The 56444-nt window shown below is 67.7% G+C and carries 57 protein-coding genes (2 of these 57 running past the window's edge); 38 read left to right on the top strand and 19 right to left on the bottom strand.

All coding sequences use genetic code 11. The features are described 5' to 3' along the window. Positions 1-106, bottom strand: the start of a protein-coding gene (locus tag ABRP18_RS00555) for an NAD(P)/FAD-dependent oxidoreductase (protein WP_349885236.1). 1319 nt of this gene lie to the left of the window's left edge; only the first 106 of its 1425 coding nucleotides appear in the window; it begins with the start codon at positions 104-106; the stop codon falls past the left edge of the window. A gap of 287 nt (positions 107-393) precedes the next feature. Between ABRP18_RS00555 and ABRP18_RS00550 the strand changes: the two genes are divergently transcribed. The 19 genes from ABRP18_RS00550 (at position 394) to ABRP18_RS00460 (ending at position 19205) form a co-directional block, all read left to right on the top strand. Further along, positions 394-1500: a radical SAM protein gene (locus tag ABRP18_RS00550; RefSeq protein ID WP_349885235.1), complete on the top strand. Its 1107-nt coding sequence runs from the start codon at positions 394-396 to the stop codon at positions 1498-1500. Further along, positions 1497-2633 (top strand): DegT/DnrJ/EryC1/StrS family aminotransferase, encoded by a 1137-nt coding sequence (locus ABRP18_RS00545; protein ID WP_058630875.1) that lies wholly within the window; start codon positions 1497-1499, stop codon positions 2631-2633. Before ABRP18_RS00550 ends, ABRP18_RS00545 begins: the two co-directional genes overlap by 4 nt. A gap of 91 nt (positions 2634-2724) precedes the next feature. Continuing rightward, positions 2725-3129, top strand: coding sequence for an NUDIX hydrolase (locus ABRP18_RS00540; protein WP_058630876.1), 405 nt, complete (start codon positions 2725-2727; stop codon positions 3127-3129). Positions 3130-3247: 118 nt separating this feature from the next. Beyond that, a complete protein-coding gene (locus ABRP18_RS00535; protein WP_058630877.1) occupies positions 3248-3466 on the top strand; it encodes a hypothetical protein in 219 nt (72 codons plus the stop codon). 24 nt (positions 3467-3490) lie between these two features. Then, positions 3491-4522 carry a hypothetical protein gene (locus ABRP18_RS00530; RefSeq protein ID WP_058630878.1) on the top strand — a complete coding sequence of 344 codons (1032 nt, stop codon included), beginning with the start codon at positions 3491-3493 and terminating at the stop codon, positions 4520-4522. 54 nt (positions 4523-4576) lie between these two features. Further along, positions 4577-5296, top strand: coding sequence for a hypothetical protein (locus ABRP18_RS00525; protein WP_058630879.1), 720 nt, complete (start codon positions 4577-4579; stop codon positions 5294-5296). Continuing rightward, positions 5280-5756, top strand: coding sequence for a hypothetical protein (locus ABRP18_RS00520; RefSeq protein WP_058630880.1), 477 nt, complete (start codon positions 5280-5282; stop codon positions 5754-5756). The genes ABRP18_RS00525 and ABRP18_RS00520 overlap by 17 nt, the downstream gene beginning before the upstream one ends. Continuing rightward, on the top strand, positions 5753-6673 hold the full coding sequence (locus ABRP18_RS00515) for an NAD(P)-dependent oxidoreductase (RefSeq protein WP_113680351.1): 921 nt from the start codon (positions 5753-5755) through the stop codon (positions 6671-6673). Before ABRP18_RS00520 ends, ABRP18_RS00515 begins: the two co-directional genes overlap by 4 nt. 22 nt (positions 6674-6695) lie before the next feature. Further along, positions 6696-7679, top strand: a complete 984-nt coding sequence (locus ABRP18_RS00510; protein ID WP_058630882.1) for a Gfo/Idh/MocA family protein — start codon at positions 6696-6698, stop codon at positions 7677-7679. A 1-nt stretch (position 7680) separates the two neighbouring features. Continuing rightward, entirely contained in the window at positions 7681-8337 is a 657-nt protein-coding gene (locus tag ABRP18_RS00505) for a deoxynucleoside kinase (protein WP_061018800.1), read from the top strand. Between the two features lie 80 nt (positions 8338-8417). After that, a complete protein-coding gene (locus tag ABRP18_RS00500) occupies positions 8418-8711 on the top strand; it encodes a hypothetical protein (RefSeq protein WP_349885234.1) in 294 nt (97 codons plus the stop codon). 338 nt (positions 8712-9049) lie between these two features. Beyond that, on the top strand, positions 9050-10015 hold the full coding sequence (locus ABRP18_RS00495; RefSeq protein ID WP_046748192.1) for a MoxR family ATPase: 966 nt from the start codon (positions 9050-9052) through the stop codon (positions 10013-10015). 26 nt (positions 10016-10041) lie between these two features. Beyond that, positions 10042-10929, top strand: a complete 888-nt coding sequence (locus ABRP18_RS00490; RefSeq protein WP_349885233.1) for a DUF58 domain-containing protein — start codon at positions 10042-10044, stop codon at positions 10927-10929. Continuing rightward, a complete protein-coding gene (locus ABRP18_RS00485) occupies positions 10916-11407 on the top strand; it encodes a hypothetical protein (protein ID WP_349885232.1) in 492 nt (163 codons plus the stop codon). The genes ABRP18_RS00490 and ABRP18_RS00485 overlap by 14 nt, the downstream gene beginning before the upstream one ends. Further along, on the top strand, positions 11398-12384 hold the full coding sequence (locus ABRP18_RS00480) for a VWA domain-containing protein (RefSeq protein ID WP_257022341.1): 987 nt from the start codon (positions 11398-11400) through the stop codon (positions 12382-12384). The genes ABRP18_RS00485 and ABRP18_RS00480 overlap by 10 nt, the downstream gene beginning before the upstream one ends. Beyond that, positions 12381-13421: a VWA domain-containing protein gene (locus ABRP18_RS00475; RefSeq protein ID WP_113680348.1), complete on the top strand. Its 1041-nt coding sequence runs from the start codon at positions 12381-12383 to the stop codon at positions 13419-13421. Before ABRP18_RS00480 ends, ABRP18_RS00475 begins: the two co-directional genes overlap by 4 nt. Positions 13422-13636: 215 nt before the next feature. Next, complete coding sequence (locus ABRP18_RS00470; RefSeq protein ID WP_193762136.1) at positions 13637-17143, top strand: PKD domain-containing protein; 3507 nt, start codon at positions 13637-13639, stop codon at positions 17141-17143. Positions 17144-17313: 170 nt separating this feature from the next. Then, on the top strand, positions 17314-18105 hold the full coding sequence (locus ABRP18_RS00465; RefSeq protein ID WP_193762135.1) for a hypothetical protein: 792 nt from the start codon (positions 17314-17316) through the stop codon (positions 18103-18105). Positions 18106-18239: 134 nt separating this feature from the next. Beyond that, a complete protein-coding gene (locus tag ABRP18_RS00460; RefSeq protein WP_231728859.1) occupies positions 18240-19205 on the top strand; it encodes a hypothetical protein in 966 nt (321 codons plus the stop codon). Between the two features lie 16 nt (positions 19206-19221). Here ABRP18_RS00460 and ABRP18_RS00455 read toward each other — a convergent pair whose 3' ends face one another. After that, complete coding sequence (locus ABRP18_RS00455) at positions 19222-20217, bottom strand: hypothetical protein (protein WP_227751223.1); 996 nt, start codon at positions 20215-20217, stop codon at positions 19222-19224. A gap of 67 nt (positions 20218-20284) precedes the next feature. Further along, on the bottom strand, positions 20285-21256 hold the full coding sequence (locus ABRP18_RS00450) for an alpha/beta hydrolase (RefSeq protein ID WP_046748190.1): 972 nt from the start codon (positions 21254-21256) through the stop codon (positions 20285-20287). A gap of 203 nt (positions 21257-21459) precedes the next feature. Here ABRP18_RS00450 and ABRP18_RS00445 point away from each other — a divergent pair, with 203 nt between their 5' ends. Next, positions 21460-21870, top strand: a complete 411-nt coding sequence (locus ABRP18_RS00445; protein ID WP_046748050.1) for a pyridoxamine 5'-phosphate oxidase family protein — start codon at positions 21460-21462, stop codon at positions 21868-21870. A 36-nt stretch (positions 21871-21906) separates the two neighbouring features. On the opposite strand, the gene ABRP18_RS00440 is transcribed toward ABRP18_RS00445, so the two are convergent. After that, complete coding sequence (locus tag ABRP18_RS00440) at positions 21907-22614, bottom strand: hypothetical protein (RefSeq protein WP_349885231.1); 708 nt, start codon at positions 22612-22614, stop codon at positions 21907-21909. 194 nt (positions 22615-22808) lie between these two features. Here ABRP18_RS00440 and ABRP18_RS00435 point away from each other — a divergent pair, with 194 nt between their 5' ends. Both ABRP18_RS00435 and argG read left to right on the top strand, forming a co-directional pair. Further along, positions 22809-24074: an MFS transporter gene (locus tag ABRP18_RS00435; protein WP_349885230.1), complete on the top strand. Its 1266-nt coding sequence runs from the start codon at positions 22809-22811 to the stop codon at positions 24072-24074. A 207-nt stretch (positions 24075-24281) separates the two neighbouring features. Further along, positions 24282-25727 (top strand): argininosuccinate synthase, encoded by a 1446-nt coding sequence (gene argG / locus ABRP18_RS00430; protein ID WP_113680344.1) that lies wholly within the window; start codon positions 24282-24284, stop codon positions 25725-25727. Positions 25728-25803: 76 nt separating this feature from the next. Here argG and ABRP18_RS00425 read toward each other — a convergent pair whose 3' ends face one another. Continuing rightward, on the bottom strand, positions 25804-26472 hold the full coding sequence (locus tag ABRP18_RS00425) for a GntR family transcriptional regulator (RefSeq protein ID WP_058630896.1): 669 nt from the start codon (positions 26470-26472) through the stop codon (positions 25804-25806). 233 nt (positions 26473-26705) lie between these two features. On the opposite strand from ABRP18_RS00425, the gene ABRP18_RS00420 reads away from it, so the two are divergent. From ABRP18_RS00420 to ABRP18_RS00400, 5 genes are all read left to right on the top strand, one after another. Beyond that, positions 26706-27356, top strand: coding sequence for a TetR/AcrR family transcriptional regulator (locus ABRP18_RS00420; RefSeq protein ID WP_349885229.1), 651 nt, complete (start codon positions 26706-26708; stop codon positions 27354-27356). Continuing rightward, the gene (locus ABRP18_RS00415; RefSeq protein WP_046748043.1) at positions 27353-28063 is read left to right on the top strand and encodes a hypothetical protein; all 711 of its coding nucleotides are present in this window, start codon (positions 27353-27355) and stop codon (positions 28061-28063) included. The genes ABRP18_RS00420 and ABRP18_RS00415 overlap by 4 nt, the downstream gene beginning before the upstream one ends. Next, positions 28060-29895, top strand: a complete 1836-nt coding sequence (locus tag ABRP18_RS00410) for a YhgE/Pip family protein (RefSeq protein ID WP_349885228.1) — start codon at positions 28060-28062, stop codon at positions 29893-29895. Before ABRP18_RS00415 ends, ABRP18_RS00410 begins: the two co-directional genes overlap by 4 nt. Positions 29896-30032: 137 nt before the next feature. Then, positions 30033-32696, top strand: coding sequence for a penicillin acylase family protein (locus ABRP18_RS00405; RefSeq protein ID WP_374168982.1), 2664 nt, complete (start codon positions 30033-30035; stop codon positions 32694-32696). A gap of 56 nt (positions 32697-32752) precedes the next feature. Beyond that, positions 32753-33514, top strand: a complete 762-nt coding sequence (locus ABRP18_RS00400; protein ID WP_046748041.1) for an alpha/beta fold hydrolase — start codon at positions 32753-32755, stop codon at positions 33512-33514. 47 nt (positions 33515-33561) lie between these two features. Here the strand turns inward: ABRP18_RS00400 and mnhG are convergent, their stop codons facing one another. The 6 genes from mnhG to ABRP18_RS00370 are packed head-to-tail and all read right to left on the bottom strand — an operon-like array spanning position 33562 to position 39916. After that, a complete protein-coding gene (gene mnhG, locus ABRP18_RS00395; RefSeq protein WP_046748040.1) occupies positions 33562-33951 on the bottom strand; it encodes a monovalent cation/H(+) antiporter subunit G in 390 nt (129 codons plus the stop codon). Beyond that, on the bottom strand, positions 33948-34217 hold the full coding sequence (locus tag ABRP18_RS00390; RefSeq protein WP_021200077.1) for a monovalent cation/H+ antiporter complex subunit F: 270 nt from the start codon (positions 34215-34217) through the stop codon (positions 33948-33950). Before ABRP18_RS00390 ends, mnhG begins: the two co-directional genes overlap by 4 nt. After that, positions 34214-34804, bottom strand: coding sequence for a Na+/H+ antiporter subunit E (locus ABRP18_RS00385; protein WP_058630899.1), 591 nt, complete (start codon positions 34802-34804; stop codon positions 34214-34216). The genes ABRP18_RS00390 and ABRP18_RS00385 overlap by 4 nt, the downstream gene beginning before the upstream one ends. Continuing rightward, on the bottom strand, positions 34804-36354 hold the full coding sequence (locus ABRP18_RS00380; RefSeq protein ID WP_045262651.1) for a Na+/H+ antiporter subunit D: 1551 nt from the start codon (positions 36352-36354) through the stop codon (positions 34804-34806). The genes ABRP18_RS00385 and ABRP18_RS00380 overlap by 1 nt, the downstream gene beginning before the upstream one ends. Then, complete coding sequence (locus ABRP18_RS00375) at positions 36351-36947, bottom strand: Na(+)/H(+) antiporter subunit C (RefSeq protein WP_046748038.1); 597 nt, start codon at positions 36945-36947, stop codon at positions 36351-36353. Before ABRP18_RS00375 ends, ABRP18_RS00380 begins: the two co-directional genes overlap by 4 nt. Next, a complete protein-coding gene (locus ABRP18_RS00370; protein ID WP_349885226.1) occupies positions 36947-39916 on the bottom strand; it encodes a Na+/H+ antiporter subunit A in 2970 nt (989 codons plus the stop codon). Before ABRP18_RS00370 ends, ABRP18_RS00375 begins: the two co-directional genes overlap by 1 nt. 120 nt (positions 39917-40036) lie before the next feature. Here ABRP18_RS00370 and ABRP18_RS00365 point away from each other — a divergent pair, with 120 nt between their 5' ends. Continuing rightward, entirely contained in the window at positions 40037-41536 is a 1500-nt protein-coding gene (locus ABRP18_RS00365; RefSeq protein WP_349885225.1) for a hypothetical protein, read from the top strand. 19 nt (positions 41537-41555) lie between these two features. On the opposite strand, the gene ABRP18_RS00360 is transcribed toward ABRP18_RS00365, so the two are convergent. After that, on the bottom strand, positions 41556-42617 hold the full coding sequence (locus ABRP18_RS00360; protein ID WP_058630903.1) for a LacI family DNA-binding transcriptional regulator: 1062 nt from the start codon (positions 42615-42617) through the stop codon (positions 41556-41558). Positions 42618-42677: 60 nt separating this feature from the next. Between ABRP18_RS00360 and ABRP18_RS00355 the strand changes: the two genes are divergently transcribed. Further along, on the top strand, positions 42678-43916 hold the full coding sequence (locus ABRP18_RS00355; RefSeq protein ID WP_349885224.1) for an MFS transporter: 1239 nt from the start codon (positions 42678-42680) through the stop codon (positions 43914-43916). A 3-nt stretch (positions 43917-43919) separates the two neighbouring features. Here ABRP18_RS00355 and ABRP18_RS00350 read toward each other — a convergent pair whose 3' ends face one another. Beyond that, complete coding sequence (locus ABRP18_RS00350) at positions 43920-44567, bottom strand: response regulator transcription factor (RefSeq protein WP_179516375.1); 648 nt, start codon at positions 44565-44567, stop codon at positions 43920-43922. Further along, positions 44564-45760 carry a sensor histidine kinase gene (locus tag ABRP18_RS00345; protein ID WP_113680433.1) on the bottom strand — a complete coding sequence of 399 codons (1197 nt, stop codon included), beginning with the start codon at positions 45758-45760 and terminating at the stop codon, positions 44564-44566. The genes ABRP18_RS00350 and ABRP18_RS00345 overlap by 4 nt, the downstream gene beginning before the upstream one ends. A 115-nt stretch (positions 45761-45875) precedes the next feature. Here ABRP18_RS00345 and ABRP18_RS00340 point away from each other — a divergent pair, with 115 nt between their 5' ends. Beyond that, the gene (locus ABRP18_RS00340; protein WP_058630906.1) at positions 45876-46754 is read left to right on the top strand and encodes a GAP family protein; all 879 of its coding nucleotides are present in this window, start codon (positions 45876-45878) and stop codon (positions 46752-46754) included. A gap of 56 nt (positions 46755-46810) precedes the next feature. Next, a complete protein-coding gene (gene nucS / locus ABRP18_RS00335; protein ID WP_045262658.1) occupies positions 46811-47506 on the top strand; it encodes an endonuclease NucS in 696 nt (231 codons plus the stop codon). Positions 47507-47516: 10 nt separating this feature from the next. Here the strand turns inward: nucS and ABRP18_RS00330 are convergent, their stop codons facing one another. Continuing rightward, the gene (locus tag ABRP18_RS00330) at positions 47517-47939 is read right to left on the bottom strand and encodes a response regulator (protein WP_113680437.1); all 423 of its coding nucleotides are present in this window, start codon (positions 47937-47939) and stop codon (positions 47517-47519) included. 143 nt (positions 47940-48082) lie between these two features. Here ABRP18_RS00330 and ABRP18_RS00325 point away from each other — a divergent pair, with 143 nt between their 5' ends. Continuing rightward, complete coding sequence (locus ABRP18_RS00325) at positions 48083-48748, top strand: HAD hydrolase-like protein (protein WP_058630908.1); 666 nt, start codon at positions 48083-48085, stop codon at positions 48746-48748. Between the two features lie 125 nt (positions 48749-48873). On the opposite strand, the gene ABRP18_RS00320 is transcribed toward ABRP18_RS00325, so the two are convergent. Then, a complete protein-coding gene (locus tag ABRP18_RS00320; RefSeq protein WP_017203899.1) occupies positions 48874-49080 on the bottom strand; it encodes a cold-shock protein in 207 nt (68 codons plus the stop codon). 645 nt (positions 49081-49725) lie between these two features. Between ABRP18_RS00320 and ABRP18_RS00315 the strand changes: the two genes are divergently transcribed. Then, the gene (locus ABRP18_RS00315; RefSeq protein WP_258546250.1) at positions 49726-50550 is read left to right on the top strand and encodes a shikimate 5-dehydrogenase; all 825 of its coding nucleotides are present in this window, start codon (positions 49726-49728) and stop codon (positions 50548-50550) included. Positions 50551-50575: 25 nt separating this feature from the next. Further along, a complete protein-coding gene (locus tag ABRP18_RS00310) occupies positions 50576-51265 on the top strand; it encodes an aspartate/glutamate racemase family protein (RefSeq protein ID WP_349885223.1) in 690 nt (229 codons plus the stop codon). Positions 51266-51289: 24 nt separating this feature from the next. Here the strand turns inward: ABRP18_RS00310 and ABRP18_RS00305 are convergent, their stop codons facing one another. Further along, on the bottom strand, positions 51290-51727 hold the full coding sequence (locus ABRP18_RS00305; RefSeq protein ID WP_061016319.1) for an SRPBCC family protein: 438 nt from the start codon (positions 51725-51727) through the stop codon (positions 51290-51292). 193 nt (positions 51728-51920) lie between these two features. Here ABRP18_RS00305 and ABRP18_RS00300 point away from each other — a divergent pair, with 193 nt between their 5' ends. Further along, positions 51921-53249: a cytochrome P450 gene (locus tag ABRP18_RS00300; protein WP_349885222.1), complete on the top strand. Its 1329-nt coding sequence runs from the start codon at positions 51921-51923 to the stop codon at positions 53247-53249. 105 nt (positions 53250-53354) lie between these two features. Then, entirely contained in the window at positions 53355-54539 is a 1185-nt protein-coding gene (locus ABRP18_RS00295; protein ID WP_058630980.1) for a zinc-dependent alcohol dehydrogenase, read from the top strand. Between the two features lie 56 nt (positions 54540-54595). Here the strand turns inward: ABRP18_RS00295 and ABRP18_RS00290 are convergent, their stop codons facing one another. Further along, positions 54596-54898 (bottom strand): hypothetical protein, encoded by a 303-nt coding sequence (locus ABRP18_RS00290; RefSeq protein WP_046748025.1) that lies wholly within the window; start codon positions 54896-54898, stop codon positions 54596-54598. Then, positions 54895-55065, bottom strand: a complete 171-nt coding sequence (locus ABRP18_RS00285) for a hypothetical protein (RefSeq protein WP_156172634.1) — start codon at positions 55063-55065, stop codon at positions 54895-54897. Before ABRP18_RS00285 ends, ABRP18_RS00290 begins: the two co-directional genes overlap by 4 nt. Positions 55066-55218: 153 nt before the next feature. Between ABRP18_RS00285 and ABRP18_RS00280 the strand changes: the two genes are divergently transcribed. Both ABRP18_RS00280 and ABRP18_RS00275 read left to right on the top strand, forming a co-directional pair. After that, positions 55219-55461, top strand: coding sequence for a hypothetical protein (locus ABRP18_RS00280; protein WP_046748024.1), 243 nt, complete (start codon positions 55219-55221; stop codon positions 55459-55461). After that, positions 55461-56444, top strand: the 5' portion of a protein-coding gene (locus ABRP18_RS00275; protein WP_349885221.1) for a Clp protease N-terminal domain-containing protein. It continues 12 nt past the right edge of the window; only the first 984 of its 996 coding nucleotides appear in the window; its start codon is at positions 55461-55463; the stop codon falls past the right edge of the window. Before ABRP18_RS00280 ends, ABRP18_RS00275 begins: the two co-directional genes overlap by 1 nt.

Below are 56444 nucleotides of genomic sequence, written 5' to 3'. Positions count from 1 at the left end.
GCTCAGGGATCTCCGCCCCCGCGCGGGCTGCGGATTCGAAGGCCCGCAGCTGTGCCATGCCCGAGGGGCCGGCGCCGATGATCGCTACTCGTTCTCTATTCGTCACGTATCGTCCTCACACTTGCGTCATATATCGATGAGCGGCCGCATCCGAGCGAGGAACAGGTCTGTCCCGGTGGGAGCGGAAAGCTCGACCGACCCGGAAAGCGGCTGCTCTTCGACGTTAGCAGGGCCGGTGATCGGCCCCGGAAGCGACTTCGATCACCGGTCCGACTAGTCCTCTCCCGTCGAGGCAAGAGGACCTCCTGTCGATCTGGACCATCTGGATCTCGCATATCGAACGCTTCAGATCGGCGGGTTGCTCCGTGTGGATGAAGTGCTAGATTCGGTCGCGTGAATCCGATTGAGGCGTCTTTATACACACGCGGCCCGCTACGCGCAGTGATCGACCTCAACGAAACATGCAATCTGAAGTGCGACTATTGCCACGTCAACGCGGGGTTCATTCCGAAAGACGGCGTCGGCCCGACGCTGCCTCAGGCGCACTTCCGCTCCATTCTTGATGAGCTCAGCGAGATGGGCACTTTCGAAGTCACGCTCACCGGCGGCGAAGTGACGACGATGAAGGATTTCCACGAATACCTCGACATCGTGGCCGATTATCCGCGCCTGACGTTTCAGATCATCACCAACGGCACGCTCCTGATGCCGAAGATGTTGAACCACATCGTCGGCTCAGGGGTCAGGCGCATCTCGCTCTCCCTCGACGGCGCAGAGGCGGCGAACGACAAGCACCGGGGCCAAGGATCATGGACCCGCGCCGTCCGAGGAATGCGGGCGGCGATCGAGTCCGGCATCACGGTGAACATCATCTCCGTCCTGACGAAAGACAACTTCCGTGAGTGGCGGAGCTTCGTGACGGACATGAAAGCGCTCGGCGCGTCGTCGATCGATCTCAGCCCGATGTGCCAGCTGGGGAGAGCACAGTCGTTGGACAGTGCCGCCCTCGACCTTCAGGATCTGCAGTGGTTGGAATCGGGTTTCCGCGCCTATCAGGATGATCTCCCCGAGAAGTCGACCAGCGTCAGGCTCAACCTGGGTTCGACGCGAGTCGGGCAGTGGGACGGCGAGCCCGCCCCGATCCACATCGTCCAGGACATGTATCCCGGAACTCAGATCGTCTTCCGTCTGAGCGGTACGACGACGTCGAACCGCATCATCGGCAAGAGTCAGGTGCTCGGGAACCATTACACATCCTCGGTGCGCGAGATGTGGAGTTCCTCCCACTCGGACAGACTTGCCTCCTTCCTGAACGCTCAGCAGGACGCCTCGCAGAATCTCACCAGCTACTACGGCATCAGCGTGCTCGCCCCGGAACGCGTCATCGACGCCGAGCTGCAGGCAATCTCCACCCCCGCCGACGGCTCTGCCGAGATCAATTGGAATGCGGATGAGTACCTCATCAGCGCCGGTATCGAGAGGAATGTGAACAACCGATGATCGAAGACTCCCTTGCACAGGAAGCCGGCGTGCCGTGGGCCGCACCGAGGCTCCGGTTCGACGATGTCAAGGGAGACCTGCAGAGCGTGGTCGAGGGTGACCAGTGGACCAGGGGGATGTACACCCGCATCCTCGAAGACCGCCTAGGGGATGCCGTCGGACGGTACTGCGTGCTGACCTCCTCCGGCACCTCTGCGCTGATGGCCAGCCTGTTCCACGCGGCCGATCGCGGAGGCAGGAGAGTGGCGGTGCCCGACTTCGGCTATCACGCTGCTGCGCGGGCGGCGGCCCTGTCCGGCTCGACGCTCCATCTTCTGGATTCCTCGGCCGATACGCCGACGATCGACGCCGCAGCCGCCCTGAGCCTGAACGCCCCCATCACCGTGGGCATGCACTACATGGACATCCTGTTCAGCTCGTCGCTCGGAGATCTGCGAACGAAGAAGCGTCTGCTGATCGAGGATTCGGCAGCAAGTCTGCTCGTCCAGGACCGCGATCGTCGTGCAGGGACTCTCGGAGACATGTCTGTCATCAGCCTGCACGCGAGCAAACCGATCGCGGCCGGCGAGGGCGGGGCGATCTTCGTCGACGACCGCCAGGAAGCGGATGCCCTACGGCGGATCGTGCAGAGAAACGGTCTCATCGAGTCCACCACGTACAAGGTGGGAAGCTCCCAGTCGCTCAACGCCAACATCAGCGAGCTCAACGCCGTTCTGGGTGCCGCTTCGCTCGCACGGGCGCAACGCCATCTTCCCGACTTGGTGTCCTTGCGAAAGGACTTCATCTCCGCACTCGGTGCGGTGCTCGACGAGTCGTTCCCTGCGACGACCGTCCTCCGGTCGACCGATGCCGACTTCGGTCCGGTGTCGCTTCTCATGGAGAACGAGAGCCAGCGGGATCACGTGCTGCGCACCCTGCGCTCTCGGGGCATCCAGGCACGCGCGATGTGGTTGTACGCGGCCCATGATGACCCCGCGATACGCGCTGCGGTCGAGGGACCGATCGCGACGTTCCCCCGGGCGGACGACTGGCGACGCCGCCTCCTCAACCTCCCCTTCCACTGGGGGTTCACCTCCCAGCACTCGCGAACGATTCTGGAGGCGTTCGAGAGCATGTCGACGGAGACCCCCTAGCCGCATGTTGCGGATGCATCTGCTCCGGCTCCTCTTCCGGAGCAGTCACGTTCGCTTCCGATCGCCTACGGGAACCGCCAGATTCGCACCATTGAAGGCGGCGCAGCTGCGCGAATCCGCCTACGTGATCGCGTTCACCGCCGACGGGTCGCATGTGCTGCTCGCACCACGAGACGACGGTGCAGGGCTGGAGATCCCCGGAGGCGGACGGGACGCAAGGGAGTCGATCCGGGATGCGGCCCTGCGTGAGACTTTCGAGGAAACGGGCGTCACGATCGCGGGCGAGCTGAGAAAGCTGCTCGTGCATCTCGATTGGTTCTTCGACGAGTCCGATGGACGAATGTACGTCTCGAAGCAGCATTTCTTTATCGCATCGCTGCCGCCAAGAACACCTGTCAGCGACCAGTCCCTGCTCACCGAGACAAGCTCTGCCGGAGATCACCTGAATCCCAATGATGCAGACGTGATCGCGCTTGCATTTCAGAAGAGACTGTAATCGGGTGACCTTTCGCAAGAGCATCCTCTACTTTCGACCCCATTGCGATCGACATCCGCTGTGGTAGCGTCGCAGGCGTTGACCAGCTGTTGCTATAAGAGTTTGAAAGGTACGCATCATGAAGACGATCTCGAAAACCCTCGGAACCACCGCTGTCGCTGCCGGCGCGCTCGCACTCTCGGCTGTTCCGATCACGGTGCAGGCCGTGGTCAATTCCTCTGATGTCCCCAGCGCGGCCAACCGGGCAGGGCAGACGTCCGGCACGTCCTCCGTCGGTCCGACGGTGACGAACGGCCAGCACGTCACCACGCTCGCCGACCGGAAGATCATTCCGTAAGCAATCGTCAAGCTCGTCCCTCCGGTGGTAACCGCCCCCAGCTCCACGGCACTGACGCAGGCACTGTCGGCCGCGAACGAAGCCGTCACCGAGTACTCGATTCGCGAAGGTGTGAATCCTGCATTCGCGCTCCTCGTCGGCAGCGTCCCTACGGGTCTCGCCAACAGCAAGAGCGACATCGACGTCTTCCTCGTCACCCTCGACAACCCCGGCGGAGCCGCTGGGGGTGAATTGTATGCGAATCAATTCACCATCGGGGACAAGCGCGTCGATATCGAGACCTGGACGATCGGAGAGTTTGGCCGAACCGTTGCGCGTATTGTCGATGCTCTCCGCGTCGGGCAATCGCGAGTGCACGCGCTGGGGGAGATGAGATCACCCGATTTCGACTTCCTCAGTCGCGTGGTCTCCGCTGTCCCTGTGATCGGCGAAGGCTTCTACTCGTCGTGGGTGAGCGCGAACCTCCCCCGAGAGGGAGAGTACGAGCAGGTGCTGTCTGCACGATTCGCTCTCGAGGCCGCCGCAACGCTGGAGGATGCCGAAGGTTTCGCGGAGGCCGGGAACCGGGACGGTCTTGGATTCTCCGCCTCTCGGGCCACCAACTTCGCCGTGAAGTCGTGGGTGGCAGCGACCGGCGATGTGTACTTCGTCGACAAGTACGCCTTCACCCAGGCAGTTCGGCAGGGTATGCCCTCGGAGCAGTTGGCGCGCGCGCGAAGATTCGGTCAGTACGAGTGGATTCGTGAATCGGATCCGCGGTTCATGGAACTCCAGACGTTCCTGCAGGACTTCCTCATCGCCAGCCAGATCCTGTCCAACCGATTCCCGGTCGACCGATCGACCACGACTCCGAGCTTCCGCTCGAATCACATGCCGATTCAGATCGCGGACGGAGTTCTCCTGAATGAGGAGGGTAAGAACCATGTGCTGCTCTCCGTCGTCGCCGCGAAGGTCTGGCAGGCGCTGATCACCGGCGACGAAGCGTCTCTTCCTCCTGCGGACGTCGATCTCATCAGACCGCAGCTTGAGGCTGCCGGAGTGATCGAGCGCATCTAGACGGCGCTCGGGAAATCGTTCATCTGAACGCCGAACAACAAGAGGGATAAAAGCGTGAGCGGATACATCGTCGAACTCGAAGGCACGGACGGCACAGGGAAATCGACCGTCGCCGGCTCGCTGGCCTCGGAGCTCGGCGGGACGGTCTTCTCGCGCGTCACGGCAAACGCGGACACGTCGCTCGACCGCCTGACCCGAAGCGTCGGCACCTTCTTCGGTGAATCACTGGACGATGTACCGGCGTTGGAGGTGCTCGCCCTTGCCGCCATCACTCAAGACGCGGCCATCCTCGAGAGTCAGGTCCTCCCCCACGTGCGCGCAGGTGGGGTCGCGGTTCTGGACTCGTGGTGGTTGAAGACGTCGTGCCGTTTCGTGATCGAAGCGGAGAATCTCGGCTATGAGCAGAGCCGCATCCACCGGATCGCCGGCTGGATCGACGATCTGGCCTACTGGCGCACGTGGCCGGATCTCACCGTCTACACCGCCGTCCTCGAACTCGACGACTCGACTGTGCGCGCACGTTACGAGCAACTCCCGGAGGAGCGGCGTGACATCGTCATCGGCAGGGACGGACGCAATTCCGTCGACCCCGATGAGTTCGTCGACTTCGTCTCACGCATACGACACCTCATCAGGAAGAAGTCGGAGGGGATCGATACATCGCGCACGTTCATGAACACCTCGGACGATCACGGTATCGCTTGCTCGAACGCGATCGCCGAGTGGATCCGCCTCGCGCAGAACGCAGACGGTTCCGGTGCGAGTGGTCATTGACTCCCGCAGCACCCTCGTCATCGATTTCGACGGGGTCATCGTCGATTCCGAGCCGATTCGGCGACGAGAGACGGAACGCTCGCATCGAGAGGGCGCGCCGAGGCAACAGACCTACGCACGCATCCAGGCCCTCATCATGCAGACGCCCCCGCGACCGGAAGCCCTCTCCTTGATCGCGCGTTTCCCCACGAAGGACATCGTGATCGCCACGAACAACCTCTCTGCCAACGTCCGCGAGTATCTGGATGCGTGGCTGCCCTCGCTCTCTGCCGCGTCCATCTTCAGTCGCCTCGACCTCGGCTTGGCCAAGGAGACCGAGGACTTCTGGCGACGGCTGGGAGCGATCCTGAATCGCCCCTCCGACACACTCCGCGTTTACGACGACAGCGCGGACGTCTGCGCGATCGCTGCCAAGGTCGGCATGCAGGTTCACCGCGTCGAGACCGGGGTGGCCGGATGAACGACGGCGCAGCTCCTCGCGTGCTCGTGGCCGGCGGGGCCGGTTTCCTCGGGAGCCATAGCGCGAAACGTCTGCGCCGAGATTTCCCCGAGTCCGTGATCACTGTGCTCGATCGCGAGGAAGGTCAGAACACCGACATCCGCGTCGACCTGACCGACGACCGAGCAACCATCGATGCCCTGAGAGACAGCGCGGACTACGACTGGGTGCTCAACTTCGCCGCTCTCTCTTTCGTTCCGTCGAGTTTCACCGAGCCTCGTCGGTACCTGACGAACAATGTCCTCGCCACCCAGAACCTCCTGGACGCTCTGAGCACGGGCGGCTTCCGCGGGAAGCTTCTGCATTTCTCGTCGTGCGAGGTGTACGGAGACGCCACGAGACCATCGACGAAGGCACCGCTGGTGCCGAAGAGCCCCTACGCCGCGAGCAAGGCGGCTCAGGAGCTGGTGCTTCGTGCCCACCACATCGCCTCCGGGGGCGCCTACGCGGCGACCATCATGCGGCTCTACAACATCTATGGGCCCGGGCAACAGCACAATCGGCTGTTGCCGTCCGTCGTCCACGCGGCCGCGACCGGCGAGTCGCTCGCGCTGTCCGGGGACGGCGAGCAGACGAGAACGTTCCTGCATGTCGACGACCTCATGGATCTGCTCGTCTCCGTGGTCACGGCTGACGCGACGCGCACCGCTGAGGAGCTGCGGATCTACAACGTCGCTGGACCCGACGTGTTGAGCGTCAATGATGTCGTCACCCTCGCCCGGCGAGATGCCGCCATCCCCACCGTGACGGCGCCCAGCACTCCGGCAGCGTTGCGAGTGTCGGTGGGGGACCCGATGAACGTCATGGACGATTTCCGGTGGAGCCCGTCGAGGACGGTCGCGGATTTCATACGGAAGTCGATCTCAATTGTTGTCTAATCCGAAGAAGTGGGGATAGATCGTGCGTCTGGGAATCTATGGTCTCGGTCAGGTCGTGTTGGAGAGGCACCTCGATGAGCTACGCGCTATCCCGGAGATCTCCGTCACCCACATCGCGACGCGGGACAGCGCGCGCTTCTATCGTGCGATGGAGACCTACCGTGGAGACATGACCCGCGTGGGGTCCCTCTCCGCGCTCGCAGGCCACCCCGACATCGATGCCGTGCTGATCGCGACCCCCGCGTCGGATCTCCTGTCATCGGCGGAAGTGGCGCTCCGAGCCGGCAAGCTGGTCTACCTGGAGAAGCCTCTGGGCGCGTCCTACGCCGATGCCCTGCGCATCACCGCATTGGAGGGCGCCCGGGATCGAATGGTGGTCGGCGACAACTTCTATTTCCAGGAGAGGTTCGTCGCGGCCATCGGTCACACGCACGCCGCATGGCTCCCGGAAAGCACCTCGGCCGATATCGTCGATTATCTGAGAAGGGGAGATCGGGTCCGCTTCCGGTCCGACATGGATCTCTTCAAGGAGCATATCGTCCACCCCCTGGCGGCGCTGCACAGGCTGGGCCAGCCGGTGCTCGACGCACATGTGCGATCTGCCCGGGTCATTCGTGACATCGAGATCGGACAGATCGTCGACATGCACCTCGTGTCCGGCGAATGGAACGGCACGATTCGAAGTGTCATCACCGACGCCTGGTCGCGAGACAGATACGTCTTCCGCGGCGAACGCGGCGAGGTCGTCATCGAGCATGTCCATGACTTCGAAACGGCAGCTCAGCTGGGCAGGAGCGTCTACAACGACTTCCTCGATGTCGACGGCGACTCGGTGCCATTGCGCTCTCCCGCACCCAGTGGCATGTTCGAAGCCTGGAACGTGCTTCTCGGGCTCTCGGCCGGAGACCGCAAAGCCACCGCCGAGGCTCACCGCGTGCTCGAGGCGAGCCTCAACGCCGTTCGCATACGGGATGAGGCGCTTGCCCTGCTTCACGAAAGCAGCTGAGTTGCCTTCGGTCAGCATCCTCGGCTCGAGTGGAGCGGGTAAGTCGGTCATCCTCGATCGCTGCGCCGAGCTGGGCCCTCTCGCCTCCGGGCACGGCGAGTATTCGGTGGTCGGCATCGCGTGCCACGAGTGGGAAACCTGGGAGAGCTTCCTCACCGACCCCGGGCGTTACGCCTTCGCAAACCAAATGGAAGCACTGCGCAAGACCGTCGACACTCTCGTCTGCGTCGAACGACTCAGCGGCCCGTTCGATTACGTCGTGACCGATGCCTCGCCGATGCGCGTGAAGATGTACACGGAGATCATGTTCGACGTCGATCTTCTGTCACCGGAGGAGTTCGGCCGATGGCAGTCCGAATACCGTCACCAGCTCACGAGAATTCCTCGTTCCGCGGCGTTTCTGTATCTGGTTCTGGACACGGGAGAACGGGCCCTCCGAGATGGTGCGGGAGGACACGATGGACGCTGGTCCAACGGCGATCAGCTGAAGGCACTCCTCGACGCACGCTTCGACGATCTGCTCGCTGAGCGGCGAGCGACCGGCGAGCTCGGCGCCACGGTGGTCGCGTCGGCGACGCCGGCCGAGATGCTCGCGGACTTCCGGAAGCGACTTCTCGAGGATGCGCGGACCCGACACGATGGTCGAGCACGGGAGTAGACGAGATCATCCGCTGGATGTACGACGCCGGCACTCAGGGCCGATGCCCTGTGCTGCGGCCCCGTCCTAGCGTGGAAGACATGTCAACCACCGTCTCCCTTTCAGCCCTGTCCGCCCCTGCGACCTCGACCGCGAAAGGGACGGTCAGTCTCGTTCTCGGGATCTGCTCTCTCTTCGCCGGCTGGACCTTCTTCGCGCCGGTCATCGGACTCATCTTCGGCATCCTCTCGCTGCGTCACGAGCCGCAGGCACGCACCAGGGCCGGCTGGGGAGTCGCCCTCAACGCGATCGCCATGAGCCTCTGGGTCATCACGCTCGTCGTCGTCCTCGCATTCGGAGGGGTCGCGGCCGTCGCGACGATGTTCGGCCAGTGAGGACGTGTGCCGCATGCATGACCCTTCGACGGATGCAGGGGGTCTGCACGACGAAACCTCCTGCATCCGCGATCGGTTCATGCAGGTGAGCGGAGCGTGATCGTCAGACCGCGCACAGCCGGCCGCTCCGTCGTTGCGATTACGCTGGTCCGCGGGGGACGGCCGCGACGCGGGTCCCCGAACGAGGGAGCCTACCGATGACCGAGTCCTCCACGCCGGACCTGCGGACGATCTCCGCACCGCCGCCTCCGCCCGGCCCCGCGCAGACGCACCCGCCGACAGCTCCCGCCGCGCCCACCAACACCGCACCCACCAACGCCGCGCCAACGGACGCCGAGATGGCCAGGGCCTCCGAGGTGCTGCGAGTCATCTCGACCTCGTACTCCGCGAAGATGGTCGGCCAGGACCGTCTTCGCACCAGCCTGCTCGTCGCCCTCATCGCGGGCGGACACATCCTGCTCGAGAGCGTGCCGGGACTCGCCAAGACCACCGCGGCGAGCACCCTCGCCGACACCGTGAAGGCGCAGTTCAAGCGCATCCAGTGCACCCCCGACCTGCTGCCGAGCGACATCACGGGCAACCAGATCTACGATGCGGCGACCGGCTCGTTCCGCACGGTGCTCGGCCCCGTGCATGCGAACTTCGTGCTGCTCGACGAGATCAACCGCTCCAGCGCCAAGACGCAGAGCGCCATGCTCGAGGCGATGCAGGAGCATCAGACCACGATCGGCGGAGAGATCCACCACCTGCCCAAGCCGTTCCTGGTGATCGCGACGCAGAACCCGATCGAGCAGGAGGGCACGTATGAGCTGCCCGAGGCGCAGATGGACCGCTTCCTGCTCAAGGAGATCGTCGAGTACCCGAGCCCCACCGAGGAGCTCGAGGTGCTCAGCCGCATCGACTCCGGCGTGCTCGACCCCGACCGGCACGTGACCAGCGCCGTCAGCCTCGACGATGTGCACCTGCTGCAGGATGTCGCGAGCCGCATCTACGTCGACCCCGCGATCCGCAACTACATCGTGTCGATCGCCTACGTCACCCGCAATCCCGCGCCGTACATCGGCGAGGAGCGCGCCCGCTTCATCAAGTACGGCGCGAGTCCGCGCGCGAGCATCGCCTTCCTGCAGGCCTCGCGCGCGCTGGCGCTGCTCAAGGGACGCGCGCACGTGCTGCCCGAAGACATCCGCGAACTGCGGCACCTGATCCTCCGGCACCGCGTGCTGCTGACGTTCGAGGCCGACGCCGAGGGCATCCGCAGCGAGGAGATCATCGACCAGATCTTCGCCTCGGTCCCGACCCCCTGACCCGGCGCCTCGGGACTCATCGCCACATGCCCAGCCTGATCACGCAGGTGAAGAGCAAGCTCTTCATCCATTCGACGCGCAAGTCGCTGCACGCGCTCGACGGCGCCTACGCGTCGTTGCTGCGCGGACGGAGCCTCGACTTCGAAGACCTGCGCAAGTACGAGTACGGCGATCAGGTGCGCGACATCGACTGGCGTGCGACCGCCCGGCTGGGGACGCCCCTCGTGAAGCGCTCGCGCGCCACCCGCATGCACACCGTGCTGTTCGTGGTCGACACCGGGCGCTCGATGTCGGCCCTCGCGGCGGACGAGCAGTCGAAGAAGCAGCTCGCGATCCTCGCGACGGGTGTGCTCGGCGTGCTGACGCTGCGTCACGGCGACGACTTCACCACTGTCTACGGCGACTCCGCGAAGGTGCGCCGCCTCGCACCGGGACGCAGCGAGGGCGCCCTCGAACACGCGCTGCGCACGATCGACAGGGCCGTGGACGAGAGCAGCGCCCCGAGCGACCGCGATGCCCTGCTCTCCTTCGTCACACGCACGATCGCCCGCCGCATGATCGTGGTGGTGATCACCGACGAGGCTCCCCTCACGAGCGAGACCGAACGGATGCTGCGCCGACTCCGGGTGCAGCACGACGTGCTGTGGCTCACGCTGCGCGATGCCGAGCCCGTGCTCGATCACGCCACGGGGCGCATCCGCAGGGACGTCGACAGCCGATGGCAGGTGCCGGGTTTCGTGCAGGGCGACCGCGAGATCGTGCAGGAGCTGACCGCCCAGCGCGACGCCGAAGCCGCGTACCTCGACGACCTGCTCACCCGCATGGAGATCAGCCACTCCACGCTGGACGGGCAGGACCATGCCGTCGCCCAGCTGCTGACGTTGCTGAACCGGAGGTCGAATGCCCGGCTCTGACGACCTCTACCCGCCGGCCCAGTACGGCTGGGGGTGGCTCCTGCTCGCGATCGGCATCCTCGCGCTGCTGGTGCTCGGTGCGTGGCTGTCGATCGCGCTCACGCGACCCCGTCGCACCCTCGCCACCGCGGACCCGAATGCCGGGCAGGCTCCGCTCATCATCGACGTGCTGTCGCAGCTGCGCACCGAGTACCTGGCCCGGATCCAGCAGATCGAGACGGACTACCGGGAACGGCGCCTGTCGGCGCGGCAGGCGAACGTCGAGTTGAGCAGGGTCGTGCGCGCCTTCGTGAACGAGTACAGCGGCCTGGAGGCGCCGGTGCTCGCACTCGACGACCTGGTGGCGCGCGGCGTCCACCCGGCTCTCATCGACGCGCTGGGCAGGCACTACTATCCGAGCATCTTCCGACCCGGCCCGGTGATCGACCCCGTGGCCGGCGCCGAAGCGGCGAGGACGGTGGTGCGCACATGGCACTAGCGAACATCTGGATGCTGGTGGGCGCGGTCGCCGTCGTGCTGGTGGCGCTCGCGATCGGGCTCGTCCTCGGACTCCGACGGGAGGGGCGTGCCGGGGCCGGAGACACCGCCCGCGTCGCCCGCGCCGAACGCCTGCGCACACTGCCCTCGTTCCGCCGTGCCCTGACGCGAAGGGCACTCGCGCTGTCCGGCGTCCTCGCGCTCGGCGCGGCAGCCGCGATCGTGTCGGGGGTGGTTGCCGCGCGGCCGATGTCGGCGCAGACCGTGCAGCCCGTCAACACGAGCCGCGACATCATGCTGTGCCTCGACGTCTCCGGCTCCATGACCGAGGTCGACGTCGAGGTGCTGAACGTCTTCGACGAGCTGTTGGACAGCTTCGAGGGGGAGCGCATCGGCCTGACGATCTTCAACAGCTCGCCCGTGCAGATCTTCCCCCTCACCGACGACTACGACTTCGTCCGCGAGCACCTGGCCAGCATGACCGAGAGCTTCGACTTCGTCGACCAGGTTCCGGAGCACTGGATCGGCACGCTCAACGGCAACGGCGCCTCCCTGATCGGCGACGGCCTCGCGGCCTGCGCGATGGGCTTCGACCACCCGGACGATGAGCGTTCGCGCTCGGTGATCTTCGCCACCGACAACGAGGTCAACGGCGCCTCGATCGTGACGCTGGAGGAAGCCGCCGCCTACGCCGCCTCGAAGGACGTGCGCGTCTTCGCACTGAACCCCGTCCAGGGCAAGGACGCCGATGTGAGCGCCGAGCTCAGCGCGGCAGCAGAGGCGACGGGGGGCGCCGCGTTCGGGCTGCGCGACACGACCACCGTCTCCGACATCGTGGACCAGGTGCAGGAGCAGGAGGCGACCGAGCTGCGCGGAGAGGCGCAGGTGGTCTGGACCGACACCCCGAACCTGTGGATCGTGGTGCTCTGCCTCAGCGTGCTCGGGTTCGTCGTGGTGCTGTGGAGGGTGCGACTGTGATCTTCCAACCCGTGCTCAACCCACTGCTGATCGCGCTGCTGTGCGCACCGGTCCTCGCCGTCGCCGTCTGGGTGCTTGTCCGTGCGCCGAAGTCGGGCGGCGTGCCGATCACGGACGGGCGCGCACTCGCCGGGCATCGTGCGCTGTGGGCCATGCGGCTGCTACTGGTGCTCGCCTGCGTCGCGCTCCTGCTTCGTCCCGGCATTCCCGGCGGAGCCACGCAGACCCTCGCGACCGACACCGACATCGTGTTGGTGGTCGACACCACGGCGAGCATCGTGGCCGAGGACTGGGGCGACGGGGAACCGCGGCTCGACGGCATCCGCGAGGACGTGCGCGCGCTCGTTGAGGAGTACCCGGGGGCACGCTTCGCGCTCATCACCTCGGATGCCGCCGCCCAGCTGCGGGTTCCCCTGACCACGGACACCACCGCGCTCTTGGGTTCGCTGCAGGTGCTGCGCCCCGAGGTCACCAGCCAGTCACGCGGAAGCTCGATCGGCATCGCCGCTCCGCTGCTTTCCGAGACGCTCGCGTCGGCGGCCGAGTCGTCTCCCGACCGCTCGCGCATGGTGTTCTACTTCGGCGACGGAGAGCAGACGGTCGACACGCCGCCGGAGTCGTTCAGCGCAAGCGAGAAGTACACCGATTCGGGAGCCGTGTTCGGCTACGGCACAGCCGAGGGCGGGCCGATGCGCATCACCACGGGCGGCGTCTCGGATCAGGGAGGCGACTACATCCAGTACCAGGGCGCCGATGCGCTCTCGGTGATCGACGAGTCGACCCTCGAGACGATCGCCGACGACCTCGGTGTGGAGTACTCGCATCGGACGGCGGACACCGCGCCCGTGCTTCCCGCTGCCCCGTCCACCACCACCGACTACGCCGATTCGGGCGAGGTCGGCAACGTCATCGAGCTGTACTGGATCGCCGCGCTCGTCGCCCTGGCCATCCTGGGCGTGGAGCTCGGGCGGGCGACCCTGCTGATCGCGCGACTGCGGCATCTCCGTGCTCCTCGGTCCGACGCAGCAGCGCGATAGCGAGCAGCCCTTCCATCTGGAAGCTGACACTCAGCAACCTCCGGATATCGGATGCTATTGTTTTACACGTCGCGGACTATCTCGGACGCGACGGGGGTTCGCAGATGCGATCCGACCGCGGAGTCACATGAGCTTGGGGAAGCTCCCGCGGTCGTTTCACGCTGCGATGTCATGTCGACTCTCACGTCGGCATCAGATCACTGGGGAAGCAAAACATGGGGAACAAGCGTGTTCTGAAGCGCGCCCGAAAGACCGTCATCGCGACGGTCGTCGGAGCCTTGGTCGTCAGCGGGCTCGTGTCGTTCGGTGGTGGAGCCGCCGTGGCTGCCGACGCACCGCCGACGTTGCCACCGCTGCTGCAGCGTGATGACAACGTCGTCACGTCGGATCCGATTCCGACGGTGCAGATCGACAACGGGTACGTCTGGGCGCAGACGACCATCGGCTCGACCGTGTACGCCGTCGGCAAGTTCGACAACGCCCGCGAGCCGAAGGCGAAGCCCGGCACCGCGCTCACAGCACGGTCGAACGTGCTCGCGTACGACATCAACACCGGCGCGCTCCTTCCGTTCGCCCCCACGGTCAACGGGGTGATCAAGGCCGTCGCCGCCTCCCCCGACGGCAGCCGCATCTACATCGGCGGCTCGTTCAACAAGGTCAACGGCAAAGACCGGTGGAACATCGCAGCCATCGACGCGAAGACCGGCGAGCTCGTGCCCGGCTTCATCCCCTCCATCGGCGGATCAGGCGTCTACGCGCTGGCGACTTCGGGCACGAGCGTCTACGCCGGCGGTCTGTTCTCGCAGGCCAACGGCACCGCGCGGAAGAACCTCAGCGCGTTCAACACCGCCAACGGAGCACTCCTCCCCTGGGCACCTCAGACCGATCAGCAGGTCGACGCCCTCGTGATGGACCCGGCCGGGATCGACACGATCATCGGCGGACGCTTCTCGCAGATCAACGGCGACACGGGGCTGCGCGGCATCGGTGCCGTCGACAAGGTCACCGGCGCAGTCGACACCGCATGGGAGCTTCCCGACACGGTCAAGAACGGTGTGGGCACGGGCCCTTCCGCGGGAAAGTCCGGAATCTTCGGCCTCGCGACCGATGCCACCGGGGTCTACGGCACAGGCTGGGCGTACGCGAACGCCGATGTCGCCAACCTCGAAGGCACGTTCGCTGCTGAAGCCGGGACGGGCAAGGTCCGCTGGATCGCGGACTGCCTCGGTGACCACTACGGCGTCTACTCCACCGGCAAGGTCATCTACACCACCAGCCACACTCACGCCTGCAGCACCATGGGCCTGCACCCGGAGCAGTCGCCGCGCACACACCGCTACTCCGAGGCCTTCACCGCCGATGCGCGCGGGACGCTCGGAACTCAGCCGGCGACGCCTCAGTACAAGGACTGGGCCGGAACGCCCTCGCCCTCTCCCTACGTGTGGACGCCCGACTGGGCTGTCGGTACCACGACCGGACTCGGCCAGGCCGGGTTGTCGATCACCGGCACGGGCAACATGATCTCCATCGGCGGCGAGTTCCGCTCCGTCAACAACGGACAGTTCGAAGGGCTCGTCCGCTTCTCGACCACGCCTCCCGAGGGCCCGAAGGACGGCCCCCGCCTCGCCGGCGAGAAGTGGGTGCCGACCGCGACTTCGCTCGTCCCCGGCCGCGTGAAGGTCACGATTCCCGCCAACTGGGACCGTGACGACCTCACGCTCACATACGAGCTGCGCCGCGCCGGCTCGACCACGCCGTTGTTCACCACGAAGATGGACTCCACCTGGTGGAACCTGCCAGCGGTGACCTTCGAAGACACGACAGCGCCGGCAGGTTCACAGCAGCAATACACGTTCACGGCCACGGACAGCAACGGCCACACGGTTTCGAGCAAGACGACGACTGCCACGGTGGCCGAGTCCACTCCGGCGTACTCCAACGCCGTGCTCGCTGACGGCCCCGAGTTGTACTACCCATTGGGAACCGTCGCACAGGATGTGGCGGGAACGAACAGTCCGATCCTCCGCTCAGGAGCAACTCCTCAGTCGTCAGGTGTGCCGAAGGGCGTAGCCGGTGCGACAGCCCTCGACGGCACAGTGACCGGGCGAGTCGACACGACCACGAAGGTCGCGGCGCCCTCGTCGTTCTCGGCCGAGCTGTGGTTCCAGACCTCGACGACCAGCGGCGGGTTGTTGTTCGACTTCCAGAGCTCGGCCACCGTGCTCTCGAAGAACTTCGACCGAACCGTCTACATGTCAGACGACGGCCGCCTGAACTTCGGGGTCTACAACGACGGCACGAAGGTTCTCACGACCGCGACGGCATACAACGACAACCGCTGGCATCATGTCGTCGCGTCGGTGAGCCCCGACGGAATGAAGCTCTTCATCGACGGGAAGCTCGACGGACACCTCCCCGGAGTGACCAAGGCGCAGGACTACAACGGCTTCTGGAAGATCGGCAACGGCAACCTGACCGGCTGGGCGAACGCACCGAAGACGACTCCCCTCCTCGGCAACGTCGATGAGTTCGCGGTCTACCCGTATGGCCTGACCGCGGGACAGATCAAGACCCACTACAGCGTCGGAAACGGCTCCACAGCCCCCGTCGCCGCCTATACGGCAACGGCGACCGGGCTCGACGCGGCCTTCGACGCGAGCTCCTCAGTACCCCCTGGCTCTACGACGATCGCGGAGTACCGATGGGACTTCGGTGACGGTTCGACCGCGGCCGGCAAGACTGCGGCGCACACTTATGCGGCGCCCGGAACCTATGAGGTCAAGCTGACGGTCACCGACAGTCAGGGACTCGTGGGATCCATCAAGAAGCCGGTTGTCATCCAAGGAGCCAACGTGGCGCCCACCGCATCGTTCGCACTCTCCGCGTCGGCGCTGACCATCACAGCCGACGCCTCGGCATCGTCCGACTCCGACGGCACGATCAAGAGCTACAGCTGGAACTGGGGCGACGGCACGACCGGCGAGGGCGCGGCGGCGAACCACACCTACGCGACGGCAGGCACGCGCACCGTCACCCTCACCGTGACCGACGACCTGGGCGGCGTGGCAACCACCACCCGGGAAGCCATCGTGACGGCTCCCGCAGCGCTCGCGAGCGATGAGTTCGAGCAGCCTTCCACTCGCGGCTGGGGTAATGCCATCGTGGGCGGCGCCTGGAAGATCGCAGGTGGAACGACGACGACGACCACAGTCGCCGACGGTTTCGGGAAGCTGAATCTGGCCGCAGGCGACACCCGGCACGCGACGCTGAACACGCCGTCGATTCCGAGCCCGGCTCTGGAGACGACCTTCCGCCTCGACCAGGCTCCCGCCGCGGGTGGTGCCTACATCGGCGTCATCGCACGGGACTCGACCGCCGGGAAGTACCTCGTTCGCGCGTGGCTCCGCCCCGACGGAACGATCTGGCTCGTCGCGCACCGCGACGGCACCGTGCTCGCCACCCAGGCCGTGTCCGGGCTCGCCTTCGCGGCGAACACCTCGTACACGCTCAAGGTCACGGTGACGGGCACAGCACAGGCGTCGATCAAGGCGAAGATCTGGGCGACCGGAACGACAGAGCCGACCGACTGGCAGCTCAAAGCGACGGACAACACGCCTCTGCAGCCGGGGGGTGGGGTGGGCCTGAGCGGCAACCGCTCCGGTAGCTCGACTGCCGCGGCAATCGTGTCCTTCGATTCCTTCCGCGTCACCGCGGCCGAGTAGCGCTCGGGGACGGGCATCGTCCCTCCTCATGATTCAGCCGGCCTCGGCACCCGAGGTCGGCTGAATCGCATCCTGAGGATCCCCGGATAGGATGTTCAGCGCTTCGTCCTGCCGCTTCGGGGACCAGAATCCTCGCGCTGAGCAGTCGTCGATCGGTAAGGGGGTTGGGCGTGACAGATCCGTCGGCACCCTCGACGACCGAGGTCGGACCCTCGACCACCACCGCCCGGGCGGCCGACCGCGCCGCCGCCCTTCTCCGGTCCAACCGCCACCGTCGCCGCGTCCGCCGCTGGGTGGCGATCGGGACGATTCCGCTCACACTCGCCGCGCTTCTCTTCGTGGGCAAGCTGCTGAGCATGTACGCCTTCGCGCACCAGGCCATCACCGCCTACGTCGTCGACGACTTCGCCGGCGCTGAGGCCTCCGCGCGTGGACAGGACTTCCTCAACTGGTTCGAGCCGTACAAGGCGCCCTTCAACATCGGCACGGCACTCGGTGCGGCCGAGCAACTCCCCGAAGCCCGTGTCCAGCTCGAAGAGGCGCTCGACCTCGCGACCGGCCTCGAAGTGTGCGCGGTGCGGATCAACCTCGCGCTGATCATCGAACGCATGGGCGATGCGGCCCGTGCGGACGGCGACGGCACGGGCGCAGCGGCGCTCTACGGCGAGGCGCTCGGAATCACCGTCGACACCCCGGAGGAATGCCGCAGCGACGAGGCACAGCAGCAGTCCCCCGACCCGCAGCGCGACATGTCCGACTCCCTCGACGGCACGGCGGACCGGCTGAAGCAGAAGCAGCAGGAGGAGCAGCAGCCCCAACCGCAGCCACAGACCGGCGAGAAGGAGCAGCCCTCCGAGGACAAGCTGCAGGGCCTCCAGGACAAGCTCGAGCAGGGCACGCAGGAGCGTGACCAGCAGCAGGGCGACGACCCCGGTGGCTCGGGGACGGAGAAGCCGTGGTGAGCGACCACGAGAGGCAGCGCGCTCGCTACCTCTCGGGCACCGAGGGCGCTCCCCCCGTTCCTCCGCCCGGGGGGTATCGCGGGGCGCGTCGTGAGGCCTGGGGATCGACGCCCGCCCCGCCCGTGGCGGTTTCCATGCCTGCGGAGGAGTCGAAACAGCCCGCGAACGCCCTCGGCTGGATCGCCCTCACCGCATCCATCCTCTTCGCGCTCATCCTGCTCGGCACCTTCGTCGCCGGCGGCACCGACCTCCTCTACGGGGTCACGATGCTCGCACTGCAGCTCGTGGTCGCCGGCGTGATCATCGCGGCGCTTTTCTCCGTGCGCGGACGGAAGCTCGGGGCGATCGGCCTGGTCATCGCGATCCTGTTCAACGTCGCGACGGTCGGCGGCATGAGCGCACTGCAGACCTCGGCCTCGGGCAACTACGAGGGCACGAAGACGGCCGCCCAGAGGCACGCGGAAGCCTATCCCGGGATCAAGGGCACCGATCCGCAGAAGGCGTTGTCTCAGCAGTCGCTCGACGAGGTGCGTGCGCAGACTGAGACGCTGTTCGCCGACATCCGGGCGCGACTCACCGACGAGTTCGGCTTCACCTGGACGCAGGTGGGCGATGAAGACCTGCGCCCGGAGCGCAACGGCTACGGCGGGGAGTCGATGCTGGTCGAGTTCACCTCCGCCGCCTGGGCGACCAACGAGCCTGTCCAGGGCTACGACCGAAAGCGCGCCGTGATGGCCGTGATCAGTGAGGTGGTCGTCGACCACGGGCTGTGGGACCTGTACTCGTTCAATGATCCCGCGGTGTCGGGCATCGACCCCGCGATGATCGCGAAGCTGTACGGCAGCGACGACCCGCGCACGCAGACCACGTGGGAGTACTACACCGAGAACTTCCCCGACCCTCTCCGCTTCTACGCCACGATCAATGACCTCTCGAACGATTCGGACGGCGGCTTCCGCACGGCACGGGAGGCGCAGAACGCGCGCACCGGCGAGCCGCTGGAAGGGCTGCAGCTGACGGCGATCGCGAGCGGGGTGCTCAGCGAGGCGGATCGTGCCGAGTTCCAGGAGAAGCTGAAGGACTACCCCGGCTTCGAGTGAAGCGCTCGACGGCCGTTCAGGAGCCGAGGGTCAAGAGCATCCGCGCCACCACGTACCTGGCGTGGCCGCGGGACGTGCGCGGGTCATACCCGAGCGCATCGACGAGCACGCTCAGGCGTTCCTGCACGCTGGAGTGGTGCCGCCCGAGCCGCGCGGCTGCGGCGCGCACGCTCCGTTCCTCGCTGACGGCGTCGAGAAGCTCCCGACTGCGCTCATCGAGTGCCGCGAGTGCCGCCGCATCAGGGTGGAGGGGCCCCCGCCCCGCAGCCTCGGCGACGAGCAGCAGACCACCGAGGTCGGCGGCATCGACCACCGGCTCCTCCGGGCTGGTCAGTCGCACGGCCACGAGCGCCGACGCCCACGACGCGGGAAGACCCTCCGCCGGGCCGACGATGCCGAGCCCCAACCGCAGGTCGACACGGTGCGGCCAGGCGTCGACGGGCTGCATCTCGGCGTCGAGGATCGTCGCTCGCGTCAGGCCGTGCCGGGTGGCGACGACAGCCGAGGGATGCACCGGCAGCGGAGCGGGGTCGGGAGGAGAGGCGACGAGCCGCAGGGAGTCCGCAGCGATGCGGAGTCGAGGCAGTGCCGCTGCCCTCTCCTCCGCACCGGCATAGGAGCTGATGGCGAGTTCGACCGCGCTCTCGGGGCCGACCGATCGGCGCGCCCTGATGATCCCGAGGGCGAGACTGAGCCGTTCCAGGATCATCGCGTCGTTCGTGTGCGCATCGCCTTCGCGCTCGATCCAGGCGACCGCATCCGGTCCGCTCTCCCGTACCGGCCAGGAGTGAGACGGCTCGACGGGATCGATGCGCACCCCGTCGGCCCGCACGCGCATGATCTGTCTGCCGTCACGCTGTCCGACGGTCGCGCCGCTCAGCACCGCCGCACCTCGCAGCATGCTCTCGACTCCCACGGAGCGGGCGACGAGGGCGTCGAAGTAGGTGACGACCTTGAGCGTCTCGCTCGCATCCGGGTCGAGGGCGGTGAGACGCCCCAGCAGATCTTGCATGTCGGGCTCCATCGCACGGGGATTCCACCCTATGGGGTGGGAGTTCCCTCTTCCGGTCGACGCGGGCTCAGGATAGCAGCCGGTTCACCCAGTCGTCGCGGGCGGCGAGCATGGCCTGCGCGACTGCCGTGTGCGGAGCGAACATGTCGAAGCCGTGGAACCCCCCTGCCCAGACGTGCAGTTCCGCCTGCACCCCGGCCTCCCAGAGCTTCGTGGCGTAGGCGACGTCCTCGTCGCGGAACACCTCCGCGCTGCCGCAGTCGATGAAGGCGGGCGGCAGCCCGCTCAGGTCGGTCGCGCGCGCCGGGGCGGCGTACACGGAGACGTCGTCCGTCCCGACGCGGTCGCCCAGGAGCGCGGTCCACCCCGTCACGTTCGAGCCGCGGTCCCAGACGCCGATCCCGTCGATCTGGTGCGTCGACACGGACTCGTCTCGGTCGTCGAGCATCGGGTAGATGAGCAGCTGGCCGATCAGTTCGGGGCCCTTCCGATCGCGGGCGAGCAGGGCGGTGCCCGCGGCCAGCCCACCCCCGGCACTGCCGCCGCCGATCAGCAGCCGGGAGAGGTCGATGCCGAGCTCCTCGGCGTGCTCCGCGGTCCACAGCAGGCCCGCGTAGCAGTCCTCCACCGGGTACGGATCCGGGAACTCGGGGGCGAGCCGATACTCGACGGTGACGATCACGCCGTTGAAGCGCTCCGCCCAGTCGAGGAAGCCGGCCACGCCGAGCCAGCGGTTGCCGATGATCATGCCGCCGCCGTGCGTGTGGAAGAACCCGGGGCCGGTGCCGGTCCTGCCCTCCTTCTCGATCACGGAGACGACGATCTCATCGCCACCATGACCCGCGATCGAGACGTCCCGTCGGGTGAAGCCGCGGTCGGCGAGCACCGCGAAGATCTCGTCCTCCCCGCTCACCGGCGACTGGCGCAGCAGCGGGATCATCTCTGCCGTCAGGGTCGGCGGCAGCTGGTCGGCGACGAGGGCGAGAGCGGCCTCGAGCTCGGGATCGAACGGCGGTCGCGCCAGGGTCGTGTCAGTCATCAGAACTCCTTTGTCCTCGGCCGCCATCGCAGCGGCTTCCCGCCAGCCTCGTGCACACCGCACCCGAGGGTAACCCGCCAGCCGAGGCCGATCCTGCGCCGTGCGTCCGCCGAGTGGCGGGTTCTCCTGCGCCGAGGGTGAGGACTCCCTTGAAGGGCATCGACGCCCTGGCTAGCCTGGCGCCACAGGGAAGGAGTGCACGCATGATTCGAGTACTCGACGAACAGCAGGCCTATGAGCTGCTGACCACGACCACGATCGGGAGGATCGGCTTCGTCCACGAGGAGCGGGTGCAGATCTATCCGGTGAACTTCGCGCTGTCAGGGCGCGATCTGGTGCTGCGCACATCGCCCGAGGGCGTCCTCGCCGATCTCACGCGAGAAGCCGCCACGCCGGCCGCGTTCGAGGTGGACTACCACGACCCGCTCGGCAGCACGGCATGGAGCGTGCTGGTGCACGGCACACTGTCTCGGGTGGCGGACGACGACGTCGCCGGCGTCGCCGCGCGCGTCAATCCGTGGGCGGGAGAGGATCGCGATCTCCCCCTCGCCCTCCAGATCGAGAGCATCGCCGGACGCAGCGTGCGCCGCGAATCCACGCGGGGGAAGATCTGAGCCGACCGCTGTGACGTCCTCCTGCTGAACGCGTGATCAGGAAGCGAGCGCCAGCCCCGCGGCGAGCGCGAAGCCCAGCACGGTCGCGAGTCCCGTGGATTCCTTGGCCTTGGACTGCGCCTCGGGGACCATCGAGTCGACCAGCATCACCAGCAGCGCCCCGGCTGCGAAACCGCTCGCCGCCGAGCGGAAGTCGTCGCCCGTGATGCTCGCGAGGCCGAACCCCGCGACGGTCGCGAGCGCGCAGACCACGGCCACGCCCGCCCACAGCAGCAGCACCCGCGACTTCGCCATGCCGCCTTCGAGCAGGTCGGCAGCCGAGCCGATCGACTCCGGCAGGTTCGAGACCAGGATGGCGACCACGAGCGCGATGCTGACCGGCTCACCGGATGCGAGTCCGATGCCGAGCACGAGCTGCTCCGGGATGCCGTCGAGCAGGGCGCCCACCGCGAGCTGTCCTCCGCCGGCCTGCTCCTTGGTCTTCGCCGCTCGGGCATCGAGGATGCGGTCGGCGATGTAGTAGCTGATCGCTCCCGCCGCGACACCCACCACGAGGGGGATGGGACCGGCGAGGTCGAGCCCTTCCTCCCACAGCTCGAAGGCGATCGATGCCATGAGAGCGCCGGCGCCGAAGCCCAGCACGATGCCGAGCCACTTCGGCGGCCACGTACGCAGCAGTGCGAGCGCTGCACCGACGAACAGCGGTGCTGCTGCCACCGCGCCCCACAGGATTGCTGCGCCCATGTCCGACCTCCGTGCGCCTACTCTCCCACTTCATCGCGCCTCCGCCGGCCCAGCCTCGGCGAAAACGGAGACGTGTCGCGCGTACCGCGGCGAGCCGCACCATGACACACCGTGTCGCGGGCGATGCTCCTCCGTTTTCGCATGGCGCGCGCACCGCCCATGCATAGGATGACGGGAACGGGAGCGAGGCGGAGATGCACGACAGACCGACCGAGGTGCTGCGCGTTCCGGCGTTCGCCCTCTTCTGGTCGTCGTCGACGCTCGGCGCGTTCACCGGCTCCGTGACCGCCGTCGCCTTCCAGGTCCTGATCGTCACGACACTGGGGGCCTCTGCGTTCGAGATCGGTCTGCTCAACGCCGCGAACGTCGTGCCGTACCTGCTGTTCGGGCTCATCGTCGGCGCCCTGATGGACCGCTGGCGGCGCAAGCCCGCCATGGTCATCGCGAGCATCGGCCGCGCGCTCACGCTGGGTCTCGTGCCGGTGCTGTGGTTCACGGGGACTCTGTCCGTGTGGTCGTTCGGCGCCCTGCTCCTGCTCTACGGCGCGCTCACGCTCATCGCCGATTCCGCTGCGCAGCCGATGCTGCCCCGCCTCGTCGGCCGCGATCAGCTGTTGGCGGCGAACGCGAGACTCGGTCAAGCAGGCACCGTCGCCCAGACGACGGGGCAGGCCTTCGGCGGCGCACTCGTCGGCTGGCTGGGGGCACCGTTCGCCATCCTGATCGATGCCGTCGCGTACGTCGTCAACGCCGTTCTCCTGAGCCGCATTCGTGTCGAGGAGGTGAAAGCGTCACGCCGCACCGACGGCCGGCACCTAGGGCACGACATCATGGAAGGCCTGCGCTGGACCTACTCCCACCGAACGCTTGCGCCCATGGCCGTGTCGGTGAACGTCTGGTTCCTGGGCAACAGCATCGCGCTGACGGCATTCGCGCCGTACGCGCTGCGAGAGCTCGGCGTCGGCGCACTGCTGTTCGGCGTCGTGCTCGCGATGGGTGGGCTCGGCGGCCTGATCGGGGCACTCCTCGCCCCCACGGCGGGTCGCCGGTTCGGAGTCGGCGGCGCGGTCCTCGCGGGGCGCCTGCTCTCGGCACTCGCGTGGACGACGGTTCTCGTCATCCCGCACGCCGAGAACACGACGCTCCTCGTCGTCGCCATCCCCCTGAGCGTGGGGCAATTCCTGTTCGGCCTCGGGATGGGGGTGGAGGATCCGAACGAGATGGGATACCGCCAGGCGGTCGCCCCCGACCAGATGCAGGGACGGCTGAACGCATCGATTCGCACCGTGAACCGCGTCACCTTCCTCGTCGGGGCCCTGATCGCCGGCGGTCTGGCGACGGCGTACGGCTATCGCGTGACGATCGCGGTCAGCGTGGTCGTCTTCCTCGTGGCGGCGATGATCGTCCTGTTCTCGCCGCTGCGCACCGCACGCCACGAGGATTCCGCTCAGTCGGGGTAGCTTCGTCGCAGCTCACCGGGCCGTGCCCGGCGAAAACGGAGACGTGTCCGGCGTGCCTCGGCGTGCCGCACCACGACACACCGTGCCGCAGCCGGTGCTCCTCCGTTTTCGCCGGAGGCCACACCAGACGAAGCCAGACCAAACGAGACCAGACGAGCCAGCTGAGGCGAGACGGGGCGACACGCCGCCGCGGATAGACTGGGAGCCATGTCCAAGGTCCTCCAGTCACTGCCCGTCGGCGAGCGCGTCGGCATCGCCTTCTCCGGAGGACTCGACACCTCCGTCGCCGTCGCGTGGATGCGCGAGAAGGGCGCCGTGCCCTTCACCTACACCGGCGACCTCGGTCAGTACGACGAGGACGACATCGCCTCGATCCCGGGCCGCGCGCTGGAGTACGGCGCCGAGGCGTCGCGCCTGATCGACTGCAAGACCGCCCTGGTCGAAGAGGGCTTCGTCGCCCTCTCCTGCGGCGCGTTCCACATCCGCTCCGGCGGCAAGACCTACTTCAACACGACGCCCCTCGGACGCGCGGTCACCGGCACGATGCTGGTGCGCGCCATGAAGGAGGACGGCGTCGACATCTGGGGCGACGGCTCCACCTACAAGGGCAACGACATCGAGCGGTTCTACCGCTACGGCCTGCTCGCCAACCCGCGCCTGCGCATCTACAAGCCGTGGCTCGACGCCGACTTCGTCACCGAGCTCGGCGGCCGCAAGGAGATGAGCGACTGGCTCGTCGCCCGCGACTTCCCGTACCGCGACTCCGCCGAGAAGGCATACTCGACCGACGCGAACATCTGGGGCGCGACGCACGAGGCGAAGACGCTCGAGCACCTCGATGTCTCGCTCGAGACCGTCGACCCGATCATGGGCGTGAAGTTCTGGGACCCCTCGGTCGCGATCGAGACCGAAGACGTCACCGTCACGTTCGAGGCGGGACGTCCGGTCGCGATCAACGGCGTGGAATACTCCGACCCGGTCGCCCTGGTCATGGAGGCGAACACGATCGGCGGACGCCACGGCCTCGGCATGAGCGACCAGATCGAGAACCGCATCATCGAGGCGAAGTCGCGCGGCATCTACGAGGCACCCGCCATGTCGCTGCTGTTCATCGCCTACGAGCGCCTGGTCAACGGCATCCTCAACGAAGACACCCTCGCCACCTACCACGAGCAGGGTCGACGCCTCGGTCGCCTCATGTACGAGGGACGCTGGCTCGAGCCGCAGTCGCTCATGCTGCGCGAGTCGATCCAGCGCTGGGTCGGCCTCACCATCTCCGGAACCGTCACGATCCGCCTGCGCCGCGGCGACGACTGGACCATCCTCGACACCGTCTCCCCGAACCTCTCGTATGGCCCCGAGAAGCTGTCGATGGAGCGTGTCGGCGATGCCGCCTTCGGGCCGGTCGACCGCATCGGCCAGCTGACCATGCGCAACCTCGACATCGCCGACTCGCGTGCACGCCTCGAGCAGTACGCGGGACTCGGCCTCGTCGGAGGTGCGACCGGCGAACTGGTCGGCCGCGTGACCGCCGGGGAGTCCAGCGAGATCACCGAGTCCGTCCAGGGCTCGATCTCCGAAGCCGACGAGACCTTGGCCGACGCCGTCGACTCGGCCTCCGAGGGCGCAGCCTTCGACTCCGGCACCGACTGACACGACGACGGATCCACCGATGCGCCGGCGCCCTCGGGGTGCCGGCGCATCGTGCTGTCAGAGGTGCGGCTCGGGATCAGCGCGCTCGCGCCGCGGTGCGGTCGACGACACCCGGCAGCACATCGTCGAAGAGGATCACCAGGGCCGCCCGGGTCTGCACCGCATCACGACGGACGATCGCCTCGCGGATCTCGCGCGTGGACCTCTCGTTCGCCGCCCAGTCGAACGACCCCGCAGAGCGCTGCGTGAAGCGCCGGATCTGCGGCCCGAGCAGTTCGATCACGGACTCCCGCAGGGCATTCCCCTCGAGACGGGCGAAGCCGATGGCGATGGTGCGCAACGCGACTCCGTAGGCCAGGACATCGCGCGCTCGTCCCGCGGCGGACATATCGTCGGTCAGCTCCACGAGATAGGCGACGTCATCCTCCTGGACGTGCGGCATCGCATGGCGCACCGAGCCGATCCAGCTGTCGCCGAAGAGGGCGATGGCATCGCGGATGTGGTCGAGATCGAGCGGCGCCACGCGGGTGGCGCCGTTGCGGTGCATCTCGACGAGCCCTTGTTCCGCCAGGCGCGCCAGGGCATGTCTGACGGGCGTGGCGGAGGCCCCCAGGCTCTCCGCCAGCTCCGCGTCGCGAAGGCGCTCCCCCGGCCGCAGCTCACCGTCGACGATCGCATCCCGCAACCGGCGATAGACATCATCGCTCTTCGTTCGGCGTTCCCGCACGACATCGATGCCTGCCAAAGCACACTCCCCCTCGACCACAGCGGTCCCCCACCACTTGAAAACGGTCGACACTCGCGTACCGGACGCTCACGCGTCCGAGACCGGCGCCATCCTCCGTGCGCGCTCACGCGCAACGCGTAACATAACACGCTTGGCTCCGTGACGGCTGCGCGGAAGCGGCACCTGAGGACGCTCTCCGAATGTGAAGAATAATCTTGCACAGCTGTGTGCATGATCCGTAGCATGAGGTCATGACCACTCGTGCACCTCGTCGCGACGCCGTCGAGAACCGCGCCGGCATCCTCTCCGCCGCGCGCTCGACCCTGGCCGTCCAACCGCACGCCTCCATCGACGTCATCGCTCGTCGTGCCGGGCTCTCGCGTCGCACCCTCTACGGACACTTCGAGGACCGTGACGCCCTCATCCGGGAGCTCATCTCCAGCGGCACTCAGCGGTTCAACGCCATCGCCACCTCGATCGACGACATCGACGCCCGTCTCGCCCTCGCCCGCCTCGCCGCTCTGCTCTGGCACGAGGCCTCGCACGTGCAGGTGGCCGCGGCTCTCGCTCTCGATGAAGCGCACGTCGAGCACACGGCGGCCGCGCTGGCCCCGTTGCGCCGCACGGTGTCGGCACTCGTGCGACGCGGTCAGGACGACGGCAGCTTCCGCACGGACCTCGCCGCCCCCACCCTCGCGCGCCTCATCGAGGAGATGGCCCGCACCGTGATCTCGCGCACGGACGCGACCAGCACGGGTGCGGCTGACGTCGCCGTGCGGACCGTGTTGAGCATCGCCGGCCTCTCCTGGCGCGAAGCTGACGAGCTGCTCGCCTCGCACCCCGACATCGCCGCGGCCGCCGCTCCCACAGACTCCCCCATCGATCCGGAGGACCGCGCATGAAGATCTCGCTGCGCGATGTGAGCAAGGGCCGCAACGGCCAGGCGCTGCCCCCCATGTCGCTCGAGTTCCACACCGGAGCAGTGCGTTTCGCGATCGCCGAGACCGAACAGCGACCGACCGTGCTCGGCTTGATCGCGAGCGGCCGCATGCGTCCGGAATCCGGGCGCGTGAGCATCGACGACGCGGTCGACGCGAAGTCCCTGCGTCGACGCGTGGCCCTGGTCGACGCTCCGGATGTCAGCGACCCTCATCCCGACGTCGCCCTGGTCGGCGTCGTCGAGGAGGAGCTCATGTTCGCGGGCCTCGGCGCCACCCCGCTCCACGCCCGGCGCTGGCTCGCTCGTCTGGGGTACAGCGAACTCGCCGCCGCCCCCATCGGCACCGTCGATCCGGCGGCACGCGTGCGCATCCTGTGCGAGCTGGCCGTGCTCCGCTCCGGCGTCGAGGGCATCGTGCTCGTGTCGCCCGACCGTCACGGCGGCAGCCCCGATGGATGGTGGCGCATCGCCACGGAGTTCGCCGACCGCGGTTACGCGATGCTCGTGATCGTCGGCGGATCCGCTGCCGTGGCCCTGGAGCGGATGCACGAGTTCGACGCGATCAATGCCTCCGGACCGGTCGAGCCGCTCGTGTGGGACGAACCGGCGGACGATGCCGTCCCCGACATCGCGGACACCCCCGCAGACGAGAACGGAGGCACGCGATGAAGGTTCCCGCCATGATCGCCGCCGAGCTCCGACGACTGACAGCGAGCAGGATGGGCATCATCGCCCTGGTCGCGCTGATCTGCGTGCCGATCCTCTACGGCGGTCTGTACCTCTGGGCGAACCAGGACCCGTACGCCAAGTTCCCCGAGGTTCCCGTCGCCCTCGTGGTGGACGACGAGGGCGCGCCCGCACCCACGACCGGCACGGAACCCGCTACGGGCGAGACCGTCAACTACGGCGAAGACGTGGCGGAGAACCTGATCAAGGGCAACGCGTTCGACTGGCAGCTGATGTCGGCGGACGAAGCCTCGGAAGCACTGCGCCACGGCACGGTCGACTTCACGGTGACGATTCCGAGCGACTTCTCCTCGGCCCTCACCTCGGCGGCGGGGACCGACCCGCACCAGGCGCGCATCGATCTCGAGACCAATGACGCGAACAACTACCTCGCGTCGTCGATGGGTACGCAGGCGGTCGAGAAGATCCGCAGCTCGGTCGCCGAGATGGTGGGCAGCCAGGCCGCAGAGCGCCTGCTCACGGGCCTGAGCGACGTGCGCGACAAGCTCATCACGGCGTCGGACGGCGCCACCAGGCTCGCCGACGGCGCCGGCACGGCGGCGACCGGGAGCATAACTCTGGCGGAGGGCACCGCGAAGCTGGCCGACGGCACGGCGCAACTCGCGACCGGGGCGCAGAGCCTCGCGAGCGGAGCCCAGCAGGTGAGCGCGGGCAACCGACAGCTCGCCGACGTCGCCGACCGCGCGGGGTCAGCGGTGCAACAGGCCGCGAACGCCTTGCCGCAGGTGCGCTCCGACATCGCGAACGCGCTGGCGCAGCAGGGCCTCACCCCCGAAGAGATCGACCAGGTGCTCGCCCGGCTCGATCCGCTGGGCGCGCGTCTGCAGGAGGGGAACACGCAGGTGCAGGCCGCGGTCGGCAAGGTCGATCAGCTCGCTGCCGGCGCCGCATCCCTCGCCGCGGGTGCGAACGAGCTCGCCTCCGGCGCCGGCACGGTCGCCACCGGCGCCTCCGCGGCGAACGACGGCGCGACGCAGCTGCGCGACGGACTGGCCGCGCTCGCCTCCGGTACGGCCGAACTGCGCGACGGGCTCGCCCAGGGGGTGGACGCGATCCCCGCCTCGACACCCGACCTGCGCTCCCGCCAGGCCGACACGATCGCCGATCCCGTGAAGGTGTCGAGCGACAAGGTCGCCTCCGCGGAGGACTACGGCGCCGGGCTCGCCCCGTTCTTCGCCGCACTGTCGGCGTGGATCGGCATCTACGCGCTCTTCCTGATCGTCAAGCCGATCTCACGACGGGCCATCACGGCCCTCCATTCCCCCGTCCGCATCACGCTCGCCGGCTGGCTCACCCCTGCGATGCTCGGCGCGGTGCAGATGCTCGGGCTCATGGGAATCCTCGCCATCACGCTCGGCTTCACGTTCGACCACCCGCTCGGAACCCTCGGTGTGATGATCTTCGCGTCGGCCACCTTCACGGCGATCATCCTCGCGTTGAACGTGTGGCTCGGCTCGGTCGGACAGTTCCTCGGGCTGGTGCTCATGGTGCTGCAGCTCGTCACGGCCGGTGGGACCTTCCCCTGGCAGACGCTGCCGGCACCACTCGCCGCCCTTCATCATGTGCTGCCGCTGGGATACGTGGTCGATGCGATGCGCCAGCTGATGTACGGCGGCGACTACGCGCGGGCCGGGTGGGATCTGGCAGTGCTCGGAGTCTGGCTCGTCGGTGCGCTGCTGCTCGCGATGATCGGGGTGACCCGGATGACGCACCGCCGCACGCTGCGGGATCTGCAGCCGAGCCTGATCGGGTGATCGGTCGGGCGCTCGCGACGGAACACCTCGCGGCGAGCGCGGAGGTGGATATGATGCGAAGGCGCGACCCTGACACGCGCACCGGGGCTCGGTGGGACTGAGTTCCACCTGTCTACCCGAAAGAGTTCTCGACGATGATGACCGATTCGCAGGAGTCCGCCGCACCCTCACGCCCCTCGTTGGGTGTCCGCATCGGACGCGTCGCGTTCCTCGTTGTGGCCGCGATCGTCGTGGTGGCCGTGGCTGCCGCGTTCTTCGTGACCTGGACGATCCAGCGCTCCTTCCCGCAGACCGACGGATCCATCGAGCTCGACGGCCTCCAGGCCGAGGTCACCGTGCAGCGCGACGACCGCGGCATCCCGACGATCACCGCCGACTCCACGGACGATCTGTTCTACGCCCAGGGCTTCGTGCACGCGCAGGACCGCTTCTTCGAGATGGACTTCCGCCGCCACGTGACGTCCGGACGGGTCGCCGAGATGTTCGGGGAGTCGCAGGCCGGAACCGACGCCTTCCTCCGCACCCTCGGCTGGCGCAAGGTCGCCGAGGCCGAGGTCGAGGCCATGGACGACACCACCCGCGGCTACTACGAGGCGTATGCGGATGGGGTGAACGCCTACCTGGCCTCGCGTTCGGATGCCGAGCTCTCGCTCGAGTACGCCGTGATCGGACTGCAGAACCCCGACTACGCCCCAGAGCCCTGGGAACCTGCCGATTCCGTGGCCTGGCTCAAGGCCATGGCCTGGGATCTCCGCGGCAACATCGAGGACGAGACCGAGCGATCGCTCCTCGCCGCCGGGCTGAGCACCGCTACCGACGGCAATGCCCCGGATGCCGCGACCACCGCGGACATGCTGGCGAAGCTCTACCCCGAGTACCCGTTCGCTGAGAACCCCGTGATCGTCCCGAAGATCTCGACCGTTCCGGCGCTCGGCACGGGAGCGGAACCCGCAGCCTTCACCCCCGGCGAGACCGAGGGTGAGGCGCAGCAGGCGTCGACCACCATCGACTGGGAGGAGACCTCGAACGTCATCGAGGCCGCCAGCGTGCTGGTCGGCGACGTGGGCGAGGGCATCGGCTCGAACTCGTGGGTCGTCTCCGGAGACCTCACCGAGACGGGGATGCCGCTGCTCGCGAACGACCCGCACCTCGGAGCCTCCCTCCCCTCGGTCTGGTACCAGGTGCAATTGAAGTGCTCGACCGTGGACGAGGAGTGCCCGTTCGATGTGGGCGGCTTCTCGTTCTCCGGGCTGCCCGGCATCGTGATCGGCCACAACCAGAAGGTCGCGTGGGGGTTCACGAACCTCACCACCGACGTCACCGACCTCTACGTCGAGCGGGTCGAGGGCGACCAGTACTGGCGGGACGGAGCCCTGGTGCCGCTGGAGGAGAGCACGGAGACGATCAAGGTCGCCGGCGGCGATGACATCGATCTGACCATCCGCTCCACCGTGCACGGCCCGATCATCTCCGGACTCACGGACGACTTCACGGAGATCGCCGATGACCCAGAGCCCGCGCTGGGCGTCGAGGCCTCCGCGCCGACCACTCCCGTCCCCGGGTCGGAGGACGCCGAGTACGCCGTGAGCCTGCGGTGGACGGCGCTCGATCCCGGGACGGCCGCGACGGCGATCTTCGCCCTCTCCACCGCGCAGGATTTCGATGACTTCCGCTACGCCGCGTCGCTCTTCGACGTGCCGGCGCAGAACCTCATCTACGCCGACACCGAGGGCAACATCGGATACCAGGCCCCCGGCCGCCTCCCCATCCGCGGTGCTGGCGACGGATGGATGCCCCAGCCCGGATGGGACAGCAGCTACGACTGGACGGGCTTCATCCCGTTCGAGGAGCTGCCGGTGTCGTACAACCCGAACTCGGGGTACATCGTCACCGCGAACAACGCGATCGTGACGGACGACTACGCCTACTTCCTCTCCCGCGACTGGGACTACGGCTACCGGGCGGCGCGGATCGCCCACCTCATCGAACGGCGGGCGGCGGTCGCCCCACTGACCGCCGACGACATGCGCGACATCCAGATGGACAACGAGATGTGGATCGGAACGCAGCTGGCGACCGCCATGGCCGAGGTCGACGTCTCCGGGGCAGGCGCGTCCGATGCCGTCGACCTCTTGGAGGCCTGGGACGGTCAGAACAGCGCATCGTCGGCGGCCGCCGCCTATGCGAACGTGCTGTGGTCGAACCTGGTGCAGAACATCTTCGCCGAGCGCGAGCAGCCCCTCCCGATCGATGGTCAGGGGCGCCTGTTCACGGTCGTCTCCGCCATGCTGACCGATCCGTCCGACCCGCTCTGGACCAACGAGCAGCTCGACGTCGACGGGATGGAGCAGATGCTCGCGCTGTCGGCGGAGGAGGCCTACGACGAGCTCGCAGCCCTGCAGGGGACCACGATCTCGCGATGGAACTGGGGTGACCTGCACGCGATCACCCTCACCAGCGACACGCTCGGCTCGTCGGGGATCGCCCCGATCGAAGCACTGTTCAATCGCGGGCCGTTCCCCGTGAGCGGAGGAGCGTCCGTCGTGAACGCGACCGGATGGGAGCTCGGCGTCTCGTATGCGACGACGACGGTGCCGTCGATGCGGATGGTCGTCGATCTCTCCGACTTCGACGCCTCGACCTGGAACCACCTGACCGGTGCCTCCGGACACGCGTTCCACGAGCACTACACCGATCAGACCGCCGACTGGGCGGCAGGCGCCCAGAAGCCGTGGGCGTACTCGACGAAGGCGGTGAAGTCCGCAGCCGTCGACACGCTGGTGCTCAGCCCGGCCGACTGAACCCGAGGGTCGGAGTATCCGAGCACTGCCCCAGGATGCTCGGCTAGCGTGGATGGGTGCCAACCAGCTACCTCGCCCCCAAGGGCACCCCCGTCACGCTCCTGGAGTTCGAGCACGGAGGTGCGACCCTCATCGCCGAGACGTTCGGCGAAGGACCGCACACCTACCTGCTCCTGCACGGTATCGGCATGGGGCGCAGCGTCTACCTCGACGTCGTGCAGCGGCTCGATGGACGAGTCATCGCGGTCGATCTGCCGGGCTTCGGGGAGGCGCCAGAGCCCACGCGCACCCTCACGATGGAGCGGCACGCCGACCTGGTCGCGGCCTACCTCCAGCACGTGGACTCCGGTCCCGTTCTCGTGATCGGCCACTCCATGGGGAGCCAGATCGCTGCCGAGCTCGCCGCACGCCATCCGTCCCTCGTCGAAGGAGTGGTGCTCGCCGGTCCCACCGTGAACAAGGCGGCACGCAACATCGGAGCGCAGGCCCGCTACCTGCTGACCGACCTCATCGGCGAGCGGCCGCTGGTCATCTGGCGTGGAGCCCGCGAGTACCTCCGCGGCGGACCACACCTCTTCCGCAAGATGCGCGCAACGATCGTGCACGAGCCGGAAGACGCCTTCGTGCGCATCGAGTGCCCGGTGCTGGTGCTGCGCGGAGAGAGCGACCCGCTGGCACCGATGAGCTGGTGCCGCGAGATCATCGACGCGATCCCCGGAGCGGACCTCGAGGTGATCCCCGACCATGGTCACGGCACCCTGATCAGCGACTCCGAGCCCGCGGCACGCCTGATCCACGAGTTCGCCGCCCGTATCTGACGCCCGCGGGCCTTCCGTCGCGCGGCTCCCGGGATCAGACCTCGAGGTCAGCCGGCGGCGGGCGGGGTCTGCTTCGACTCGGCGAGTTCGTCGACCACGAGACCGCGCTGCTCGATGGTGCCGTTGCGGTACGCCTGCCGTCCGACCATGTGCGCCGAGAGCGGAGCGGTCGCGAACTGCATGAGCACCACCGGGGCGACCAGCACGAACCCGAGCAGGATGCCGCCGATCGAGCGCTGTGACAGCGCGATGGCGATGCAGATGAGGAGGAGACCGAGAACCTGCGGCTTGGTCGCCGCGTGCAGTCGCGAAGGCACATCGCGGAAGTGCAGCAGCCCGACCGCAGCCGACAGGCACAGCACGGCGCCGAGCAGGATGAGCACGAGCACCGCCACGTCGATGACGGCGTCGGGGATCATGAGACCGAACACGTTCATGGTGTCGTGTTGTCCCTTCTCGCGACGAAGCGGGCGACGGCGATCGAGCCGAACACCCCGATGGCCGCGATGATCAGGAGCACCGGGATGTTGCGGGTGTGACCGTTGATGGCCATCTCCGCACCGATCACGCACATCACCTCGGTGAGGAGCACGTCGGAGGCCACGGCCCTGTCGAGGATCGACGGCCCGCGCACGATCCGGATCAGGGCGAGCACGGCGGCGATGCCGAACACCACCATGATCAGCAGCAGGAGGATGTTCATCGGGCACCGCCCTTCGTCAGTCCGAGGCCCGCACGCTCGTCGGCCTTGAGGGCACGATACTGAGCGGGGTCTCCGAGCGCACGCACGACCCGCTGCTCCCAGCGCAGCACGCCCGCACGCTGCTTCTCCACGTCGTCGAGGTTCCGGACGCCGATCACGTGCAGGTACAGGATCCGGCGGTCGCGGTCGGTCTCCACGACCAGCGACCCGGGGATCAGCGACGACACGACAGCGACGTGCGTCATGACGAGGTCGTCCGCGTAGCGCAGCGGCACCGCGATGATGGCCGTCCCCGGCTGTCGGCGGAAGTCGAAGACCTGCACGGTGACCGAGAGGGCGCCGCTCAGCACGGCGAACAGGAACTGCACCACGAAGAGCGCCGCGTACCAGAGGTTGATCCGGCCGGAGAGCGCGACGGTCGGCAGGCGGAACACGCGGGTGACGAAGATCGCGACGACGAGTCCCGTGAGGAACGACAGCACCGTGAACTGCGCCCACAACAGCATCCAGAGCACGACGAGCCACGCGAGGAACGGCAGCTGCACGCGGATGTCGCGCCACAGGTGACGCCGGGTGTCACGCGCCATCAGCCCACCTCGTCTTCCAGTTGCACGAGGCTCACGGGCTGCAGCAGTCCGGCGCCGATGCGGTCGCAGAGGGCGTACAGGGGACCGGCGAACACGGTCAGAGCGAGGGTCACAGCGACCATGCCTCCGGTCGCGAGGGTCATGATCTTCGGGATGCGGCGACGCTCCTGCTGCTCGTCGGCGGCGGGGGCGTTACCCAGGTAGGAGATGCGGCCCTCGGTCTCGGTGGAGTCCTCCTCCTCGCGCCAGAAGGCGAGGTTCCAGGCGCGCATCAGCGCGTACAGCGTCAGCAGCGAGGTGATGATACCGCCGAAGATCAGCACGATCATGATCGGAGTTCCGACGGAGGCCGCAGCTTCGAACAGCGCGAACTTGCCGATGAACCCCGAGAAGGGTGGCAGGCCGCCGAGGTTGATCGCGGGAACGAAGTACAGCACCGCGATGACCGGGGCGACCTTCAGCAGCCCCTTGACCCGCAGGATCGACGTGCTTCCCGCTCGGCGTTCCACGAGCCCGACGGCGAGGAACAGCGTCGTCTGCACGACGATGTGGTGAACGATGTAGTACACCGTCGCGCCGATAGCGGCGGGCGTCGCTATCGCGAGCCCGAAGATCATGTAGCCCACGTGGCTGACCAGCGTGAACGACAGGATTCGTTTGAGCTCTGCCTGCGCCACGGCGCCGAGCACTCCGACGATCATGGTCGCGAGCGCGATGATCAGCAGCAGGGTGTCGATGCTGTTCGAGGCGAAGAGCTGCGTCTCGGTGCGGATCAGCGCATACACGCCGACCTTCGTCAGCAAGCCGGCGAACACGGCGGTGACCGGGGCCGGAGCGGTCGGGTACGAGTCGGGCAACCAGAACGACACCGGGAAGATGGCAGCCTTGATGCCGAAGGCCACCACGAGCATCAGGTGCAGCACCAGCTGCGTCTCCTGGGGGAGCTCCGACATCCGCTCGGCGATCTGGGCCATGTTGACCGTGCCGAGCGCGCCGTAGATCATGGCGATCGAGGCGAGGAACAGGATCGACGAGACCAGCGAGACGACGATGTAGACCGCGCCGGTGCGGATACGGGACTCGGTGCTGCCCAGCGTGATCAGCACGTAGGAGGCGACGAGCAGGATCTCGAATCCGACGTACAGGTTGAACAGGTCCCCGGCGATGAAGGCGTTGAAGATACCGGCCGCGAGAATCAGGTACGACGGGTTGAAGATGGAGATCGGCGTCTCGTCGGTGCCGTCCGCCGCACCTTGGCCGATGGAGAAGAGCAGCACCGCGAGCAGCACGATGCTGGAGATCAGCACCAGGAGCGCGGCGAGCCGGTCGACATAGAGCACGATGCCGAACGGAACGGGCCATCCGCCGACCGACACCGCGAGCGGAGCACCCGAATCGACGACGACCAGGAGCACGGCGGCGATGATCGAGACGGCGGCGAGGGTGGCGACGGTGACGACGACCTGGAGGCGCGCGTTCCGGCCGAACACGAGAGTGACGGCGGCACCGAGCAGTGGCAGTGCGACGAGGAGGGGGACGAGGGCGGTCATGGCCTGCCCTCCTCGTTCTCGTCGTGGTCATCGGGTTCGTCGGGGCGCGGTTCTCGACCCTCGTCCGCAGCAGAGGGTTCGCTCCCCCAACCGGTCGGAGCGTCATACGGCGCATCGTCGTGGATGGAGGGGTGGTCCCGCATGTGCAGCACCGTGATCGGCGCGGTCTGCACGCCGACGAAGTCCGTGGTCGCCTCGTCGTCGTCCGTCTCGGATTCGTCGTCCATGAGGTCTTCGTCGGCATCGGTGCGCTCGCGCAGGGCGATGTCTGCCTCGTCGTCCTCGACCGTGTCGGCCTGTCCGAGCTGCCAGGAGCGATAGATCAGTGCGAGGAGGAAGGCCGAGACCGCGAACGTGATCACGATGGCCGTGAGGGTGAGCGCCTGCGGGAGGGGGTCGCTCATCTCGCCCTCGGTACCGAAGAACGGGGCGTTGCCCGGCACGCCCATCACGATCAGCAGCAGCAGATTGGTGGCGTTGCCGAGCAGCAGGAAGCCGATCAGCACGCGGGTCAGGCTGCGCTCCAGCATCGCGTAGACACCGCATGCGAAGAGGATGGCCATGATGACGATCAGGGTGAGGGAGACATCCATCAGCTGCTCCTCCCGCCCCGCGAGAGGAATCCTTCAGGACCGGGCGTGGTGCGCAGGGCGGCCTGACGGTCGACCTCGGCCCCGAGGCTGCGGAGCACGTCGAGCACGAGTCCGATCACGACGAGATAGACGCCCACATCGAAGATGGTCGACGTGACGAACTCCATGTGTCCGATGAGCGGGATCTCCCACTCCCAGAACGTGCTGGTCAAGGGGGCGAGGCCGAAGAACAGGGGCACCACGGCCGTGCCGACGGCCAGGATGAGGCCGGTGCCGAGGAGGCGTCCCGCGTCCGTCGGGGCCGCGGCTCCCAGCTCCCAGCGACCGCCGGCGATGTAGCGCATCACCAGCGCCATACCCGCGACGAGACCGCCGGCGAACCCGCCACCCGGCAGGTTGTGCCCGGAGAACAGCAGGAAGATCGACACCACGATGATCGTGTGGAACAGAATGCGGACGATCACCTCGAGCAGGATCGACCTGTTCTCGGGCTTCATCTTCTGGCCGCCGACGAGCCATGCCCGCGGGCTGCTCTCGTTCTCGGACGTCTGGAAGCGGATGCCCTCGGTCGTCTCGACGAGGGGGCGGCTGCGCGCGGCCTTGCGCGTGGCTCGCGGCAGGTTCTTGGTGGCGGCCAGCAGATCGGCGCGGTGCGTGACGAATACGAGGGAGGCGACGCCCGTCGCGGCGAGCACGAGCACCGAGAGCTCGCCCATGGTGTCCCAGCCACGCAGGTCGACGAGCGCCACGTTGACGACGTTCTTGCCGTGGCCGATCTCGTACGCGAGCTTCGGGAACGCCTCCGAGATCGGGTCGGCGACGCGGGACTGGGTGGCGACGACGGCCACGAAGGCCATCGTGACGCCCACGCCGATGGCCAGCAGGGCGCGGGGGATGCGCCCGACCGAGGCGTTGTGCTCGCCCATGCGCGCGGGAAGACGACGCAGCACGAGGGCGAAGGTGACCATCGTGACCGTCTCGACCAGGATCTGCGTGAGCGCGAGGTCGGGGGCGCCGCTCGTCGCGAAGAGCACGACCATTCCGAGTCCAGTGACCGAGACCAGCACCACGCCGGTGTAGCGCTTGCGCGCACGGACCGCGAAGATGCCGGCGATCGCCATGATCGGCGCGACGGCGATCTGCGCCGGAGTGTGCCAGAGGGACAGGTTGTACCGATCGATGTCGCTCGCGATCAGCGCCGTGACCTCGGCGGCGACGAACACCACGAAGATGGTGCCGACGTACACGGGCAGCGAGCCGCGCTGCGTGAGCGTCGTGCTGAGCACCGAGAGACGGTCGACGCCGCGCATGACGAAGTAGTACACGTCGGCCGCGGTGAAGCGCAGGATGCGAGCCTTGCGGTCCCAGGCGGTCCTGCGGGTGAGCAGGAACAGCCCGATGCCCAGCAGGATCGACAGGATCGAGATGCCCAGCGCCGGTTCGAAGCCGTGCCAGAGCGCCAAGTGGCCAGGGCCCTCGACGGCTTCACCGGAGTGATCGAGGCCGGGGGTCGCCGTGAGGGCGTATCCCTGTAGAGCGGTGTCCAGGGCGGGAGCGCCGATGCCCGCGGCGAGGGTGACCCCCGCGAGGATGATCGGCGCGGACAGGAAGCCCACCGGCGGATCGGGCCATGCGGTGTCGGGAAGCTGCTGGCCCTGGTCGTCGCGCTTCTTCCAGAACGCCCCCCAGAGGAAGCGCACGCCATATGCCGCAGTCAGCATGGAGCCGAGGACGATCCCGATCAGCGCGACGAGACCCCAGGCGGAGCCGCCCTGCGCGTCGTCGAGGAGCGCGGTGAGCGTCGATTCCTTGGCGACGAAGCCGATGGTCGGGGCGATACCCGCCATGGAGGCGACGGAGATGAATGCCGCTGTGGCCATGACGGGCGCCTGCCGACCGACACCGGAGAGCTCGTTGATGTCACGGGTCGACAGTTGGCGGTCGATCACACCGACTATGAGGAACAGCGCCGACTTGAACAGCGCGTGGCCGATGACCAGGGCGAGACCGGCGAGGGCGGTCGCCTGCGTGCCGTAGCCGACGACGATCGCGAAGAAGCCGAGCTGGCTCACGGTGCCGAAGGCGAGGATGCGCTTGAGGTCGGTCTCCCGAAGCGCCTGGATTCCGCCGAGCAGCATCGTGACGATGCCGAGCGTGATGACGATCGGTCGCCATGTCGTGCTGAACGCGAAGATCGGGGCGAAGCGGGCGATCAGGTAGATGCCGGCTTTCACCATCGCGGCCGCATGCAGGTAGGCGCTGACCGGGGTGGGTGCCGCCATGGCACCCGGAAGCCAGAAGTGGAAGGGGAACAGCGCCGATTTGCTGATGGCCCCGATCAGGAGCATCACGATCGCGGCGTCGATGAGCGGCCCACTGGGCGCGAGCTCGAGGATCTCGCGGATGCTCGAGGTGCCCGTGTCGACGACGAGCAGCACGACGCCGACGAACATCACGAGACCGCCGAGCGTGGTCACGAGCAGCGCCTGCAGTGCGGCACGACGGCTGGCAGCGCGCCGACGGTAATGGCCGATGAGGAGGTAGGAGAGGATGCTCGTGACCTCCCAGAACATGACGAGCATCACGAGGTCGTCGGTGAGCACGAGCCCGTACATCGCCCCGGCGAAGCCGAGCAGGACACCGGCGAACTGGCCGACCCCCGCGGAGTCCTCGTAGAAGTACCAGCGGCAGTAGAGAAGCACGAGCGCGCCGACGCCGGTGACGATCAGCGTGAGCACCCAGCCGAGCACGTCCATGTTCATGGAGAGGTTGAGTCCCAGCTGCGGGATCCACTCGACCGATTCGAACGGGACGGGGCCGTCGAGCACCCGCGGCGTCATGACGAGCGCGTGCACGAAGGCGGCTGCCGGAACGAGGGCGGCGATGGCGAAGGCCTGAGCTCCGAGCCAGCGCACCAGAACGGGCATCAGCAGCGACCCGAGGAGGAACACAGCGAGGAGCATCAGCATATACGCGGCTCCCTCAGGGCTCGTCGGCCATTTCGGCACAGGCGGGCGGGTGTCAGACCAGTTTACCGGCGCGAGAGGTTCCTGCGGTCCACAGTTGCACGATCGTGCGAGAGTTGGCCCATGCGGCGGGTCTGGGTGCGAGAGCTCGCGGGCTGGTCGGGAGCACTGGTCGTGGCGGTCATCACCGTCGCTCAGGTGGCTTCATCCGCCCGCGCTGAGCTGCTGTTCCGAGACGGAGATTCCCTGGTCGTGGGCATGTTCGCTCGGTCGCTGCTCTCCGGCGCACCCCTCGACTGGGCGATGTCGAGCGTACTCTTCCTGCCCGAGTCCGCGGTGTTCTCCGGGCTGGACGCCGCGCTCGGGCTCGATGTGAACGGATTGCTCACGGTGAATGCCGTGGTCAACATGCTGGCCCTCTACGGTGCACTCCGCGTCGCCGCAGGGCGTCGGCGGCACAGGACAGCCCCCGTCGCATGGGCGCTGCTCGGGATAGGCACCTTCGCGATCCTCGCCATGACCGATCTCTCGGGGTCCCGAGACGCCCTGGAGCTGGCCTCACTGCTGCTGACGACCACGTACTACGCCGCCACCGTGGTCGCCGTCGTCCTCTGTGTGGGACTGGTCCGTCGTGTGCTCGACCGAAGCGCAGGAGGTATCGGCGCACTGATCGCGCTCGGGGCGATCGCCGCCGTGTCGACGCTCTCGAATCCCCTCTTCGCCGCCTGGGCCACGGTTCCGCTCTCGCTGCTGCTCCTCGTGATGCTCCTTCGCCCGCCACGACGAACACGCACCGCAACGATCCTCGTCGTGCTGGTCATCGGCACCGCGCTGGGCTTCCTCGGACGCATTCCGCTTCGGGCATGGATCGCCAACACCGGTGCCGGCTACATCCAGCCCGAACTCTGGACGGAATCCGCGGGCTACTACGGGGGCCTTCTCCTCGACCGCCTTGCGACGCCCGCAGGGATCTTCGGAGTCGTGGTCGTGGTGGCTCTGGTCGGCTGGGCGATCGCGAACACGGCACGCGTCGGAGACACCGGCTCCCGTTTCGTCGCCACGGTCGCGTGGGCCATGCCCGCTCTCGTCCTGGTCGGGGCGATCGCCCTCGGTACCCACGCCGCCCGTTACCTGCAGCCGCTCGCGTTCGGACCCGTGCTCGTGATCGTGGCCGCTCCCCATATCCCGCGGATGCCCGCCCGGGCACCCCGTGCCCTCACGGCCATCGCGGCCGTGCTCCTGCTCGTGGGCGGGGCGCTGAGTGTGCCTCGGCTCGTCACGGCGAGCACGACGCCCGACCCCGATCTCACCTGCGTGACCGACTGGGTCGATGCCTCGGGCCGCATCGGCGGAGGACAGTTCTGGACCGTGCGGCTGCCGAAGCTGCATGTCGCCGATCCCCGCCACCTCGTGCAGGTCGATCACGAGCTCAACGCGTACGCATGGTTGGTGAACCGCGAGGACTTCGACGTCGACGGAGTCTCGTTCCTCGTCGAGGACTCCCAGACCGTCGCGTGGCAGCTCTCCACACCGGCGATACCCGACGATGTCGTCGAGTGCGGGCGATATCGCATCCTCGACTTCGGCGAACGCGTTCTGCCGCTCGGCTCACAGCACAGCTGAGCACTCGGCGAGGACGCCGCTAGCGCGGGACGGGGCCCGTCGTGGTGCCGGCTCGGAACACGCAGGTGAGGTGCTGCGTGATCCCGGGTTCGCCACGCAGCATGCGGGCGATCTGCTCCCCGGCAGCGCGCCCCTTCTCGACCGCGGGCTGCACGCTGGTCGTGAGCGTGAGATCGCCGAGCCCGTCGACCTCGATGCCGTCGAAGCCCGCGACGGAGAGATCTTCGGGCACGCGGAGACCCAGCTCCTCGGCTGCGCGGATGACGCCGACCGCAAGCAGATCGCTCTGCGCGAGCACGGCCGTCGGTCGAGTGGCCGGGTCGGTCAGGAGCATGCGGCCGACCAGCACGCCCTCATCGATGAAGCTGCCGGACGCCGAGATCGCCGGCGCGTCCGGGAAGACCTGACGCATCCCCTCGAGACGGTGCACTGAGACGTCGACGGTCGCTTTCTCGACCCGTTCGGGCGTCACCAGCGCGCGCTCGCGCTCGCTGTCGAGCGAGAGGGTGACCAGCGCCACGTCGCGGTGCCCGAGGTCGTAGACGTGCTGGGCGACGTCAGCGGAGGCTGCGACGTTGTCGAGGGTGATGCGCGGGATGCCCTCTCCGGCGTCGCCTTCGATGACGACCACGGGCAGTCCGCGGCCGAGGACCACTTCGAGCGAGGCCTTCGTGCGCCCGGAACAGCCGATGAGCACGAAGGCGTCGACGGGGGCGTTGGTGATGGCTGCACCCTCCTCCCCCGGCTCGTCGCGCATGAGGAGGATGCCGGCGCTCAGGTCGGCGAGCCCGTCGGTGAGGCCGTCCATCATGGCGGTCGTCACGGGATCGAGGAATGCTGCACGCAGATGCCCTTCGAGCACCACGGCGACGATGCCACTGCGTCCTCGTCGCAGCGAGGCCGCACGAGGGTCCGGCCCCGCATAGCCGAGGTCGGCTGCGGCGGCGAGGACGCGCTCCCTCGTGGCGGCGGCCACGTTCGCCTTGCCGCTGAAGACGACGGATGCGGTGGAGGTCGCCACGCCCGCCTCACGTGCGACGTCGGCGATCGTGGGCCGACGCGGCGTCTCCTGGCTGCTCATACTTCGAGGATAGCTCCCCGCGCTTCCCTACGGTCGAATCGATTCGATAGGCTGTCCGGCATGGAAACAGCCCTCTCTCGTTCGCAGTTCGTGCGCTGGCGCGCGGCGATCTTCGCCATCTTCCTCGCGAGCGGCCTCTCGATCGCGACCTGGGCGTCGCGCGTGCCCGGGATCAAGGAGGCGCTGGGACTCGACAACGCGCAGGTCGGTCTGATCCTGCTCGGCATGGGCATCTCGTCCATCCTCGGCATCTCGACAGGCCCCGCGGTGATGGCACGTCTGGGCGCCCGGCGCGGGATGCTCCTCACGATGCTGACGTTCGCGCTCGGCATCGTGCTGGTCGGCCTGGGCGCGAACGTGTTCGGTTCCGTCCCCGTCGTCATCGTGGGCATGGTGCTGTTCGGCTTCGGCAACGGGTCGGTCGACGTGATGATGAACGTCGAGGCGACCGCGATCGAACAGCAGATGGGCAAGACGATCCTGCCGGTCTTCCATGCCTTCTTCAGCTTCGGCACCGTCATCGGTGCGGGGATCGGCGCTCTCGCCGCGCAGCTCGCCGTCGACGTCGCGATCCACGCCGCGATCATGGGCGGGCTGATCGCCGTGATCGCGATCGTCTGCTTCTTCCAGGTCCCGGTGCGCGAGGCCGCCCTCGATCCCGCGGCGCATGAGAAGCCGGCCTTCCGCGTCCGTATGCACACGGCGCTCGAAGCGTGGCGCGAGCCCCGCACCTACCTCATCGGTGTGGTCATGCTCGGCATGTCTTTCGCCGAGGGCGGGGCCAACGACTGGATCGCCCTGGGCACCGAACAGGGTCACGGCTTCACCGAGGGCACCGGAGCCGTATCCCTGGCCGTGTTCTCGGTCGGCATGACCGTCGTGCGCCTGTTCGGCGGTCCCCTCGTGGATCGCTTCGGCCGCGTCCTGGTCCTGCGCATCCTCGCAGCGACCGCAGCGTCGGGCATCCTGCTGTTCATCCTCGCCCCCACCTTCCCGCTCGTGCTGGTCGGAGCCGCGCTGTGGGGAATCGGCGCATCGCTCGGCTTCCCGCTGGGCATGTCGGCGGCGGCAGACGACCCCGCCAAGGCCGCGGCCAGGGTGAGCGCGGCCGCCACGATCGGCTACATCGCCTTCCTCGGCGGCCCGCCGGTACTCGGAATCATCAGCGAGCACATCGGTCTGCTCAACACGCTGTTCATCCTGGTCGCGCTGGTCGTGATGTCCGGGCTGTTCTCGGGTGCTGCGCGTCCGCTCCGCGACGACGAGAAGAGCTCGGTCGCGACGGTCGCACAGGGCTGAGCGTCAGTCGTCGCGGCCGCGTACGAGCGCGGCCGCATGCGACCGACTGCGTGCGCCGAGCTTGGTGAGCACGTTCGAGACGTGCGTCTTGACCGTGGGGACCGAGATGCGCAGTCGCGCGGCGAGCTGGGCGTTCGACCACCCCTGCAGGATCCCGTCGAGGACGTCCTGCTCCCTGGCCGTCAGCTCGACCATCCCCTCGCGGCGCCTGACCTGTGCCGGCACGGCGGCGCTCTCGGCGACGGCGGCGAGCGCTCGGCGCGTCACCCGCGGATCGAGCGCGCCTTCGCCCGCCGCGATCGCCCGCACGGCCCCGCCGAGCGTGGGAGCGTCCACCGTCTTGAGGAGGAAGCCGACGGCGCCTGCGCGGATCGCCCCGAACACCAGGTCGTCCTCGTCGAAGCTCGTGAGGACCAGCACGTCGCTCAAGTGGCGCTCGACGATCTCCGCCGTCGCCGATATCCCGTCGCGTCCCGGCATCCGCAGATCCATCAGGACCACGTCGGGACGCAGCGCCGCGGCGTTGCGGACGGCGACATCGCCGTCCGCCGCTTCCCCGACCACCGTGATCCCCTGCGCCTCGAGCATGATGCGCAGCCCCGCCCTGATCGCGCCGTGGTCGTCCGCCAGCAGCACCGTCGGCTCGCTCATGCCGCTGCCTCCGTCGGGATGCGACCTTCCACCGACCATCCGCCGGCGACCGGCCCGGCAATGAAGGCGCCCCCCAGCGCGGCGACCCGTTCCCTGAGCATCTGCAACCCCCAGCCCCCATCCGCGGACGTGGACGCCCCGCTCGGCGAGCCACCCCTCGAACGCACCTCGACCCGCACCTCGGGTCCGCTCCTGCGGATGATGACGTCGACCTCGGCGCCGCTGGCGTGACGGATGCAGTTGTTCAGTGCCTCCCGCACGATGCGGATGACGGCCTGCTCGAGCGCGGAACCGACATCACCCACGTGATCGGCGACGAGTCGCACCGTGAGTCCCGCGCGTTCCGCCTCCTGCACGATCCCCTCGAGGTCCCCCCACCGCGGCGACGACGCGGGACTACCCTCACCGCGCCGGAGCACGGAGATCATCGATCGCAGCGCCGCATGGGCATCGAGACCTGCATCACGCACGGCCTGCAGCGCTTCGCGGTCCCGCGGAGGATCGGGCGGGGTCGACAGGGCGGCCTCCGCGCGGATCGCCATCGCCATCACATGACCGGCCACCACGTCGTGCAGCTCGCGCGCCATGGTCTCGCGCTCCCGTTGCACCGCCTCCACTCGGTCGCGCTCGGCGACGGCTGCGGCATGCTCCGCCCGCTGCCGGTGCAACTCCGCGAGCTCGTGCGCTTGGGAGACCGCCACGGCCCACCAGTAGTCGGTGCCGAAGATCGCTCCGAACTGCACTCCGATGAGGAACGCGACCGGGAACGACACATCGGTGAGCAGCCAGGCGCAGAGGAAGAGGACGACGGTCGCCGCCCCCAGCAGCACCAGCAGCATCCTTCGCCCGCGGGAATCCGCCAGGAAAGCGGCCGTCCACAGGACGTCCAGGAGCACCACGAGGGTCCCGAGGCCACCCACGGTGAGCAGGTCAGCGACGAACAGCAGGGAGACGAGCACGAGCACGGTCACCGGCATGCGCCGCTTGAAGAGGGCGATCGCACAGGCGGGAAGGGCGAGCACCAGCGCCCACCATGGGGACAGGGGCTCCTGCAGGAGCGAGAACGGCCCCCAGATACCCCGGAATCCGAAGGCCGCCATCACCACGGCGAAGATCGCCATGCCCAGCGGGTCCGCCCACCAACGGTGCCGGCGGTACCAGGCGCCGAATCCGCCTTCGACCTGCTCGTGCATGCCCTCATGCAACCACGACGGCCGCCGCCGCGCATCCGACGAAGGGATGAGTGGTTCTGCGGAGACGGTACTTTCGCCCGATCCGGATCCGTGGAGTGTCCGTGAACGTGGTGGCATGGAACTCTTCGGCGGACTGCCGCTCCCCCTCTCGCTCGCGCTCCTGGCGTTGATCGACGGGCTGAGCGTCGGCACACTCCTCATCCCGGTCTTCCTGCTGCTGCACCCGGGGCGGGTGCGCGCCGGGCGGATCCTGCTGTATCTGGGAACCATCGCCGCGTTCTATCTGGTCGTCGGCCTCCTGTTCCTGTGGGGCCTGGTGAACCTCGTCGACGTCGCGTCCGACTTCCTCGCGTCGCCCGCGGGACTGATCGTCCGGCTCGTCGTCGGAGCAGCGCTCCTCATCACGGCATTCGTGATGCCGACCGGCGGCAAGAACGAGAAGAACGCACCGGCGCCCGCACCGCAGACAGCATCCGCGCCTCCGGTGCCGCTTCGGGGAGGGACACCGGGCGCGCAGGATGCGAACGGCTCCCGCCTGGCTCCCCCGGATGCCGCGTCCGCGATCGCGACCGATCCTGCGCCTCGTCCCGGACGCATCACGCGGTGGCGGGAGCGGCTCCTCGACCCGCGCACCCGCGGCACCGCAGTGATGGCCGTCGCCATCGCCGCAGGGCTCGTCGAGATCGCCACCATGCTGCCGTACATCGTGGCGATGACCATGCTCGCGGATGCCGGCATCGACACGCCGCTGCGCGTGCTCTCGCTCGCGGGATACTGTGCGCTGATGATCCTGCCCGCGGTCGTGCTGCTCGTGCTGCGGATGGTGGCCGCTCCACTCGTGCAACGGCCGCTCGAACGCTTCGCCGCCTGGATGGAGCGCACCGGGGCGGAGAACACCGCCTGGATCATCGGCATCATCGGGTTCCTCATCGCCCGTTCCGCCGCCACCGAACTCGGCCTCTTCGAGGCGATCGGTTCGTTCCTCGACCGGTGACCGGCACACCCTCCGGGTGCGACCGCGCAGCGCTCCCGACGAAGTAGGCTCGACGGGTGCGTCTCGTCATCGCCCGCTGCTCGGTCGACTACACCGGTCGGCTCAATGCCCATCTTCCGCTCGCCACGCGTCTACTCGTGCACAAGGGCGACGGGAGTCTGCTCGTGCACTCCGACGGCGGCAGCTACAAGCCGCTGAACTGGATGAGTCCCCCGTGTTCTCTCTCGAACGAGACTCCGGGTGAGGAAGAGGCGAGCGCCGGCGTCGTCGAGGTCTGGCGGGTCACCCACAAGAAGACCGGTGACGCGTTGCGCGTGCAGATCTACGAGATCATCCATGACACCTCGCACGAGTTGGGCATCGATCCCGGACTGCAGAAGGACGGCGTCGAGGCAGACCTTCAGCGACTTCTCGCGGAGCAGGTCGAGCGCATCTCCGAGGGTGCGACGCTCGTGCGCCGCGAGTACCCGACGGCGATCGGGCCGGTCGACCTGCTGGTGCGCGATGCCGACGGCGCGGCGATCGCCGTCGAGATCAAGCGCCGCGGCGACATCGACGGCGTGGAGCAGCTGACCCGCTACCTCGAGCTGCTCGGCCGCGATCCACATCTCTCCCCCGTCCAGGGTGTCTTCGCCGCCCAGGAGATCAAGCCGCAGGCGCGTGTACTCGCCGAGGATCGGGGCATCCGCTGTCTGGTGCTCGACTACGACGACATGAAGGGCATCGAGTCGGGCATCCCCCGCCTGTTCTGAGCAGACGGCCTCAACGGACGGGGATGAGCCGCGGCGTCGGCCCCTCCAGACGCGCGATCGCGATCTTCACCTCGAAGATCTCCTGCTCGACTCGATCGAATCGCGCATCCACGCGGTCGAATCGCGATTCGAGACTCGCGAACCGTGCGCTGAACTTCGCATCGTGCGCATCGAGCTTCGCGTCCTGCGCGTCCTGCTTCGCGTCCTGCGCATCGAACCGTGCGTCGAGTCGTGCGTCCTGCGCCGCGAAACGCGCATCGAACCGCGCATCGAACTTCGCGTCCTGTGCATCGAACCGTGCATCGAGTCGTGCGTCCTGCGCCGCGAAACGCGCATCCATCCGGTTGATCGTCCAGCCGAATCCGCCGATGATCGCCACCAGCAGCGTCGCGGCCGTGGCCAACATCGTGATGATCTCCACCGACACGTACATACCCCCATTCTGACTCGCACATCCGCCGTTGTCACGACCTTATGTGGGGACATAGAGTGCTCACATGAGACGTGGATAAGCCCTGTTCGTGCACACCTGTGCAGGAAAGGCGACCGTCCTCTTCCGGGCCATAGGGTGGAGGGGTGCCTCACTCCCCTTACTCCTGCGTGCTGTGGGACGTCGACGGCACCATCGTCGACGCGTCCGTCGGCATCCTTCGCCGGCTCGACATCGCGCTCACGCACTTCGGCCACCCCGCGCCCACGCGTGAGCAGCTGGTGCACTGGATCGGTCCGCCCATGTTCCAGTCTTTCCAGGACCAGGCGGGAATGACCCCGGAGCAGTCCGCCGAGGCCGTGGCCTTCTACCGCACGCTCGGGAAGGCCGACGGCTACACGACCGATGTCGCGACCTATCCGGGCGTCGTCGAGCTCATCAACGAGCTGCACGCCGCCGGGGTGCCGCAGGCGACCGCCAGCTCGAAGCCCGAGAACCAGGTCGATGCCCTCGTCGATCACTTCGGCCTGCGCCCCGCGTTCCTGACCACAGTCGGCGCGACCCCCGACGAGTCGACTCTCGCCTCGAAGACCGACATCGTCGCCGAGGCGCTTCGTCGGCTGCGCGCGCTCGGCGCCGACACGTCACGACCGGTTCTGGTCGGTGACCGCCATCACGACGTGGAAGGCGGGAACGCCAACGACGTCCCCGTCATCTTCGTCGAGTGGGGCTTCAGCGACAGGCATGAAGGCGATGACGCCGCGTTCCGAGCGGCCTCGGTCGCAGAATTGCGCGCGCTGCTGCTGAGCTGACCCCGCCTCCTCCCGCTGACGGGTATCAGCCGAAGCGGCGCTGAGGACCTCAGAAAGCACAGAACTCCCCGCCGGATGACGCATCGGGGACGCGATCCGGTGGGGAGTTCTGTGTCGCGCCCGTCTCAGACGGGGCGGATGTTCTCTGCCTGCAGGCCCTTCGGACCCTGTGCCACATCGAACTCGACTCGCTGGTTCTCTTCGAGAGACCGGTAGCCGGATGACTGGATGGCGGAGTAGTGCGCGAAGACGTCAGCGCCTCCGTCGTCGGGGGAGATGAAGCCGAAGCCCTTCTCCGAGTTGAACCACTTGACCGTGCCCTGGGTGCTCATGTACTGCCTGTTCTGCTGATGAAGAAGCCGACGCAGGGATGCCCCGACATCGCTAACGCTAGTGGAGGAGGCCCCGAGCGGAATAGCCGCTGCAAGAAGGTAATCCAAATGTTGCACGAGCGGCATCCGCCCGTCATGCGTCGCTTCGCGACCCGCACGGCGCCTGAGGCGCCCCGAAAATGGTGTGGCCCTCACCGCGGGGGGAGCGATGAGGGCCGAAGACGACCGGAGGGTGCGTCAGGAACAGCTTAGCTCCTTTTCGACGCTCTTGTCCCCCTTTTGGGGGACAAATCTGAACTTCGGTGCGAGACTGGACGATAGCGGCCCCCTCGAGTAGCCCATTGGGGACTGAACTACTCGAGAGGGCCCAATCGCATGCACGGATCGTCTGCCCCTGGGGAGGGCCGCCGTCTCCTGGGGAGAGACGGAGACGATCAATCCCCGTGTGCATGCACCTTCACCATAGGGGAGGATGCACGATGTCGCCACGGACTCTCGTCCACGCGATATCGGAGAAGGTCGGGGTACTGATCCCGCAGGGATCGCAGGTTTCGGGCGGAGACGGGACTCACAGCACGGAGGCACCTCCGTCGTCCTCTCTCCCCCGAATCCGCGGGCTCCGTCACTCGCGAGTAGCCTGATGCGGTGACTCTGCTCAACAAGGACATGACGCTGTGCATCTCGCTCTCCGCACGGCCCAGCAACAACGGCACGCGCTTCCACAACCACCTCTATGAAGCGCTCGGGCTCAACTGGATCTACAAGGCGTTCGCCCCCACCGATCTCACGCAGGCCATCGCGGGCGTCCGCGGGCTCGGCATCCGCGGCTGCGCGGTCTCGATGCCCTACAAGGAAGACGTCATCGCCCTGGTCGACCGGATGGATCCCTCGGCGAGCGCGATCGACTCGGTCAACACCATCGTCAACGACGACGGTGTGCTCACCGCCCACAACACCGACTACTCGGCGATCGCTCAGCTCATCGAACGCGAGCACCTGGATCCTGCGAGCTCGGTGCTGCTGCGTGGGTCGGGCGGCATGGCCAAGGCGACCGCGGCAGCATTCCGGGACGCCGGCTTCTCGCGCGTGACCATCGTCGCCAGGAACGAGGAGAGCGGACGTGCGCTGGCGGACCTGTACGGATTCGACTGGTCGGCGGAGGTCGGCGAGGCCACGGCCGACGTGTTGGTCAACGTGACCCCGATCGGCATGGCCGGGGGCGCGGAGGAGCACGCGCTCGCGTTCCCCGAGGAGACGATCGCACGCGCGTCCGTGGTCTTCGACGTGGTCGCGCTTCCCGCCGAGACTCCGCTGATCGCCGCGGCTCGCACAGCGGGGAAGACCCTGATCACAGGAGCAGAGGTCGCGACACTGCAGGCATTGGAGCAGTTCGTGCTCTACACGGGCATCCGACCGTCCGCCGAGCAGGTGCGCGATGCCGAGGAGTTCATGCGCGCAGGGAACGCCTGACGGCGAAGAGGGGAGTGGTGCGTCGATGAAGACGATCGGTGTCCTGGGCGGCATGAGCTGGGAGTCGTCACTGGAGTGGTACCGGCTGGCGAACGAACGGGTGCGCGCGCAGCGCGGTGGCCACCACTCCGCTCGCATCCTGATGGACTCGCTCGACTTCGCGGAGATCGAGGCGATGCAGGCGCGTGGCGACTGGGACGCCGCGGGTGATCTGCTGGCGTCGCGCGCCGCAGCGCTGGAGGGTGCCGGTGCGGAGCTTCTCGTGCTCGCCACCAACACGATGCATCTGGTCGCCGACCGCATCCGAACGGCGGTCGGCATCCCGTTCCTGCACATCGCCGATCCCGCAGGTGAGGCGATCACCGTCGCGGGCCTGCAGACCGTCGGGCTTCTGGGCACGGCGTTCACGATGGAGCAGCCGTTCTACGCAGAACGGCTCGCGCGGCACGGGGTCCGCACACTCGTCCCCGGCGCCGACGATCGCGCGCTTGTGCACGCCGTCATCTACGACGAGCTCGTGCACGGTGTCATCCGTGACGAGTCCCGTCGACGTTACACGGAGGTGATCGAGCGCCTGGTGGGCGACGGCGCAGAGGGGATCGTCCTCGGCTGCACCGAGATCGAGCTGCTCATCTCCTCCGGCGATGCACCGGTGCCCGTGTTCCCGACGACGGCGCTGCATGTGGATGCCGCGGTCGCCCTCGCTCTCGGCTGAGACACCGCGGCCGATCGAGCGGACTCAGTCGGTTTGCCCCTCCGCGAGGTATGACAGGCGGTGGAGCGTCTCGGCATTGCGCCAGCGCAGGATCGGGGCGGTCAGGAACCGCGGGATCAGCGCCGCGGGCCCTGCGACGGGCTCCTCGTCGATGCGCACCTGACAACCGGAGGGGGTCGTGCGTGCTCGCAGCGTGACCGTCGCCTCGCCCATCGGCCAGCCGCGCGCCCTGAGCACGACCCGCCGCGGCGGATCCCACTCGCGCACCTCGGTCGTGTCGTCGAGCAGCACGGGCCAGACCCCGACGGAGTGATGCAACTGCGCCGCCACCGCCGGCCACGTCTCGTCGACGTCTCTCATGCGGGAAGCTCCGACCACCCATGCGGGGTAGAGCCAGCCGTTCGCGAGCACGCGGAACACGTCATCCGTCGTGCACGCCAGGTCACGGGTGTTCGTCGCCATGTCTCCTCCTTGCAGCGCCGTCCATTTGCAGCACCGTCTGTTTGCAGCGCCGTCTGCTCCTGCGGAGTCATCCTGCGCGGCATCCAGGCGCCAAGGGGACCCGCTTGACATCGCGGATCCGACGGAGATAGCACACTCCGATCCGGAGCGCTCCCCCCTGGAGGGATCAGGCGGCGCCTGGCACCGTCGGAGCATGTTGCAAAGACTGAGCTCACGCGTGGTGCAGGCCGTCACCGCGGTCGTCCACGACGATTCGCCCTCGCTCCTCACCCGGGGCTACGACTTCGGCGCACGCATCTGGCGGCGTGCGGAGCCCGGTGCACGGTCGGCTCCGATGCGACTGCTCGGAGACGACGCGGTGTTCGTGCGGGGAGTCGAGGGCATCGACCTGTTCTATGACGAGTCGCGCATCGCCCGCCACGGCGCCATGCCGAAGATCGTCCAGGAGACGCTGTTCGGACACGGGTCCGTGCACAGCCTGGACGGGTCGGCGCACCGACACCGCAAAGCGACGTTCGTGGAGGTGGCCTATGAGGATGCGCAGGTCGCGCGCCTGACTCCCTGGCTGGAGCGCGAGTGGAGAGTGGAGGAGGACGCCTGGCTCGATGGGGGAACCCGCAGTGCGTACGACGCGGCGGTCGGCGCCTTCGGCCGCGCGATCATGGGCTGGGCCGGGCTGCCGGGTACACCGGCAGCGAAGACCCGATGGGCGGCTCGGCTGGCGCAGATCGTCGACGGCTTCGGTGTTCCCTACTCACCCGAGTACGTGGCCGCCTTCGTGAACAGGATGTGGTCCGATCGGCATGCGGAGCGACTCATCGATGCCGTCCGATCTGGCTCACTGCACGCCGAAGAAGGCACAGCCCTGGCCGAGTGGGCCGACCACCGCGATCAGGACGGCTCGTTGCTCCCTGCCCGCCTCGCCGGCATCGAACTGCAGAACAGCATCCGCCCGATGATCGCCGCGGCGCGTTTCGTGGCCTTCGCGGCCAAGGAACTGCACGACAGGCCCGAATGGCGCGAGCGGATCGCCGCCGAGACCGTCGAACGGAATGCGCTGGTGAACGGGCCTCTGGCCGTGATGTTCGCGCAGGAGGTGCGGCGCACCGCTCTGTTCGTGCCCATGCTGCCCGGGCGCGCGATCGTCGACATCGAGATCGGCGACGTGCGGGTGCCGGCAGGCGGGCGCGTGGTGCTCGACATCCTCGGCACCGACACCGACGAGCAATCGTGGGCCCACCCGCATCGATTCGCACCCGAGCGGTTCACCGACGTCGAAAATCACGAGTCGATCCGCACCTTCATCCCGCAGGGCGGTGCCGACGTCGCCACCGGGCACCGCTGCCCCGGCGAGAAGCTCGTGATCGCCGGTCTCTCTGCGGCGATCGCCGTGCTGAGTGATCCGCGTCTCGACATCCTCGACACCGGACTCGAGGTGAACCGGCGACGACTGCCGACCAGACCCGCATCGGGCGGAGCGGTGCGCAAGAGCGGATCGATCCGCGGCTGTCCGTTCCACTGAGACGCGCGTCCGCACGTCAAGAGGCAGCTGTCAACCCGGTGGCCGGTCGCCCTGGGAGCGACGAGCGTGGCGCGGACGAACGAAGACCAAGGATCGGAGGACATCATGAAGGCATTGACCTGGCAGGGCAAGCGCACGGTGACGGTGGAGGAGGTTCCCGATCCGGTCATCCAGCAGCCGGAGGATGCGATCATCCGGGTCACGTCCTCGGCGATCTGCGGTTCCGACCTGCATCTGTACGAGCTGCTGGGCCCGTTCCTCGATCGCGGCGACATCCTGGGCCACGAGCCGATGGGAGTCGTCGTCGAGGTGGGTGCGGACGTGAAGACGCTCGCCGTGGGAGACCGTGTCGTCATCCCGTTCAACATCGCGTGCGGAGAATGCTACCTGTGTCGACGCGGCTTCCAGTCGCAGTGCGAGACCACCCAGGTGCGCGAGTACGGCAGCGGAGCCGCCCTCTTCGGGTACACGAAGCTGTACGGGCAGGTCCCCGGCGGGCAGGCGGAGTATCTGCGGGTGCCCCTCGCCGACTACAACCACATCCCCATCGCGAGCGACCTGCCCGATGAGCGGTATCTGTTCCTCAGCGACATCCTTCCCACGGCGTGGCAGGGAGTGGAGTATGCACAGGTGCCGGACGACGGAACCCTCGTGGTGATGGGGCTCGGTCCGGTCGGACAGTTCGTCTCCCGCATCGGACGGCACCGGGGGCACCGGGTGCTGGCGGTCGATCCGGTGCCGGAGCGTCGCGCCATGGCGGAACGCCACGGCATCGAGACGTTCGACCTCACCGACACGATCGTGGATGAGCTGCGGGACCTGACCGACGGGCGCGGCGCCGATTCGGTGGTGGATGCCGTCGGGCTCGAGGCTCACGGCAACGCGGGCGTCGAGTTCGTGCAGAAGGCGGTGGGCGTACTCCCGGATCCGGCGGCACGACAGCTGCTCGACAAGGCGGGTGTCGATCGTCTGGCCGCCGTCTACGCCTCCATCGACACCGTTCGCCGCGGAGGGACCGTATCGCTGAGCGGAGTTTACGCGGGCGACGCCGACATCATGCCGATGAAGACGCTGTTCGACAAGCAGATCACCCTGCGCATGGGGCAGTGCAACGTGAAGAACTGGGTGGATGAGCTGGTGCCCCTGGTCGAGGACATCGCCGACCCGCTCGGTGTGATGGACCTCACCACGCACAGTGCGCCCCTCGACGACGCGCCTGAGCTGTACCGCACCTTCCAGAAGAAGGAAGACGGCTGCATCAAGGTGGTGCTGCGCCCGTCGACGGTGTGACGCGAGCCTGACAGCCGCGATTGACAGACGCGGCTGTCAATCGTGGGACGGAGACCTCAGGCCCGGCGGCCGGGGTCTCCGTCTTCGCGATTCCCCTCGTCGACATCGGGTCGACGGGTGCCGATACCCGGGTCGTCGTTGTGTGTCGACTCGTCAGGCACCGTCGAGCGGGATCCGGGTTCGACCCCGACCGCCGACGCGGCACCGGAGTCGGCACCCGCTCCTCCGGCCGGTACGTCACCCGGGTCCGCTGGCCGGTCGCCCCCGCGCTCGGCGAGGTGCTGGGCGATCCGGGATTCGGCGTCGCCCTCGACCGGCGAGGTCGCCGCCTCCGGACGCGTTCCCTCGCTCCCGCTCATTCGGTGCCGTCCCTGAGGTCGGTGGGAGCGTCACCGCTGTGGCCCGCGCCCTCGTCTTCCGGAGTGAGGTCACCCTGGCCCTCTTCGCCCAGCTCCGCCTCGATCGGGTCTTCGCCCTGCGTCTCCGGCTGCTCGCCTTCGGTGGGATACACGTCGGGATTCGACATCCTGCACTCCTCTCGTCGGGAGGACCAGGGTGGAACGGAATCCGCGGGTCCGCAGGACCGTTGACACCCGGACGACGGGCGACTAATCCCGAACACGGAGAACGTGAGCAACCTTGGTTGACAGCGCGGGGATGAGCAACGTAGGTTGACAGCATGGAATCCCTCGAGGTCGCACAGATCGCTGCAGACACCACCGATCCCCGAGCAGGGCTGCGCGCGGTCGCATCTCTGCGCCGACTCGCGGATGCGCTCGAACTGCGGCAAGTCGAAGCCGCGCTGCGGTCCGGCATGAGCTGGCAGTCCATCGCCGACGCCCTGGGAGTGACCCGCCAGGCCGTGCACAAGAAGCACTCGAAGCGGATCGATCCGTCCATCGAGATTCCGCGGAGGGGATGATGAGCCGATTGGTGCAGGCGGCTGCCACGATGCACACCTTGTCGCTGGCCTCTATGGAAGAGGCCTCACGCTTCGGGGTGCGTGATACCGACATCGATCATCTTCTGCTCGCTCTGACAATCGACCCCGACACGGGTGGTCAGATCCTGCGCGGCATGGGTGCCGGGCTCGACACGGCCCGCGCGGCCGTCGCGGCTCAGCACGCCGCTCAGCTCGAATCCGTGGGCGTCGCCACAGGTGTGGACGAGCCAGGCCGCATCGTCTTCCACGAGACCTCGGGGTACGAGTGGACGGACCGGGCGCTCGCGGTGTGGACCGCGGCGTCGAGTGGCGGCCGCCGGGGCGACTCCGCAGCGGTGCTGCGCGCGCTCATGGATGAGCCGAGCGGTCTCGTCGAAGAGATCCTGCGACGACTCGATGTGGACCCGGACGCGCTGAGATCTCGCCTCGACGACACGCGGGTCGTCGATCCCGCGCGAACAGACAGGATCGATGAGAACAGCTTCTCCGCTAAGCGTTCGATCTTCGTCCCCGCCCCCATCGAGGACGTGTGGGAGTTGCTGTCGTCGGCCTCCCGCATTCCCGAGTGGGATCACGGGGTGGGCGAGGTGGGCTCAGCGATCGCACCCACCGGCCCTTGGGAGGCACGGACGATCACCGTCCGCAACGGCAAGAACGTGTCCGTCAAAGACACCTACGTACGTCAGCGGATCTTCCTGGACCGGTTCGAGGACCGCGCATTCGTAACCTGGCGCTTCACCTATCCGGACGCGAGTGTCGACACGTCACGGGTGCTCGCATTCGCGCTCGAACATGCCGCTGGGGGAATACAGATCCAGGTGACGCTCACGTGGGAGGTCAGGGGACCCCGACGAGGAATTCTGCACAGCATCCGGCGTCGCGTGCTCCGCCCCGTCCGGCGGCCGATCGCGCACGTCCTCACCTACTTCCAGCTCACCCAGACCGAGAGCGGCATCACGCGC

The sequence above is a fragment of the Microbacterium sp. WHRI 7836 genome (genome assembly GCF_040223885.2).
GTDB lineage: Bacteria > Actinomycetota > Actinomycetes > Actinomycetales > Microbacteriaceae > Microbacterium > Microbacterium oxydans.
Note: the sequence above shows the minus strand (reverse complement) of the source record. Positions and strands in the feature narration are given on the sequence as shown.

What these genes read in the sequence shown, in the direction of transcription:
- ABRP18_RS00545 (WP_058630875.1), top strand. Translation starts at nt 1,497, where the DNA reads ATGATCGAAGACTCCCTTGCACAGGAAGCCGGCGTGCCGTGGGCCGCA.
- ABRP18_RS00535 (WP_058630877.1), top strand. Translation starts at nt 3,248, where the DNA reads ATGAAGACGATCTCGAAAACCCTCGGAACCACCGCTGTCGCTGCCGGC.
- ABRP18_RS00515 (WP_113680351.1), top strand. Translation starts at nt 5,753, where the DNA reads ATGAACGACGGCGCAGCTCCTCGCGTGCTCGTGGCCGGCGGGGCCGGT.
- ABRP18_RS00500 (WP_349885234.1), top strand. Translation starts at nt 8,418, where the DNA reads ATGTCAACCACCGTCTCCCTTTCAGCCCTGTCCGCCCCTGCGACCTCG.
- ABRP18_RS00495 (WP_046748192.1), top strand. Translation starts at nt 9,050, where the DNA reads ATGGCCAGGGCCTCCGAGGTGCTGCGAGTCATCTCGACCTCGTACTCC.
- ABRP18_RS00490 (WP_349885233.1), top strand. Translation starts at nt 10,042, where the DNA reads ATGCCCAGCCTGATCACGCAGGTGAAGAGCAAGCTCTTCATCCATTCG.
- ABRP18_RS00485 (WP_349885232.1), top strand. Translation starts at nt 10,916, where the DNA reads ATGCCCGGCTCTGACGACCTCTACCCGCCGGCCCAGTACGGCTGGGGG.
- ABRP18_RS00480 (WP_257022341.1), top strand. Translation starts at nt 11,398, where the DNA reads ATGGCACTAGCGAACATCTGGATGCTGGTGGGCGCGGTCGCCGTCGTG.
- ABRP18_RS00470 (WP_193762136.1), top strand. Translation starts at nt 13,637, where the DNA reads ATGGGGAACAAGCGTGTTCTGAAGCGCGCCCGAAAGACCGTCATCGCG.
- ABRP18_RS00460 (WP_231728859.1), top strand. Translation starts at nt 18,240, where the DNA reads ATGCCTGCGGAGGAGTCGAAACAGCCCGCGAACGCCCTCGGCTGGATC.
- ABRP18_RS00455 (WP_227751223.1), bottom strand. Translation starts at nt 20,217, where the DNA reads ATGCAAGATCTGCTGGGGCGTCTCACCGCCCTCGACCCGGATGCGAGC.
- ABRP18_RS00450 (WP_046748190.1), bottom strand. Translation starts at nt 21,256, where the DNA reads ATGACTGACACGACCCTGGCGCGACCGCCGTTCGATCCCGAGCTCGAG.
- ABRP18_RS00445 (WP_046748050.1), top strand. Translation starts at nt 21,460, where the DNA reads ATGATTCGAGTACTCGACGAACAGCAGGCCTATGAGCTGCTGACCACG.
- ABRP18_RS00440 (WP_349885231.1), bottom strand. Translation starts at nt 22,614, where the DNA reads ATGGGCGCAGCAATCCTGTGGGGCGCGGTGGCAGCAGCACCGCTGTTC.
- ABRP18_RS00435 (WP_349885230.1), top strand. Translation starts at nt 22,809, where the DNA reads ATGCACGACAGACCGACCGAGGTGCTGCGCGTTCCGGCGTTCGCCCTC.
- argG (WP_113680344.1), top strand. Translation starts at nt 24,282, where the DNA reads ATGTCCAAGGTCCTCCAGTCACTGCCCGTCGGCGAGCGCGTCGGCATC.
- ABRP18_RS00420 (WP_349885229.1), top strand. Translation starts at nt 26,706, where the DNA reads ATGACCACTCGTGCACCTCGTCGCGACGCCGTCGAGAACCGCGCCGGC.
- ABRP18_RS00415 (WP_046748043.1), top strand. Translation starts at nt 27,353, where the DNA reads ATGAAGATCTCGCTGCGCGATGTGAGCAAGGGCCGCAACGGCCAGGCG.
- ABRP18_RS00410 (WP_349885228.1), top strand. Translation starts at nt 28,060, where the DNA reads ATGAAGGTTCCCGCCATGATCGCCGCCGAGCTCCGACGACTGACAGCG.
- ABRP18_RS00405 (WP_374168982.1), top strand. Translation starts at nt 30,033, where the DNA reads ATGACCGATTCGCAGGAGTCCGCCGCACCCTCACGCCCCTCGTTGGGT.
- mnhG (WP_046748040.1), bottom strand. Translation starts at nt 33,951, where the DNA reads ATGAACGTGTTCGGTCTCATGATCCCCGACGCCGTCATCGACGTGGCG.
- ABRP18_RS00390 (WP_021200077.1), bottom strand. Translation starts at nt 34,217, where the DNA reads ATGAACATCCTCCTGCTGCTGATCATGGTGGTGTTCGGCATCGCCGCC.
- ABRP18_RS00385 (WP_058630899.1), bottom strand. Translation starts at nt 34,804, where the DNA reads ATGGCGCGTGACACCCGGCGTCACCTGTGGCGCGACATCCGCGTGCAG.
- ABRP18_RS00380 (WP_045262651.1), bottom strand. Translation starts at nt 36,354, where the DNA reads ATGACCGCCCTCGTCCCCCTCCTCGTCGCACTGCCACTGCTCGGTGCC.
- ABRP18_RS00375 (WP_046748038.1), bottom strand. Translation starts at nt 36,947, where the DNA reads ATGGATGTCTCCCTCACCCTGATCGTCATCATGGCCATCCTCTTCGCA.
- ABRP18_RS00370 (WP_349885226.1), bottom strand. Translation starts at nt 39,916, where the DNA reads ATGCTGATGCTCCTCGCTGTGTTCCTCCTCGGGTCGCTGCTGATGCCC.
- ABRP18_RS00365 (WP_349885225.1), top strand. Translation starts at nt 40,037, where the DNA reads ATGCGGCGGGTCTGGGTGCGAGAGCTCGCGGGCTGGTCGGGAGCACTG.
- ABRP18_RS00360 (WP_058630903.1), bottom strand. Translation starts at nt 42,617, where the DNA reads ATGAGCAGCCAGGAGACGCCGCGTCGGCCCACGATCGCCGACGTCGCA.
- ABRP18_RS00355 (WP_349885224.1), top strand. Translation starts at nt 42,678, where the DNA reads ATGGAAACAGCCCTCTCTCGTTCGCAGTTCGTGCGCTGGCGCGCGGCG.
- ABRP18_RS00350 (WP_179516375.1), bottom strand. Translation starts at nt 44,567, where the DNA reads ATGAGCGAGCCGACGGTGCTGCTGGCGGACGACCACGGCGCGATCAGG.
- ABRP18_RS00345 (WP_113680433.1), bottom strand. Translation starts at nt 45,760, where the DNA reads ATGCACGAGCAGGTCGAAGGCGGATTCGGCGCCTGGTACCGCCGGCAC.
- ABRP18_RS00340 (WP_058630906.1), top strand. Translation starts at nt 45,876, where the DNA reads ATGGAACTCTTCGGCGGACTGCCGCTCCCCCTCTCGCTCGCGCTCCTG.
- ABRP18_RS00330 (WP_113680437.1), bottom strand. Translation starts at nt 47,939, where the DNA reads ATGTACGTGTCGGTGGAGATCATCACGATGTTGGCCACGGCCGCGACG.
- ABRP18_RS00320 (WP_017203899.1), bottom strand. Translation starts at nt 49,080, where the DNA reads ATGAGCACCCAGGGCACGGTCAAGTGGTTCAACTCGGAGAAGGGCTTC.
- ABRP18_RS00310 (WP_349885223.1), top strand. Translation starts at nt 50,576, where the DNA reads ATGAAGACGATCGGTGTCCTGGGCGGCATGAGCTGGGAGTCGTCACTG.
- ABRP18_RS00305 (WP_061016319.1), bottom strand. Translation starts at nt 51,727, where the DNA reads ATGGCGACGAACACCCGTGACCTGGCGTGCACGACGGATGACGTGTTC.
- ABRP18_RS00300 (WP_349885222.1), top strand. Translation starts at nt 51,921, where the DNA reads ATGTTGCAAAGACTGAGCTCACGCGTGGTGCAGGCCGTCACCGCGGTC.
- ABRP18_RS00295 (WP_058630980.1), top strand. Translation starts at nt 53,355, where the DNA reads ATGAAGGCATTGACCTGGCAGGGCAAGCGCACGGTGACGGTGGAGGAG.
- ABRP18_RS00290 (WP_046748025.1), bottom strand. Translation starts at nt 54,898, where the DNA reads ATGAGCGGGAGCGAGGGAACGCGTCCGGAGGCGGCGACCTCGCCGGTC.
- ABRP18_RS00285 (WP_156172634.1), bottom strand. Translation starts at nt 55,065, where the DNA reads ATGTCGAATCCCGACGTGTATCCCACCGAAGGCGAGCAGCCGGAGACG.
- ABRP18_RS00280 (WP_046748024.1), top strand. Translation starts at nt 55,219, where the DNA reads ATGGAATCCCTCGAGGTCGCACAGATCGCTGCAGACACCACCGATCCC.